Source organism: Gordonia sp. UBA7860 (assembly GCF_002500165.1).
GTDB classification, from domain to species: domain Bacteria; phylum Actinomycetota; class Actinomycetes; order Mycobacteriales; family Mycobacteriaceae; genus Gordonia; species Gordonia sputi.
Genome location: NZ_DLSO01000120.1, coordinates 1 through 45599 on the forward strand (window position 1 = coordinate 1; position 45599 = coordinate 45599).

17 protein-coding genes are annotated in these 45599 nt (G+C 65.9%); 6 read left to right on the forward strand and 11 right to left on the reverse strand.

Annotated features, from left to right (window positions below; genetic code table 11):
* The 3 genes from B3T59_RS14820 to B3T59_RS14830 form a co-directional block, all read left to right on the forward strand.
* The coding region (locus B3T59_RS14820; protein ID WP_287003997.1) for a non-ribosomal peptide synthase/polyketide synthase at nucleotides 1-29883 on the forward strand (29883 nt) is incomplete at its 5' end.
* A 276-nt stretch (nucleotides 29884-30159) separates the two neighbouring features.
* Nucleotides 30160-30417 (forward strand): MbtH family protein, encoded by a 258-nt coding sequence (locus B3T59_RS14825; RefSeq protein WP_064868209.1) that lies wholly within the window; start codon nucleotides 30160-30162, stop codon nucleotides 30415-30417.
* 242 nt (nucleotides 30418-30659) lie between these two features.
* The gene (locus tag B3T59_RS14830; protein ID WP_287004001.1) at nucleotides 30660-30965 is read left to right on the forward strand and encodes a hypothetical protein; all 306 of its coding nucleotides are present in this window, start codon (nucleotides 30660-30662) and stop codon (nucleotides 30963-30965) included.
* A gap of 99 nt (nucleotides 30966-31064) precedes the next feature.
* Here B3T59_RS14830 and B3T59_RS14835 read toward each other — a convergent pair whose 3' ends face one another.
* Both B3T59_RS14835 and B3T59_RS14840 read right to left on the reverse strand, forming a co-directional pair.
* On the reverse strand, nucleotides 31065-31451 hold the full coding sequence (locus B3T59_RS14835; protein WP_287004003.1) for a hypothetical protein: 387 nt from the start codon (nucleotides 31449-31451) through the stop codon (nucleotides 31065-31067).
* Nucleotides 31452-31836: 385 nt separating this feature from the next.
* Nucleotides 31837-32343: a DUF4878 domain-containing protein gene (locus tag B3T59_RS14840; protein WP_287004005.1), complete on the reverse strand. Its 507-nt coding sequence runs from the start codon at nucleotides 32341-32343 to the stop codon at nucleotides 31837-31839.
* A gap of 189 nt (nucleotides 32344-32532) precedes the next feature.
* On the opposite strand from B3T59_RS14840, the gene B3T59_RS14845 reads away from it, so the two are divergent.
* Nucleotides 32533-33636 (forward strand): LLM class flavin-dependent oxidoreductase, encoded by a 1104-nt coding sequence (locus B3T59_RS14845; RefSeq protein ID WP_064868201.1) that lies wholly within the window; start codon nucleotides 32533-32535, stop codon nucleotides 33634-33636.
* Nucleotides 33633-34298 carry an FMN reductase gene (locus B3T59_RS14850; RefSeq protein ID WP_287004007.1) on the forward strand — a complete coding sequence of 222 codons (666 nt, stop codon included), beginning with the start codon at nucleotides 33633-33635 and terminating at the stop codon, nucleotides 34296-34298. The genes B3T59_RS14845 and B3T59_RS14850 overlap by 4 nt, the downstream gene beginning before the upstream one ends.
* Before the next feature lie 44 nt (nucleotides 34299-34342).
* Here the strand turns inward: B3T59_RS14850 and B3T59_RS14855 are convergent, their stop codons facing one another.
* Both B3T59_RS14855 and B3T59_RS14860 read right to left on the reverse strand, forming a co-directional pair.
* Nucleotides 34343-35356 carry a pirin family protein gene (locus B3T59_RS14855; RefSeq protein WP_287004009.1) on the reverse strand — a complete coding sequence of 338 codons (1014 nt, stop codon included), beginning with the start codon at nucleotides 35354-35356 and terminating at the stop codon, nucleotides 34343-34345.
* Between the two features lie 135 nt (nucleotides 35357-35491).
* Nucleotides 35492-36238, reverse strand: coding sequence for an acetoacetate decarboxylase family protein (locus B3T59_RS14860; RefSeq protein ID WP_287004011.1), 747 nt, complete (start codon nucleotides 36236-36238; stop codon nucleotides 35492-35494).
* 413 nt (nucleotides 36239-36651) lie between these two features.
* Here B3T59_RS14860 and B3T59_RS14865 point away from each other — a divergent pair, with 413 nt between their 5' ends.
* Nucleotides 36652-36984, forward strand: a complete 333-nt coding sequence (locus tag B3T59_RS14865) for a LuxR C-terminal-related transcriptional regulator (RefSeq protein ID WP_051994091.1) — start codon at nucleotides 36652-36654, stop codon at nucleotides 36982-36984.
* Between the two features lie 4 nt (nucleotides 36985-36988).
* Here the strand turns inward: B3T59_RS14865 and B3T59_RS14870 are convergent, their stop codons facing one another.
* The 7 genes from B3T59_RS14870 to B3T59_RS14900 form a co-directional block, all read right to left on the reverse strand.
* Entirely contained in the window at nucleotides 36989-37981 is a 993-nt protein-coding gene (locus B3T59_RS14870) for an alpha/beta hydrolase (protein WP_005208417.1), read from the reverse strand.
* A 78-nt stretch (nucleotides 37982-38059) separates the two neighbouring features.
* Nucleotides 38060-38887: an anti-sigma factor gene (locus B3T59_RS14875; RefSeq protein ID WP_064868191.1), complete on the reverse strand. Its 828-nt coding sequence runs from the start codon at nucleotides 38885-38887 to the stop codon at nucleotides 38060-38062.
* Nucleotides 38880-39539 carry an ECF RNA polymerase sigma factor SigK gene (sigK, locus tag B3T59_RS14880; protein ID WP_197500840.1) on the reverse strand — a complete coding sequence of 220 codons (660 nt, stop codon included), beginning with the start codon at nucleotides 39537-39539 and terminating at the stop codon, nucleotides 38880-38882. Before sigK ends, B3T59_RS14875 begins: the two co-directional genes overlap by 8 nt.
* Nucleotides 39540-39586: 47 nt before the next feature.
* Complete coding sequence (locus B3T59_RS14885) at nucleotides 39587-40369, reverse strand: ABC transporter permease (RefSeq protein WP_005208414.1); 783 nt, start codon at nucleotides 40367-40369, stop codon at nucleotides 39587-39589.
* A complete protein-coding gene (locus B3T59_RS14890; protein ID WP_064868189.1) occupies nucleotides 40359-41462 on the reverse strand; it encodes an ABC transporter ATP-binding protein in 1104 nt (367 codons plus the stop codon). Before B3T59_RS14890 ends, B3T59_RS14885 begins: the two co-directional genes overlap by 11 nt.
* Nucleotides 41455-41700, reverse strand: a complete 246-nt coding sequence (locus B3T59_RS14895; RefSeq protein WP_005208412.1) for an MbtH family protein — start codon at nucleotides 41698-41700, stop codon at nucleotides 41455-41457. Before B3T59_RS14895 ends, B3T59_RS14890 begins: the two co-directional genes overlap by 8 nt.
* A 13-nt stretch (nucleotides 41701-41713) precedes the next feature.
* Nucleotides 41714-45599, reverse strand: a 3886-nt coding sequence (locus tag B3T59_RS14900) for a non-ribosomal peptide synthetase (protein WP_287004017.1), incomplete at its 5' end; no start/stop codon positions are given.

A 45599-nucleotide genomic window follows, 5' to 3' on the forward strand; every position in this document is an offset into this window, starting at 1 on the left:
TTCGATCTCGGCGGCAACTCGTTGTCGGCTACTCAGGTGGCCGCTCGCGTCGGTGAGGTGCTCGACGCCGACGTCCCCGTGCGCATGCTGTTCGACGCACCATCGGTTCGCGACCTGTCTGCACGGGTGACGGTAGCCACGGGCGCCGGTGCTCGGCTGGTTGCCACCGAGCGAGGTGAACGCCCGCCCCTGTCGTTCGCGCAGACGCGCATGTGGTTCATCAATCGCATAGACCCGACGTCGTCGGAGTACAACATTCCGATCGTGCTGCGCCTCACGGGTGATCTCGACGAAGACGCTCTGGTTCACGCGGTCCACGACGTGGTGACCCGCCACGAGGTTCTCCGCACTCGTTACCCATCGGTGGACGGTGACCCGTTCCAAGAGGTCCTCGACCCGGAGGCGGCACTGGCGCACCTCGATGTGGCCGTGGTGGAGGCGCCCGGCGGCGATGCGACACAGTCAGCCGATGGCGTGGTGCGCGAGGTCGAGGCACTCACGAGGCGGGGGTTCGACCTCGCTGTGGAGATCCCGGTGCGCGTGCGCCTTCTGCGCGTGCGCGATCGGGCAACCGGTGACCGGCAGTGGGTGCTCGTCGCGGTCATCCATCACGCGGCCGCCGACGGATTCTCGATGACACCACTGGTATCGGATCTCGCGCGCGCTTATGAAGAACGGCACGGATCGCCGGGACGGGCCCTCCCGACCCTCGCGCCGCTGGCGGTGCAGTACGCCGATTTCGCCCTGTGGCAGCGGGAGCGACTCGGCAATCGTGACGACGAGTCGTCGAGGCTGTCCACGCAGTTGGACTACTGGCGAGCGATCCTCGCCGACGTTCCTCCGGTCACGGCCATCGCTACCGACCGTCCGCGCGGGGCGATCGCGGACAAGCGCGGCGCGTCGGTCGAGTTCGAGATTCCCGCCGATCTGCGTGCGCGCCTGACCGAACTCGAGGCTCAAGCGGGCGTGACGACGTTCATGCTCCTACACGCCGCGCTGGCCATCCTCGTCGCCTCGTCGTCGGCTCCCGAGGATGCGGGACGCCACGACGTGGTCATCGGAGCACCGATCGCTGGTCGCGGGGTCGCGGTCCTCGACGACATGGTCGGTATGTTCGTCAACAGCGTCGTGCTGCGAACCGAGGTGATCTCGGGAGTGCGTGTCGCCGAGTTCCTCGCCGCGGTTCGCGCAGCGGATGTGGATGCCTTCTCGCACTCGGAGGTTCCGTTCGAGATTCTCGTCGACGAGATCGCGCCGGTTCGCACGCAGTCGTTCGATCCTCTCTTCCAGATCGCGCTCACCTATCAGAATTTCGCCGAACCGCATGAACTGACGCTGCCGGATGTGCGATTCGAGCGTATGGAACCGGCCACGACGGTCGCCAAGTCTGAACTGGACTTCTTCTTCTCCGGGTCCGACTCCACTGACGCACAAGCGTCGCTGAACGGCCAACTGACCTACGCCACAGCATTGTTCGACGAAGACACCGCTGTCGACCTCTGTCGCCGTTTCGTTTCGACCCTCGAGTCCCTGGTGGCTGCAGCGCACTCGACTGCCACGGTCGGTGACCTCATGGAACTGACCGGCGACTCGCTCTCACGAGTCCTCGATATCGAAGCCGGTCGGGTCCGCGAGACCGAGGACGCGACGTGGCCAGAACTCGTCGAGGACCGGTTTGCCGTGTCGGGTGATGATCTCGCGATCGTGACCCCGACGGCGGAGCTCACTTTCGATGAACTCGCCGGTCGCGCTCGCAGGCTCGCTCGAGCTCTGATCGAGGCCGGTGTCGGTCCATCGGTGACCGTCGGTGTCGGTATCGGACACGGCGTCGAGCAGCTTGTCGCGATCTATGCTGTCGCCCTGGCGGGCGGCGCGTACGTCCCGGTCGATCCGGTCCTGCCGGATGACAGATTGTCTGATCTCCTGCGCCAGGCGCACGCACACATCGTCGTGACGACCGAAGCGTCGGACGGCACTGCGTCAGCGTTGAATAGCACCGAGGCGTCGAATTCCGAAGACCGCGTGACGAATTCAACGCGTATTCGGTTCGGCCGCATCGACGGGGTCACCGACGTCATCTCGCTCGATCTGCTCGATCTCGATGCCTACGATGCCTCGCCGGTCACCGATGAGGAGCGCACCCGCCCACGTCATCCTGACGATCCCGCATACGTGCTCTTCACGTCGGGGTCGACCGGCGTGCCCAAGGGCGTCGTCGTCACCTTCGCCAACCTCGGCAACTACGCCCTGTGGTGGCAGTCGACGGCGCGCCTCACGACGCGCGACCGTCGACTCCGCCTTGCGCCCTACACATTTGACGGATCGCTCGACGACATCGTAGCCCCGATCGTGTCGGGGGCACCGATCGTCGTTGCCGATCAACCGCGTGCGGACGTCGCCCGGCTGGTACAGACGATCGACCGTTTCGGTGTCACCTCGCTGTTCGCGGTTCCTTCACTGCTGTCGGCGATGCTCGACATCGCCGATCACGGTCAGCTCGACTCACTGCGCGTCGTCGATTCGGGCGGTGAGGCGCTCACGCCGGAGCTGGCTCGACGATTGCTGTCGGTGCTGCCCGGCAGGCTGCTCAACTCGTACGGTCCGACGGAGACAACGGTCGGGGCTGCGCTCGCCGAGGTGACCACCGGCCTCCTCGACGGGACCGTCGGTGGCGCTGTGCCGATCGGTCGACCCGTGGACAACACGAGGGTCTATGTGCTCGGTGACCGGCTTCAGCGCGTGGCTGTCGGTGTTCCGGGCGAGTTGTACATCGCGGGCGCAGGTGTCGCTCGCGAGTACGTCGGGCAGCCGGGGCGTACCGCCGAGCGCTTCGTCGCATCGCCGTACGGCGACGGCGAGCGCATGTACCGGACGGGCGACATGGCGCGCTGGCGCAGCGACGGGTTGCTGGAGTATCTGGGGCGCACGGACTTCCAGGTGAAGCTACGCGGCCAGCGACTCGAACCCGGCGAGGTCGTCGCGGTGCTGGAGCAGGCTGACGGCGTAGCCGCAGCAGCGGTCATCGTGGTGACCGCACCCTCGGGCGCGGATCACCTTGCCGCTTACCTGGTGGCAGCTGGACACGCACTCGATGTGGAAGCGGTGGCCGACTTCGCTGCTCGACGTCTTCCCGAGTACATGCGGCCGACGGTGTGGACTGTCCTCGATCACGACCTACCACGCAACGCGGCGGGCAAGCTCGACCGAAAAGCGCTGCCTGCACCGGAATTCGGCAGCGACGAGTTCGTCGAGCCGGCGACCGAGACCGAACGACTGCTCGCCGAGGTGGTCTCACAGGTGCTCGACATCGACCGCGTCTCGGTATCGGACAGCTTCTTCGAACTCGGGGGGTCCTCGCTGACCGCCATGCGTGTCGTGGCGCTCGGCTCGGATGCGCTCGGTGTCCCGCTTCAGGTAGCCGATGTCTTCGCCGCGCCGACGATTCGTGAACTCGCCCGAGGCATCGACCGTTCCCGCCCGGAGCGGCTTTCGCTCGTCGCGGGCCCCCGCCCGACACGAATACCGCTGTCCTTCGCACAGCAGCGAATCTGGATCCTCAACCAGCTCGACCCCGGGTCTGGCGTCTACAACATCCCGAGCCTGCTTCACCTGACCGGCGCCGTCGACATCGACGCACTGCACGCGGCCTTCGTCGACGTGGTGGAACGTCACGAGGTGCTGCGCACGCTGTTCCCCGCGCTGGCAGGGTCGAACACTGTCGACTCCACGAACCCGTCACCGCTCACGTCGCAACGAATCGACCCGGCCGCGGTGCCCACGCAGCAGATCATTGAGGCAGGCTACGACGCCGTCGACTGGAAGAGGGTCGACAACGTCGCAGAACTGGAGGCCGCCGCGGTCGACGGGTTCGATGTCACCCGCGAACTACCGGTGCGGGTCCGGCTTCTCGCCGTCGGCGATGGTTGGCAGATGATGGTCGTCATCCACCACATCGCCGGCGACGGTGGCTCCATCGCTCCGCTCATGGCGGATCTGGCAGGCGCGTACGAAGCGCGAAAGAATGGGCGGGCGCCGCAGTTCGAGCCGTTACCGGTGCAGTACGCCGACTTCGCGCTCTGGCAGCGCGCAGCACTCGGCGACGCCGACAACGTCGAATCGGAACTCGCTGCACAGGAACGCTATTGGGTAACGGCTCTCGACGGTGTACCGGATGTTCTTCCCCTGCCGCTCGATCGGCGGCGACCTCGAGTGGCATCGTCGGCAGGCGACGTGGTCGATTTCACGATCCCGGCCGACCTCGTCGAGCGTGCACGGGACCTGGCCACGTCCCGCCAGTCCACACTCTTCATGGTGGCGCAGGCCGCGCTGGTCATCGTGCTCCGCAGGCTATCGGGCATCGACGACATCACCATCGGCGCACCGATTGCCGGTAGGACGCAGTCGGTGACCGAGCCGCTCGTGGGCATGTTCGTCAACACACTCGTGTTGCGAACCACGGTCGACCCCCAGTGGGATGTCGACGCTCTGCTAGGCGATATCCGTGCGACCGATGTCGCCGCCTTCGCGCATGCCGATATTCCGTTCGAGGAGATAGTCGATGCGGTGTCGCCGGTCCGGTCCGAGGCATTCGAACCATTGGCACAGGTCTATCTGACCGTCGAACCAGACGTCACGGGCGACGACGGATTCGATATCGCCGGGATGCACGTTCAACCGCAGCCGGCGCATACGCATTTCGCCAAGGTCGACCTGCTGTTCTCGCTCACCCCCGCCGGCGACGGTTCGATGTCGGGCCAGATCGTCTACGCCACCGATATTTTCGACGAGTCGACCGTTGCCGCGATTGCGGATCGGTATCTTCTGGCACTGGACTGGCTGACTCAGCGGCAGCAACGGCAGGTCTGTGAACTCGGTCTTCTGCTCACCGACGAGCAGCGAACGCTCGTCCCGGCGAGAACCCCGCGTGACGGTGCGACCGCTCCGCGGACGATCCGTCAGATTCTCCGCGCACGTGAGACGGAGCAGCATCAGGGTTCGGGTGGTGCGCTCGACGTGCCGGATGACCATCCAGCGCTGATCGCAGGCGACCGGGTCATCACCTATGCAGAGTTCGAATCGACGACGAATCGTATGGCGCGAGAACTGATCGCTGCCGGGGTTGGGCCGGATATGCCGGTCGCCGTGGTGATCTCGCGTTCTGCCGAGCTGCCGATCGCGGTGTGGTCGGTGGTCAAGGCGGGCGGGGCTTACCTCCCGGTCGACCCGCGCCATCCCGCCGAGCGCATCCGGTACATGCTGCGTGACTCCGGGGTGTCGGTCGCGGTCACCGTCTCCGCCGACCGCAGCGCGTGCGACGGCATCGACGGCATCGAGGTGATCGTGCTCGACGACCCCGCCACCGCGAAGCGACTGGCGCAACGGTCCGACGCCGTTGTCGATGACGATGAACTGCGCGCTCCTGTTCACCTGGATTCACTGGCCTACCTGATCTACACATCGGGTTCTACCGGTCTGCCGAAAGCTGTTGCGGTCACTCATCGCGGCCTGGCGGACATGGTGTCTGAGCAACGCAGGGTCTCGGGCGACCAGCCGGACATCCGGGTACTTCTGGTGGCGTCGCCGAGCTTTGACGTCTCGTTCTTCGAGTTGATCTGGGCGTATTCGGTGGGTGCGACGTCGGTCGTGTCCCCGGCTGACGTCTACGGTGGTGACGATCTCGCCGAGGTGATCCGCGAGGGTCGAGTGACCGACCTGATCATCACTCCGTCGGTGCTGGCCACCGTCGACCCCGAGGGGCTACCGGATGTTCGGCATCTGATCGTGGCCGGAGAGGCGTGTCCGCCGGAACTGGTATCGCGGTGGGGTTCTCGCGTCGAGATGCACAACCTGTACGGGCCGGCCGAGGTCACCGTCGTATCGACGATGAGCCGCCTGCTCCCGGCAGAGGTCGTGCCGATCGGGCGTCCGATCAGCGGTATATCCGTCGTGGTGCTCGACGATTACCTCAATCCGGTACCGGTCGGCGTCGCGGGTGAGTTGTATGTGATCGCCGACGGAGTCGCGCGCGGATATCTCAACAGGCCGGGATTGACCGCTGAGCGATTCGTCGCGAATCCCTACGGGGGCGCGGGTAGTCGGATGTACCGCACCGGCGACGTGGTGCGGTGGTTGTCGGGCGATGGATCGGCGGAGCCTCGACTCGAGTACGTGGGCCGGTCGGACTTCCAGGTGAAGATCAACGGCCAGCGAATCGAACTCGGCGAGATCGACGCGGCCCTGGCATCTCTGGACAGTGTCGAGACCGCCCACACGATCGGCGTCGAGGGGCCGGGCGGCGGCACGCGCCTGGTGAGCTATGTGGTAACCGCCGATCCGGGTTCTTTCGACAGTGCGCGCGCAATCGATGCTGTCGCGACGCAGTTGGCGGAGTTCATGGTGCCGTCGGCGGTGGTTGCGCTCGAGAGGCTGCCGCTCGCGCCAACCGGCAAACTCGATCGGGCCGCACTACCTCCGGCGGTGTTCGCCGATGACGGGGCGCACGAGGCGCCGCGGTCGGACACGGAGCGGTTGATCGGCGGGATGATGGCCGGCCTCCTCGGCCGCGACGAGGTCAGCGTGACCGAGTCCTTCTTCGCGCTCGGCGGCGACTCGATCATGTCGATTCAGTTGTCGTCCCTGCTCCGGTCGGCCGGATTCGACATCCGTCCGCGTGACATCTTCGAGCACAAGACCGTCAGGTCCATGGCGGCGCTTGTCGCTGCGCCCGAGCAGACCACGCTGCCCGAACTCGCCGGTGGCGGCCACGGCCGCGTGCCGTTGTTGCCGGCAGCACAGTGGATGTTCGAGAGGTCGGACACCCCTGCGGATTTCGCCGACTTCTCGCAGTCGTTGGTGCTCACTCTTCCCGCGGACTTCGACGATCCGTGCATCATCACCGCGGTCGACGCCGTGGTGCGAGCCCATCCGATGCTCGCCTCGACGTTGAGGATCGACGATTCAGGCGAACGTTATCTCCATGCCGCAGAATCGATCGACGTCGGTGCGGTGCTGACCAGTGCGACAGTGGACGCCGAGCCGGGTACGGATGAGTTCGCCTCCCGTGTGACCGAAGCCCACGCGAATGCTCTGCGTCTGCTCGATCCGACGGCGGGCACCATGCTGCGACTCGCCGCGATCCGCAGCGAGCGCACCGGTTCAGGGCGCCTCGTTCTCGCGATCCATCACCTCGCGGTGGACGCCGTCTCGTGGCAGACCATCGTTGCCGATCTCGTCGCCGCGGGACAGTCTTGCGCGTCCGGCGAACGTCCCTCGGTGACACCCGAGGCGACCTCCATGCGACGGTGGGCGGTCGGGGTGCACGAGTTGGCCCCCACACGCGAGGCGGAGGCTGCGCTGTGGGACCGCATGCTGCCGCAACAGCGGACGGAGCCGTTCGGTATCCGTGATCGGGTCCGCGACCGCGAGTACACCCTGCGTCATGCGATCACCCACATTGCGTCCGACCCCACCGAACGGCTTCTCACCACGGTTGCCACGGCTTTCGACGTCCGTGTCAACGATCTGCTGGTTGCCGCGCTCGCCGCTGCAACGTCGCGGTGGCACGGCGTCGGAGCCGACGGGGCGGTCCTGGAATCGTTCACCGCACTGCTCGAAGCTCATGGCCGCGAGGAGTCGGTGATCGGCGGAGCCGATCTGACGAGGACCGTGGGGTGGTTCACCACACTCGCGCCACTCACGTTCGCTCTCGGCGACTGCGCTGACGAGAAGTCGCTCATCGCTCTCGTCAAGCGGGTGAAGGAAGCGTCTCGTGCCCTGCCCGACAACGGATTCGGATTCGGGCTGCATCGATATCTGCTGCCGGGATCGCCGGTGCGTAACCGTGAGCTGCCAGACGTCACCGTGAACTTCCTCGGGAACACCGGTGGAAACGGGACGGGAGACCACGCCGAAGAGAACCTGATCGCGCTGGCACCCGCCCCCGAGCAGTATCGGCTCGATTCGACAGTCTCCGGCGGCATGGTGTCGGCGGGCGCGCTCGACGTGAATGTCGGAACCGTCACCGGACCGTCCGGACGAGAGTTCGAGGTGTCCTGGCGGTACCTGCCCACGGCGCTCGACGACACCGCGCTTGCCGAACTCGCATCGCATTTCGCAGACATCCTCGCCGAGATCGCCGATAGCGTCGACGCGCGTGGGGGACTGGTGGGGTACTCGCCCTCCGACATCCCCGCCACCGGGCTCGACCAGGAAGCGATCGACGGGCTCGACCGCCGTTACCCGGGCGCTGAGATCTGGCCGCTCGCCGTGCTCCAGAAGGGCCTGTACTTCCACTCGGAGATGGCGAAGTCGTCCTCGGAGTTCGTCGATCCCTATGTGGCGCAATCGGTGGTGTACCTGCGGGGTGACATCGATCTGTCGAGACTGCACCGGGCGGTCGACTCGGTGGTTCACCGACACCCGGCGCTGCGTGCCGGGTTTGTCCGCACCGACTCGGGGGCCGTCGTTTCTGTGATCCCTGCAGACGTCGAGGTTCCCTGGCGCACAATCGATCTCCGTGACCATGGGCTCGGCGACGCTGAGCAGCACGCAGAAGGGGTTGCACACCGGGACCGGATCGAACCGTTCGATCTCGGGTCGCCGCCGCTGATCCGGTTCGCAGTGGTGTTGATGCCCGACGGGCGCCATCGGCTGATCGTGACCAACCATCACATCATTCTCGACGGCTGGTCGTCGCCGATCGTGCTCGGCGACCTTCTCGCCGCCTATCACGTCGATGACGGGCAGCAGTCCGATGGCCGCGTCGGTGACGAGCACCGCGGGTTCCACGACTACCTCGGGTGGCTGTTCGCACAGGATCACGACAGGGCGCTGGCCGCATGGAAGTCGGCGATGTCTGTGTTGGAGGGGCCAACCGTTGTTGCGAGTGGCTCGACCGTCGAGGTCACGACGCAGATCTCGGTGACGGCGCGAACCGGTACGGCGCTGTGCACCCGACTGGCGGAGGTGGCCAGGGAGAACGAGATCACCCTGACCGAGGTGGTCGAGACGGTCTGGGCGTTGTTGTTGGCGCGGATGACCGGACAAGACGTCGTCTGTTTCGGTGAGACGGTCTCGGGGCGTCCGTCGACGCTCGACGGTGTCGAGTCGGCTGTCGGCTTGTTCATCAACACCATCCCGGTCGTCGCAAACGTCTCATCGGCAGGCACCTTTGCCGACGCGATGAATGCGGTTCACGAGATGAAGCTCTCGACGCTCGATCACCACCACGTCGATCTCGCCGAGATTGCCGCCATGAGCGGCCATGCGGCGCTGTTCGACACGCTGTTCGTCTTCGAGTCGTACCCGGTGGATCGAGAAGCCATCGCCCACGCCGGCGACCTCGGCGCACTCCGTGTCGATGACGTCGAGATGTCCGACGCCAGCCACTATCCGCTGACATGCAGCGTGTCGCCGGTCGCAGCGGCTGATGCGGGTGCCGGGCCCGATCTCGAGATCCGACTAGCGTATTCGCCCGATCACCTCGGACAGGCCCAGGTCGAGGCGTTGTCGCGCGCGTTCGTTCACGTTCTCGGGCAGGTGGCGCAACGGCCGTCGATGCCGGTCGCCGACATCGGAATGCTCACCGATTCGGAGAGCGATGAGGTCGTCGCCGCGTCGCGTGGACGTCGGGTTGACATCGGCTCGGAGACAATCGCAGATCTCTTTGCTCACGTCGTCGCGACCAAGGGATCTTCGCCCGCGGTGGTATCGGACGATCGGGTCATCGACTACACCGAACTCGGTGCACGAGCGGCATTGCTGGCACGTGGGCTGATCAGCGCAGGTTCCGGTCCCGACGACGTTGTCCTGGTCTACATGCCGCGTTCGGCGGCCACCGTTGTTGCATTCCACGGCATCGTCGCGGCAGGCGCCGTCTATCTTCCGGTCGATGTCGCGACCCCAGGGGATCGGCTCACCTACATTGCGCGAACCGCGTCGATACGGGCCGTTGTGATCGATTCGTCTGGTCCGCGGGTTCCTGCCGGGTGTATCGATGCCGACGTTCCGGTGCTCGAAGTTGACCTCACAGCGGAGGTCGCAGGTGGAGACGAGCCGTCGACTGCGCTGCCAGTGAATGCGGATCGCCATGCGGAGCTTCGGCCGGACAACGGGCTGTGCATGATCTTCACCTCCGGATCGACGGGCAGGCCGAAGGGGGCTGAGCTCTCTCACCGTTCTGTGCTCTCGCACCGTCGCTACGACGCGGAGGTGTGCGAGGTCGGCGATGGCGATGTGTTCCTGATGGCTGCCTCGCCTGCGTTCGACCTGTCGGTGCTCGAGCTCATCCGACCGCTGCCATCAGGAGCATCGCTGGTTATTGCGGGAGACGTTGCGCGCGATCCACTTCTGATGTCCTCGGCAATTCGCCGCCACGGTGTCACTGCAGCGATTCTGGTGCCCTCGGTTCTGGCCACGTTCCTCGACGTGGTGCCCGACGAGGAGATCCGCCAACTCAGCAGTCTGCGTTCGCTGGCGACCGGAGGCGAGGCGTTGCGTCCCGCGTTGCGCCAACGTACGCGAGAGCTACTCCCACATGTTGCGATCGGCAACATCTACGGTCCGGCTGAGGCGACCTTCTACGTGACTGCATTCGACGTCACCAGAACGTCGTCGACGCCGATCGGGCAACCGGTCTGGAACACCGACGCGTTCGTCCTGGACGACCGATTGAGGCCGGTTCCCACGGGTATGGCCGGAGAGCTGTATCTCGGCGGAATTCAGTTGGCGCGGGGATACACTCGTCGTCCCAGCCTCACCGCAGCCTCGTTCGTCGCGAGTCCGTTCGACGCGGGTGAACGTCTTTACCGCACGGGTGACATGGTCTGCCGCATGGCGGGAGGAGCGCTCCAGTATCTGGGACGCAAGGACTTCCAGGTCAAACTTCGCGGTCAGCGGATCGAACTGGGCGAGATCGAAGCGGTGCTGTCTGCGGCCCCCGGTGTGGGGGAGTGTGCGGTTGCGGTACGAAGCGGCGGGGGAGGCGATCGCCTCGTCGCCTACATCAGTCCGGCGTCTGACTCGGAGCTCGACCTCGATGAGGTGCGCGCACACGTCGCACACAAGCTCGTCAAGTACATGCAACCGACGGCGTGGGTGGTTCTCGACGAGTTGCCCACCACGATCACGGGAAAGATCGACCGGAAAGCGCTGCCCGAACCGACCATCGACGTCGACGAGTATGTCGCGCCGGTGACAGATGTCGAGTGTGTGCTCGCCGACGTCTTCGGAGACGTCCTCGGTGTCGAGAACGTCTCGGTGACCGGTGACTTCTTCGACCTGGGTGGAAACTCACTGTCGGCAACACGATTGGCGGCTCGGGCGTCCTCGGCACTCGGTGTCGACGTGTCGGTTCGGACCGTGTTCGAGGCTCCGACGATTCGCGAGTTGGTTGCACGCCTCGATACGGCGGGGCCATCGGCGTCGATTACCCCACTGCGCGTCATGCCGCGTCCCGAGCGGATTCCGCTGTCGAATGCGCAGCAACGGATCTGGTTCATCAACTCATTCGACGCAGCTGCTGCGGCGTACAACGTCCCGATGACTCTCCGGATCACCGGCGGTCTGGACGTGACGGCGTTGCGCCTGGCATTCGCTGACGTGGTGAATCGGCACGAGGTGCTCAGGACCACCTTCCCCGCGGTCGAGGGCGTGCCCTACCAGGACATCCACGAACTCACAGAGCAATGGCGCATCGACATCGCGGAGGTCGCCGATCGCGCAGCGCTTGATGCTGCGATCGCCGAGGGTTTCGACCTCGCCGCGCAACTCCCGATCCGCGTGCGGTTGCTACGTGAAGACGAGTCGACGCACCTGCTGGTTGTCGTGCTGCATCACATCGTCGCGGACGGTGAGTCGATGGGGCCGTTCCTGGGTGATCTGATCACCGCTTATGCCGCCAGAACGTCGGGTCGTGCGCCCGCATTCGGACCTGTGCCGGTGCAGTACGCGGATTTCGCGCTGTGGCAACGAGATGCACTCGGCGATGTCGACGACGCCACGTCGCCATTGGGTGCGCAGGTTCAGTACTGGCTCGACACCCTCGCCGATATTCCGGAGGTGACCACGCTCCCGGCCGATCGGCCGCGTCCACCGGTGGCCTCCCTGCACGGAGACACCACCGAGGTGCAGATATCCGCAGACCTCGCCGCCGCGCTGCGGCGAGTCGCGGCCGACCACAGTGCGACCACGTTCATGGTGTTGCATGCCGCACTGAGTGTGTTCGTCCGGCGACTGTCCGACGAGCGGGTCCAGGCCATCAGTACCCCGGTCGCCGGCCGCGGTGACGAGCAGATCGATCCACTCGTCGGAATGTTCGTCAATACGCTCGTGCTCAGGTCGGAGATCGAGGGGGACGACACGTTCCACGACGTTCTCGGCCGAGTACGGGACGCTGATATCGAGGCTTTCGCACATGCCGACGTGCCCTTCGAGTATCTGGTCGAACGCCTGAACCCGGTTCGCTCAGAGAGTTTCGCTCCGCTGAGTCAGATCATGCTCGCGGTACATCACCGCGACTCGACTCCGGTGGAGTTGCCGGGTCTCACCGTGGAGCCCCTGGCGGTTGACCGAACCGTTGCGCAGGTCGATCTCACTTTCGATCTCACGGTCACCGACGACCCCGACGCGGCGATCGGGGGGTGGCTCAACTACGCTACCGATCTCTTCGAACCGGCCACCGCTCGCAGCATGGTGCAGCGGTTCCTCGACGTGTTGCGCGCGGTCGTCGACGATCCGTCTGTTGCAGTTCTCGATATCGATCTTCGCTCCGACACAGAGCGTGCTGCGCAGCGCGCGCTCGAGACGGGTGATGTTGCGTCTATCGCGACCGCCACCCTGCCCGATGCGCTGGCCGAACACATGAGTGACGATGCGACCGCGCTGGTGACTGACGAGCGCGAAGTCGGCTATGCGGAGTTCTCCACTCGGGTCAACGATCTCGCTCGACGGCTCATCGATGCCGGTATTGGTCCGGAAGTGGCTGTCGCCGTGTGCATCCCGCGTTCGGTTGAGATGATGGTCGCCATCCACGCCGTGCTCGCAGCGGGTGGTCAGTATGTTCCCGTCGACGTGTCCACGCCCGCCGAGCGGGTGCTCTACATGTTCGAGACCGCACAGGTCGAGCTCGCACTGGTCGGTACGGACGTCCCGGACTCGGTCGGGTCGGCACCGGTGAGGTGTATGGCGGTCGACGCGACCACGCCGGTGCAGCCGACGCCTGCGGTCTCTGATGCCGACCGGCGCAGTCCGCTCCGGGCAGACCACCCGGCCTACACGTTCTTCACGTCGGGTTCGACGGGACGACCCAAGGGTGTGACGGTCACGCACGCAGCCGTGGTCAACCGCCTCTACTGGGGTCTGCATCAATTGCCCATCGACTCGCGCGACACGGTGGTCCAGAAGACGCCGTTCACCTTTGACTGCTCGGTGCCGGAGCTCTTCGCGCCCCTGATGGTCGGTGCGCGGATGGCACTGCCTCGTCCCGGTGGCCACGCAGATCCGCGCTATCTCGCGCAGTTCATCGAGACCACCGGTGCGACAATGGTCCACTTCGTGCCCTCGATGCTCGCGGTGTTCCTCGAGATCGTCGGTCGCTCTGGTACACAGCAACTCTCGACGGTGCGGCTGCTCTCTGCAACGGGCGAGGCACTGCCACCGGCAGTGGCAGGTGACGCGCTTCGCGTGTTCGGGGATGTCGAGTTCTACAACCTCTACGGTCCCACCGAGGCTGCCGTCGAGATCACCTATGCGCCGGTGCTCGCAGACGATCTCGATCGTTCGAGCGTGCCGATCGGTGTGCCGGTCTGGAACTCGAGCGCCCACGTCCTCGACGCCCGGTTACACAAGGTGCCGACGGGCGTTGCAGGCGAGTTGTACCTGGGTGGCGTGCAATTGGCACGCGGCTACGCCAACCGTCCCGATCTGACCGCGGAACGTTTCGTCGCAGATCCCTTCGGTGCACCGGGGGAGCGGCTGTACCGGACCGGTGACCTCGTGCGATGGAATGCCGACGGACAACTCGAATATCTGGGGCGGACCGACTTCCAGGTCAAACTCCGCGGCCAGCGAATCGAACTCGGTGAGATCGAGACCGTCCTGGCCGCTGCACCCGGAGTCGTGCACGCGGCGGCCACCGTCACTGTCGCAGGTGGGGGTGAGCATCTCGTGGGCTACCTCGCCGGCCCCGATATCGATCTCGACGAGGTGCGGCAGGCGATCTCCGACGAACTGCCGGAGTACATGTGCCCGACCGTCTGGGTGGTGCTCGACGACGCTCCGTTGAACAGCGCGGGAAAGCTCGACCGGCGCGCCCTACCAGAGCCGGTTGTGGAATCCGGCGCCTTCGTTGCGCCTGAATCGGATATCGAGGTCCGTATCGCGGCGGTGATGGCCGACGTGCTCGGGATGGACACCGCTTCGGCGACAGAGAGTTTCTTCGATCTCGGTGGTAACTCGTTGTCAGCTGCACGCCTCGCGGCGCGGCTTGGCATAGAGTTCGATACCGACGTCCCGGTCCGCGACGTCTTCGAGTCTCCGACGGTGCGCGAACTCGCCGCGATCGTCGAGCCGGGCACGGTCGACGCCGTCGGGTTGGCACCGATGCAGCGGCCTGGCAGGATTCCATTATCGCTTGCGCAACAACGCATCTGGTTCATCAATAGCTTCGACACCAGTGATCCGTCGTACAACATCCCTGTCGTCCTGGAGTTGTCCGGTGCACTCGACGTCGCAGCGCTGCGCGAGGCGCTCGTCGATGTGGTGATTCGCCACGAGAGCCTGCGCACCACATTCCCCGTCGCCGCGGGCGAGCCGTATCAGTTGATCCACTCCGCTGAGTCGAGCGATCGCGAACTCGATTGGGCAGTAGTGGATTCCGACGACGAGGCCATAGCGGCGACGAGTGCGGGCTTCGACCTCACGCATGAGATGCCGCTACGCGTGCGCCTGCATCGGAAGGGCCCAGACGACCACCTGCTCGTGGTGGTCCTGCATCACATCGCAGGTGACGGGGGTTCGGTCGGTCCGTTCGTTCGCGATGTGGTGGGTGCCTACCTGGCGCGCCGGGACGGTCGTGCCCCCGGTCTGATGCCGTTGCCCATCCAGCTGGCCGATTACGCGCTGTGGCAGCGTGCCCAGCTCGGCGCGGTCGACGACGAGAACTCATCACTCGGCCGCCAGTTGCGTTACTGGGGTGAGCATCTCGCGGGTCTTCCCGACCTGCTCGAGTTGCCGACCGATCGGCCGCGACCTGCGGTCCGGACGAGTGGCGGTGCGCGGGTCCCGTTCGTCATCGACCACACCATCGCCCGGCGTGTCGTCGCACTGGCGCAACAGCATTCAGCAACGCCGTTCATGGTGCTGCATGCTGCCCTGAGCGCAGTCCTCGGGCGTATGGCGGCCACCAACGACGTGGCGGTCGGCACCCCTGTCGCCGGACGCGGGCGGCCGGAGCTCGACGACCTCATCGGTATGTTCGTCAACACACTGGTCCTGCGCCTCGACGTCGACTCCAGCGTCGGATTCGATGCGCTGCTCGATCAGGCACGCGCCGTCGATCTCGACGCGTACGCCAACGCCGACGTCCCGTTCGAATACCTCGTCGACGAACTGGCGCCGGTGCGGTCGGAAGCGTTCGCGCCGTTGACCCAGGTGCTGCTGTCGGTCGAGCAGGAACAGCCGACACAGTTGTCGGTGGAGGGACTCACACTCACAGCGCTCGATGCGGGGGACACCTCTGCCAAGGTCGACCTCACCATCGGCGTCGACGTGTCCGGAGACGACTGGCTCGGGTCGGTGATCTACGCAACCGACCTCTACGACGAGCAGTCGGTGGCCACGTTGATGGAACGGTGCATACGCTTCCTCGACGCAGTGACGCGGTCGCCCTCGACGCCGCTGGGCGACGTCGAGGTTCTCGACCCATCCGAACGCGACGAGTTGACGCCGGTCGGGGGCCGCGAGCCGGCCGAACCGACGCTGCTCGCCGACCTCTTCGCTGCAGCAAGCGCCGCCCGACCCGACCACCTGGCGGTCATCGACGGTGACGGGGCCACACTGACCTACCGCGAACTCGACGAGCGATCCACCCAGCTCGCCCGCGTCCTCATCGATCGCGGCATCGGCGTCGAAGATCATGTGGCATTGGCGCTGGGGCGCTCGGTGGAATTGCTGACGGCGATCTCGGCGGTCGCGAAGACCGGAGCCGCCTACGTACCCATCGATCCCGACTATCCGCCGGAGCGCGTCGCGAACATGATCGCGGATTCCGGTGCACGCATCGGGCTCACCGTTGCCGCAACGGATATGGCTGCTTCCGCCGATGACGTGGACTGGATGGTGCTCGACGTCGAACCCGCCCGGTCGGATATCCGACGGCGCACGACCGCTCCGCTGGGGGCACGGGAGCGCCCGCGGACCGCGATCGACAACACCGCATACGTCATCTACACCTCGGGGTCGACGGGCCGCCCCAAGGGCGTCTCGGTCACGCATCGCGGACTGCACAACTTCGCCGTCGAGGAGATCGCGCGCCTCGGCGCAGACGCGGACTCGCGGGTGCTCGGGTTCGCCTCGCCGAGCTTCGACGCGTCCGTCCTCGAGTACTTGATGGCGATCGTCACCCGCTCGACCCTCGTCTATCGCCCGACCGATGCTGTCGGCGGTGCTGCGTTGCAACGCTTCATGCGCGACCAGCGGGTCACCCATACCTTCCTGACGCCGTCGGTCCTGGCCACACTCGACCCCGGGCAACTGCCCGATCTGCGCTCGCTGGCCGCGGGTGGCGAGGCCGTTCCCGGCGGTCTGGTCGAGGCATGGGCACCGCATGTGGAGATCCACAATCTCTACGGGCCCACCGAGACGACGATCGGTATCACCATCTCGACGCCGCTGCGGGCCGGAGAACCGGTTCTGCTCGGCGGCCCGCTCGACGGTGTCGGACTGCAGGTGCTCGACGCGCGGTTGCATCCGGTGCCTGTCGGGGTGGTCGGCGAACTGTACGTTTCCGGCGTCTGTCTCTCGCGCGGATATCTCGACCGCCCGGGCCTGACCGCCGATCGTTTCGTCGCGAATCCGTATGGCGAATCGGGCTCTCGGATGTATCGGACCGGCGACCTCGTGCGCTGGGTCATCGATTCCGATGGTGTTCTCTCCCTGTTGTATTCGGGTCGCACCGACGACCAGGTGAAGCTGCGCGGCCTGCGCGTCGAGCTCGGAGAGATCGAGACGACGCTCACGGCACACCCCGCTGTGGATGCCGCGGTGGTGCTCGGTGTGGGCGGATCGGTGGCGACCGCGTTGGCCGCCTACGTGGTTGCCGGTGTCCCGGTCGCTCCGGCCGACCTGCGCGCACATCTGGCCAAAACGTTGCCGCAGTACATGATTCCTTCGTCGATCACGTTGCTCGACGAGCTCCCGCTGACCCCGGTCGGAAAGCTCGACAAGGCGGCACTGCCAGAGCCGGACGCAGACGTCTTCGACGACGAGTACACGGCACCCGAGAACTCCATCGAGGAGACCGTCGCGGCGATCATGGCCGACGTCCTCGGCGTCGAACGGGTGTCGACGTCGTCGTCGTTCTTCGATCTCGGCGGCAACTCGCTCTCGGCGACGCGGTTGTGTGCACGGATCGGCGAAGCGCTCGACATCGACGTGCCGGTCCGAGTGGTTTTCCAGGGGCCGACACCACGCGAGATGAGCGCCCGGCTCGCCCTCGACGGAGGCCCGGGGCGTGAACCGCTGACAGCCGCAGCGCGTCCGGAGCGTATCCCGCTGTCCTTCGCCCAAACCCGCATGTGGTTCATCAACCAGTTCGACGTGACATCTGCCGCGTACAACGTGCCGGTGGCGCTTCGAATCAGGGGGCCGCTCGACCTCTCGGCTCTTCAGCTCGCGTTCGTCGACACCATCACCCGCCACGAGGTGTTGCGTACGGTGTTCCCCGCTGACGACAACGGCGTGCCTTATCAGCGCATCCTTTCTGCAGACGAGGTCGACGAGTGGCTCGACTGGTCGGTCGTGTCCGGGACCGGCGGTAGCGCCCTCGACGAAGCGATGCACTGTGCTGTCGAGGGATTCGACGTCGTACACGAGCCGCCGATCCGCTGTCGGGTGGCGACGGTGGGCGCCGACGAACACGTCGTGGTGTTGGTGACCCACCACATCGCCTCGGATGCGCAGTCGGCTCCAGTTCTGGCCAACGACCTGATCGCGGCCTACGGCGCGCGCTCACTGGGCCGGTCCCCGCGGTGGACGCCGTTGGCCGTGCAGTACGCCGACTTCGCCCTGTGGCAGCACAGAGTGCTCGGGTCGGTCGACGACATCGATTCGGTGTCGGCCCGTCAGCTCGCGTTCTGGCGCGCCCAACTGGCCGATCTTCCGGCAGTGTTGTCGCTGCCGACCGATCGTGCGCGCCCGCCCGTGTTCGACCCGACGGGCAACACCTTCGGCATGCGGATCGAGCACGAAGAATTGGCAGGCGTTCTCGACCTCGCTCGCGCACACGGTGCGACACCGTTCATGGTGGTACACGCCGCATTGGCCGTGACACTGCAGCGATTGACCGGCAGCACCGATATTGCGCTCGGCTCGGCCACCGCCGGCCGCGGTCAGGCGGCACTCGACGATCTCGTCGGCATGTTCGTCAACACGGTCGTTCTCCGCGCCCATGTCGATCCGGACGAGACCGTCGACAACCTCATCCTCCGGGTACGTGACACCGATCTCGAAGCGTTCGCTCACGCTGACATCCCGTTCGAGCAACTCGTCGACGCGCTGGCCCCGGATCGCTCGACAGCGTATGCCCCGCTATTCCAAGTGGGTTTCAACTACCTCGTGGAACCGGGCGCCGCGCACGACGACGCCCGGCTCGGGCAGTCGGGATTGCGCGTCGACTTCCTCGAGCCAGAAACGCCCGCAACGAAATTCGATCTCGCATTCGGGTTCGTCGAAGAACCCGGAAGCGACGGTACGCGCTCGCTTCGCGCCGAGATCACCTACGCGACTGCCCTGTTCGACGAGCAGACCATCGAACGATGTGGAGCGGTCTTCCGGCGCGTGCTCGCCGCAATGGTGTCCGAGAGCAGCCGAGCGGTCGGCGACATCGGGGTCCTCGACGAGGCCACGGCAGCCGATCTCGTGCCGATGCGCACGCCGCGTTACCCGGGCGTCGGCCCGGCGACACTCCGCGAGATCATTTCCGGACGCGAGGTGCCCTCGGAGAGAGCAGCCGTCATCGAAGGCGACGTGGCCCTGGACTATCGCGAGTTCGACGCCGCGACCAATCGCTTGGCGCACCGCCTCATCGCCCACGGCGTCGGCCCGGATGTTCCCGTCGCCATTGGGATTTCGCGTTCGATCGAGTCGGTGATCGCAGTGTGGGCGACCATCAAGGCCGGCGGAGCCCCGCTACCTGTCGACCCGCGGCACCCGGCGGACAGAATCGCCCACATGCTCATCGATTCGGGTGCCCGACTCGGACTCGGCGTCGACCGAGACCAGTCGGTCTTCGACGCAGCGCAGATGAACGCCCGTGCGATCGACTGGCTGCCTGTGGACGTCGAAGAGCTCGCTGACCGCGACTCCGACGACAGCGGGGAGGCGGCCTCGTTCCCGACTGCCGACGATCTCAACGCGCCCGTACATCTCGACTCGCTGGCCTACCTGATCTACACCTCTGGCTCGACCGGCACCCCCAAGGCGGTTGCAGTGTCGCACCGCGGCATCGCTGACCTGCTCGCAGAACAGGAGCACATCAGCGGACGCGGTGACGACACCAGAATCCTGCACGTCGCATCCCCGAGTTTCGACGCGGCGTTCTTCGAGATGTTCTGGGCGTACGGGCTCGGAGTGACGTTGGTGATCTCACCGTCGGATATCTACGGAGGTGACGATCTCGCCGCGGTTCTCACTCGCGGACAGGTCACCGACATGGTCATCACTCCGTCGGTCCTCTCCACACTCGATCCCGCACAGGTCACGTCACTCCGCCATCTCGCGACCGCCGGAGAGGCGTGCTCACCGGAGCTCGTCCAACGGTGGGCGCCAACGGTATCGGTGTTCAACCTGTACGGCCCCTCGGAGACCACGGTGTGGTCGACGGTGTGGGCGAACGGGCAGATACCCGGTGCGGATGCGCGAGGGTACGAGACCGTCGACGTGACCATCGGTCGTCCGATCCACGGCTTCTCTGCTGCCGTCCTCGACGCTCGACTGCACCCGGTTCCGGTTGGTGTCGTCGGCGAGTTGTATCTGTGTGCCGAGGGTCTCGCGCGCGGCTACCTCGCGCGTGCGGGACTGTCGGCAACGCGATTCGTCGCCGCGCCGTTCGGTGCGCCGGGCGAGCGCATGTATCGAACCGGTGACCTCGTCCGGTGGACTGCCGACCACGAACTCGAGTACATCGGGCGGTCGGACTTCCAGGTGAAGATCAACGGTCAGCGTGTCGAACTCGGGGAGATCGACGCGGCGCTGACCGCTGACGATGCCGTGCTGCAGGCGGTCACGCGCGGAGTGGCATCACCCACCGGTGCCACGAGATTGGTGTCCTACGTCGTCGGAACGCAGCCCGGCTCCATTGACGTTGCCGCACTGCGGAGTCGGATCGCGGCCCGCCTCGCCGAGTACATGGTTCCCGCCACGATTGTGGCGATCGACGAACTGCCGCTGACACCGACGGGCAAACTCGACCGAGCCGCGCTGCCCGATCCGGGCATCGAGGTCGAGGGGATTGTGTTCCCGGCCAATGGTGTCGAACGCACGATCGCAGACATCGTTGCGGCCGTGGTCGGCGAGCCCGAGATCTCGGTGACCCGCTCGTTCTTCGAGCTCGGCGGCGACAGCATCTCGTCGATTCAGTTGTCGTCTCTGCTGCGTGCCGCCGGGTACACGATCACCCCGCGCGACATCTTCGAGCACCGCACCGTGCGTGCCCTGGCGGCCGTCGCCACCTCCGAGATCGTCGACACCCTCGACGAACTGCCGGGAGGAGGGGCCGGCGAGGTAACGCTCACACCGATGGCGCGTTGGCTCATCGACCATGCCGACGATCCCGCCGATTTCGCCGACTTCTCCCAGTCGGTGGTGTTGGTACTACCGACGGAGGCGACCGACGACCACCTCGCCGACGTTCTCGGCGCGGTGGTGACACGTCATCCGCTTCTCGCATCGAGGTTCACCGCGATGGGGCCGGGCGGCTTCGACAGGGGCGACTTCCGTTGGGACGCAGGCCTCGAGTTCGATCCACGGGGAGCGATCATCACTCGCGAGGTGGCCGCGGAGCCGGGAACCGTCGAATTCGACGACGCCGTCACACGTGCGCACCGTGACGCGCTCGACGCACTCGATCCGGCTCGCGGAGCGATGCTGGCCGCGGTGGCGCTGCGCCCGCAGGCCACGGGGCGAGCACAGTCCGACGGGCGTCTCGTGCTCGCAATACATCACCTCGCGGTCGATGCGGTGTCGTGGCAACCGTTGATCAGTGATCTCTCCGCTGCGTGGGCGCGCGTCGCCGCGGGTGAACCCGCGTCGAACGACACTCTCGGCGAGGGCACCTCGTATCGACGTTGGGCACATGTGCTCGCCGATCTGCCGGTCACCGATCGAGCGCTGGAGTTCTGGGAGAGGCAACTCAGCGCGGACGGCCCCGCACTCGGTGCGCTGTTCGACCGTGACCGCGACAGGATGTCCACCGAGCGTGCCGTTCGCATCGACGTCGCGGCCGATACCACCGCGTCGCTGGTGGCTGATGTGGTCGCCGCATTCGGTTCGCGCGTGGACGATGTGCTGGTCGGTGCGCTCGCGGTCGCCATCGATTCGGTCCGTCGCTCCGAGGGCGATGCGTCATCGGACAACGGTGTGCCGATCATGCTGGAGAGCCATGGTCGTGAGGAGTCGGTGGCGCCGGGAGCAGACCTGACTCGCACGGTCGGCTGGTTCACCAGCCTCGCGCCGGTGCACGTTCCTGTCGACGGCGTGGATCGTGCGGCCGTCATACGAGCAATCAAGGCGGTCAAGGAATTCCGAGTCCAAGCCCCCGACGGTGGGCTGTCGTTCGGTGTGCTCGAGCAGTTCGCCCCGGTGACAGCGTCGAAGCTCACCCTGCCAGCGGTCAATTTCAACTACTTCGGCAGCGCCGCAGCAGACGGTTCCGAAGCAGGGGCGGCCCCGGCATTCGGCACTGCTCCCGAGACATACGAGCTGCCGCCGACCCTCACCGGCCGAATGGTCTCACCCGCCGAACTGTCGGTGAATGCCGCGGTCAATGTCGTAGACGGTGTCCGAAAACTGCAGGCGCGCTTCACTTTCCCTGAGGCAGTGCTCGACGAGACAACGGTCGACGACCTCGCACACCGCTGGATCGAGATACTCGACGACCTCGTCGACTTCGTGGCAGCCGGTGGCGATCCCGGTCGGAGCCCGTCGGACTTCCTCGCCTCAGACCTCACCCAGCGGGAAATCGACGAAATCATCGCCCGCTACGGCGAGTGCCAGATCTGGCCGTTGTCACCGCTTCAGCGCGGTTTGTACTTCCAAGCCGAGTTGATGGCTGAGGGTGATGGAGGTACGCCGGAATCGGCGGATGTGTACGTGACACAGGCCATGCTGAAACTCGACGGTCCGATCGACGTGGATCGACTGCACGCCGCGGCCGACCAACTGCTCGCGACGCATGCGATCCTGCGCAGCGCATATGTGCGGACCGCCGCGGGCTCGGTTGTCGCGGCGGTGCCGTCGGTGGTCCGTCCGGCGTGGACCGAGGTCCATCTCGACGGCCGAGTTGCCGGGAATGCCGACGACCGTGTGGAGGAGTTGGCGACACGAGAGCTCCGCGTTCCGTTCGACATGTCGACCCCTGGTCTGATGCGTTTCCTGCTCGTGCGCACCGATATTGACGAGCATGTTCTCATCATCACCAACCACCACATCCTGCTCGATGGGTGGTCGGGTCCGATCGTCGTCACCGATCTCCTGCACGCCTACCACACCGGACGCCCTGCGACCGACCCGGATGCTCCCGGATACGAGAAGTTCCTCGCATGGCTCAGGCGGAGCGACGACGCTGCGGCCCTCTCTGCCTGGCAACGTGTTCTCGCACCGATCGAGGGACCGACGTTGGTCGCGCCGAACCCATCGGCCGACAGCACCGAGCCGACCGATCACGTGGTCGAGGTCGACGCCGAACTCATGGCGGGGCTCACCGCTGTTGCCCGGGAACACGATGTCACGATGTCGGTGATCGTCCAGGTGGCCTGGTCGATTCTGCTGTCACGCATGGTGGATCAGCAGACCGTGGTGTTCGGTGAAACGGTGTCGGGTAGACCCGCCGAGGTCGATGGTGTCGAGCGGATGGTCGGTTTGTTCATCAACACCGTGCCCGTGGTGGTGACGGTGTCCGACGACAAGGCTCTCGCAGCACTCGCAGTCGAACTCCAGCACGCGAAAACGGCTGTCCTCGACCACCATCAGGTCGGCCTGGCCGACATCGCGGCATCGGTCGGAGAGTCGACGCTGTTCGACACACTGACCGTGTACGAGTCGTATCCGGTGGACACCTCGGCAGCCGCGCAGGCAGCGTCGACCGGCTTGGCGGTGACTGCGGCGAGTGGGCGGGACGCAACTCACTATCCGCTCAATCTCGCGGTGGCGCCGCATTCCGAGGGCATGCGCCTGACGTTGAAGTACTTGCCCTCGGCGTTCACCGACACCCAGGTCGACGCACTCGCGACGTCTGTGTTGCAGGTTCTGCGTCAGATCGCTGAGGCGCCGACGACCCCGGTGCGCGACGTGACACTCCTTGACCGGGCAGATACCGATCGCATGGCCCGGGCGTGGGGAGACCAGGGCCCGACGCCGCAGACGCTGCCCGAGATGTTCACCGCCACAGCAGCCCGGACGCCCGGTAGTGATGCGCTCACCTTCCGCGGCGCGGCCATGTCCTACGCCGAGCTCGACTCGGCGAGTTCTGCGTTGGCGCGCCAACTGATCGCCACAGGCGTCGGTCCGGAAACGGTTGTCCTGTGTGCATTCGACCGCTCCGCGGTGCTGCAGGTGGTGCTGTGGGCAGTGGCCAAGGCAGGCGCGGTGTTCTGCCCGATCGACCCGAAGTATCCCAGCGATCGCGTTCGCATGGTTGTCGAGGACAGCGGCGCCACCATCGGTCTGGCGCAACCGGATGTCGTCGATGACCTACCCGACGGCGAGAACTGGATCGTTCCGGAATGGATTGGTATCGACGACGAGTCGCTCGCGGCCACGCTCCGCGACCACTCATCGGCTCCGGTCACCGATGCCGACCGGCGGGCGAGGCTCGACGTCGACAACGGTGCGTACATGATCTTCACGTCCGGTTCGACCGGTCGTCCCAAGGGCGTGCTGGTCACCCACCGCGGCGTGGGTAACGTTGCGACCGCGCTGCGCGAGAAGTTCGGTGCCGACAACGCAACTCGCTGGCTCGGTGTGAGTTCACCAGCGTTCGACGCCGCGTTCATGGAAGTGCTCGCAACCTATCCGCACGGCGGGACCCTGGTGATCGCCCCGAGCGACGTCTACGGCGGCCCCGCGCTCGGCGATCTGATGCGTGGTGAGCAGGTCACCGGAGCGTTCATGGTCAACAGCGTTGCCGCGTCGGTACCGGTGACCGAGGGATTGGCGTTGCGAGACATCCTCGTCGGCGGCGAGGCATTGGCGCCGGGCGAGGTCGGACGCTGGACGGCCGCTGACTCCGCGCCCCGCTTCCACAACGTGTACGGGCCCACCGAGACCACCATCATCTGCACGGGCACCGGCCCGCTGACCGCCGGTGAGCCCATCACCATCGGTGGGCCACTCGACGGTGTTCACGCTCTGGTGCTCGACGATCACCTGCGGCCGGTCCCGATCGGTGTCGCGGGCGAGCTCTACATCGCGGGTAACGGTCTCGCGCGCGGATACGTCGAGCGGGCCGCGCAGACCTCCGAACGCTTCGTGCCCAATCCCTACGATGCTCCGGGGGCACGTATGTACCGCACCGGCGACCGGGTTCGCTGGGCCTCGTCGACCGCTCTGGAGTACTTGGGACGCACCGACTTCCAGGTCAAGATCCGAGGCCTGCGGATCGAACTGGGCGAGATCGAGGCGGCATTCAGCCGGATCGACGGTGTGACAGGTGCCTGTGTGATCGACGTCGCGCGCCCCGACGGCCCTCAGCTCGCCGGATACGTCACGGTCGACCCCGACATGTTCCAGCAGAGCACTGCCGACGGCAGCGATGACCGAGCCATCGCCACGCGGATTCGTACCGCACTGTCGGCGTTGCTGCCCGCCTACATGGTTCCGGCGTCGGTCACAGTGCTCGACTCCCTGCCGCGTACTCCGATCGGCAAGGTCGACCGGCGCGCACTCCCTGAACCCGACTTCGGACCCGATCGTGACGTCGTTGCGCCGCGCGACGAGAGGGAAGAAGCGATCGCAGCCGTATTCGCGGATGTGCTCGGCGTTGACGAGGTGTCGGTCACCGAGTCGTTCTTCGACATGGGCGGTAACTCACTCTCGGCGACGCGCGTGGCGGGCCGGTTGTCGGCACTGATGGGCGAACACGTCGGAGTGCGGGTGCTGTTCGAGAACCCCACTGTCGCCGGACTTGTCGCCGTGGCACCGACATCGTGGTCGGGGTCGACACCGGGTTCGGCGGAGGCATCGTCGCTCGTGCCGCAGGCGAGGGGCGAGACGATTCCGCTGTCGTTCGCCCAGCAGCGGATGTGGCTGGTGAACCAGATCGATCCGACCTCCGCCGGCTACAACATTCCGTTCGTGCTGGAGATGAAGGGACATCTCGATGTAGACGCACTGCGCGCCGCATTCGTCGACGTCCTCGCCCGGCATGCAACCCTTCGGACTGTCTATCCGCAGGTCGACGGAGTTGTGCAGCAACAGGTCATCGACCAGGAAGCCGCAGCGCAGCGCCTGGAGTTCGATGTCGTTGCAGCTTCACCCGATGAGTTGTCACGACGTAGTGCTGAGATCATCAGCGGCGGTTTCGATGTGACGACCGATCTACCGATCCGGGTAACCGTCCTGCAGGCCGCGCCCGGCGAGTGCACTCTCGTCGTCGTGCTGCACCACATTGCGGCGGATGGGTTCTCGCTTGGTCCGCTGCAACGAGACCTCGTCACGGCGTACGCCGCGCGGCGCAGCGGACAAGCAGAATCGATCCTCGAGGCGCTGCCCGTCGATTACGCCGATTTCGCGATCTGGCAACGCAATGTGCTCGGGGATCGCGACGACCAGGACTCGTTGCTCACCCGACAACTCGACTACTGGACGCGGGTACTCGCCGGCGCACCCGAGGTCACGCCCCTCGCGACGGACAGGCCCAGGCCGCCGATCGCGAGTAAGCGCGGCGACGCCGTTGCGGTCGAGGTCGACGAGGCGACGCGGGCGGCCGTGACGCGGTTCGCACGCCGCCATCGGATGACACCGTTCATGGTGTGGCACCTGAGCCTTGCGATCCTCGTCGCCCAGTCGAGCCCGAGAGATGACGACGGTGTGGACGTGGTGATCGGTAGCCCGGTAGCCGGACGTGGTGACCGGGCGCTCGACGACATGGTCGGTATGTTCGTCAACAACGTCGTATTGCGGACGCCCATCCGCAGCAGTGACGACGTCGCACACCTTGTCGAACAGGTCAGGAGCGTCGACGTCGAAGCGTTCGCGCACAGCGACGTTCCGTTCGAGGTATTGGTCGATGAGCTCGTCGCGACGCGCACACAGGCGTTCGAGTCCCTGTTCCAGGTCGGGTTCACCTACCAGAACTTCGACCCGGTCGGCGGGGCCCGAGTTCATGGCGGGCCGACGCGCGGCGCGGCGACGCAGGCCGCCGCCGGTGCCGATGCAGACCTCCAAATCGAGGCGGTGGCACCCGAAACGGAGTACACGCGCCACGACCTGGGCCTGACGCTGGCCGATGTTGTCGATGCGGATGGACGCACCGACGGCGCTGCCGCAGTGTTCCATTACGCGACCGATCTGTTCGACAGGCCGACCGTGGAGAGCATGGGCAGGCGATGGATGCGCATCGTCCGTGCGATCCTCAGCGCCGACAACGCCGACGCACTGAGCACGACATCGGTTGGCGCCGTGGCGGCGTTGTCGGGGGCAGACCTGTCGGCCGTGACCGCGGCCGAATCGGGAGAGGTTGTCGACACCGGGGTGTCGACCTGGGCGGAGCTCATCGACAGGCGTTGCGTTGCCTCTGCCGACGAGCCTGCGATCATCACGCCCGAACGCACGTGGACTTTTGCAGACCTCGCGGTTGACGCACGTAGGTTGGCTCGACGCCTCATCGGTCTGGGGGTCGGGCCGGATGAGGTCGTCTCGCTCGGAATCCGGCACAGCGTGCACCAGATGATCGCGGTGTATGCCATCGGACTGTCCGGCGGAGCCTACTCTCCGGCTGATCCACACCTCCCGGTCGAACGACTGACGACCATGCGTACCGTGACCGGCGCGAGCGCCCTGGTGACCTTGGCCGAGGACCGAGATGTGTTCGCGGCCGCGGGATTCGACAACATCATCGTGCTCGACGAACCGTCGCCCGACGCCACAGCCACTGATCTGGGGCCGATCATCGACGCCGACCGCGCGTCGACGCTGCGGCCCGACAATGCCGCATATGTCATGTTCACCTCGGGGTCCACCGGGACGCCGAAGGGAGTGGTGGTCACCCAGCGCAATCTCGTCAACTTTGCGCAATGGTGGCAATCACGCGTCGGGCATGACGCCACGCATCGTCGACTCCGGTTGTTGGACTTCGTCTTCGACGGGTCCCTCGACGACATCGTCGCGCCGATGGCCGGCGGGTGCGCGCTGGTAGTCGCCGACGAAGCACTCCGCGACGTCGGAGCGCTTGCCGAACAGATCGAGCGCTACCGGATCACGTCGGTGTCGGCTGTTCCCGCGTTGCTGTCGACGCTTTTCGAGATCGCCGCGCCCTCTCAGTTGTCGAGCCTGCGACTCGTGGACACCGGGGGCGAGGCGATTTCTCCCGATCTCGCTCGACGCATCATCGGTGGTGGGGCGAAGCTGGTCAACGGCTATGGCCCGGCCGAGACGACGGTGAACGCCACCGACGCGATCGTGACGGCAGATCGGCTCGAGGGCATGAGTGTTCCGATCGGTGAACCCGTGTGGAACTCGCGTCTGCTCGTACTCGGTGAACGTATGCAGCGGTGCCCGGTGGGTGTACCGGGTGAACTCTATGTCGCGGGCCGGCCGGTGACGCGGGGGTACGCAAGCCAACCGGCACTGACCTCAAGTCGCTATGTCGCAAGCCCGTTCGGCGGGGGTGAGCGGATGTACCGTACCGGCGACATCGTGCGCTGGCGACGCGACGGATCGCTGGAGTATCTGGGTCGCAACGATCATCAGATGAAGTTGCGTGGTCAACGCCTCGAACCGGGCGAGATAGAGGCCAGAATCGCTGCCGTCGACGGTATCACCCAGGTGATGGTGACCGTCGTCGACGACGAGCGCGGTAACGCACATCTGGTGGCCTATCTCGCCGGTAATGGAGACGCACAACCGGAAACGGCGTCGATCCGCTCTGAGGTCGAGCGAGAACTACCGAACTACATGGTCCCGACGACGTGGGTCGTCCTCGACGAGTGGCCGACGAACAACTCCGGGAAACTCGACCGGAGTCGGCTTCCGGTGCCCGATTTCGGCTCGAGCGCACAGGAATTCGTGAGCCCGGTCGGGATCGGCGAGGTCAACGTTGCCGAGGTGTTCGCCAGGATTCTGGGAGTCGACCGTGTAGGAGCGGATCAGAATTTCTTCGATCTCGGCGGGAACTCGCTGTCGGCGGCACGTCTGGTGGCAGCGCTTCGGGAACGGACTGCTCAGCGAGTCGAGTTGTCGTGGGTGTTCGCCGATCCCACCGTGCGGGGCATTGCCGCCAGGCTCGACGCCGAGCCCGGCGACGTGGGCATGCTCAGCGATGTGGTCATCGCATTGCGTTCACAGGGCGCGCGAGCCCCGCTGTTCTGTATCCACCCCGCAGGCGGACTTGCCTGGTTCTATGGCGGATTGGCTCCCTATCTCACCGATCGTCCGATCTACGGTGTTCAGGATCCGCACGTGGTCGCCGACGAACCGCTGGCACACTCCGTGACGTCGATGGCTCGCCGGTATGTTGCCGAGATTCGTCGAATCCAGCCGTCGGGCCCCTACCACCTGCTGGGCTGGTCTCTGGGCGGCGTCGTGGCGCACGAGATGGCCGTCCAGCTGGACGCAGCCGGGGAGCATGTCGGGGTCCTGGCTGTGATGGACGCCGCGGTCGGTTTGGCACGACCGGAAGCAAGCGTTGACGACGAGTCGTCCGCCGGCGGCAGCGGGTCCGCCGGCGAGGGATCGACGGCGACTCCCGATGTCGCAGAATTGCTGGGAGCATGGCGAGAACTCTTCGACCTGGAGCCCGCACAGGGCGCCGCAGCGCCAGAGGACGTCATCGCACTGATCAGGTCCCAGCTGTCGGCCACCGGGCTCTTCGACGATGCGCAGATCGATCGGGTGATGGAGAGTTTCGCGAGCGCCGAAGAAGTGTCGCCGCAGCACGACGCCGGGATATTCGACGGCCCGATGACGGTGTTCACCGCGTTGCAGGGCAAGTCGGATCCGGCATCGATCAGCCGAGCCTGGAGGCCATTCGCGACCGGCGGCATCGACAATCATGACGTCGACGTTCCTCACCTGGGGATGACCGACCGCCACGCACTGTCGTTGATCGGTCCCGTGTTGGAAGCCCGACTGCGTGATGAGGACGAGCGCAGTGCTCTGGGCCCGAGGCCCGACAGTGCTCTGGGTACACATGTGCCCGACGACACGACGCGAGAGAACGGAGAGTACCCGTGATCGGCCGGTAACTCAGGGTCGCCTAATATCGCGGGAGTGTGATGCCACCCGTTCTCAGGGCGACTGTCGCTTCACGCCATGGGTGTAAGGCGGGCAAGTGACAACCACAGCGAATGCGGCGCTGCCGGATTCGCTGCGACAAGACGGCAGTGCCGTCGTACGACGTAACCAACGAGCCAGACACCACCAACGAGCCAGACACCAACGAGCCAAGACACAGAACACGTTTTCAGACACAGAAGACGAGTTGGACAGAACACCGGGAGATGATGCGAGATGACCAATCCATTCGATGATGAGAACGGCCGTTTCTACGTACTGGTCAACGACGAGAATCAGCACTCGCTGTGGCCGACCTTCGCCGATGTGCCCGCCGGGTGGACAAAGGTGTTCGGCGAGGACAGCAGGGCTGCGTGCCTGGAGTACGTCGAGAAGAACTGGACCGACCTGCGTCCCAAGAGTCTGATCGAGGCGATGGAGGCCGACAAGGCCGCTGCCGATGGGTCGGGAGCAGATGCCGGAGATCAGCCCTGACCGTGGACTAGGTAACGTCCGAGCATCGCTTTCACTGCAGCATCAGCAACACTCAAGAATCCCATGCGTATCTCACGTTAAATTCGAGTGGACGATGGACAAACGTCCATGTGTGTTGTACGTCACAGTTGTGGCTCCCGGGTTTTCAACCCGTAACCAGCAGGGAATGCTTGATCACAGTCAGTCGATCGGTGAAGTGATGCCGTATGGTGCGACAACAGAGTTCCGTGGGGGAGCGGCAAATGGACCAATTGTTGAGTGATATTCAGACGAGGGCGCAGGTGACGCCCTGGCTACCGGCTGTACGAGTGGCGGGAGACGTCGTCACCTACGGTTCGCTCGGGGAGGCGATCACGGCGTACGCGGCTGTGGTGGACAAGCACGGAATGTCGCGTGACTCGGCGTTCTACGCGGCCATCATGCACACCTTGCCGTCGTTGTCGTCGGTGGGAAATCCTGATCGGCAAGGTGTGATCATCGATCAGATCGTCGGCTGGCTGAGTAGGCATCTACCGCCGTCGACGGGCGATCTCCGTGTCGCCATGTGACTGACGCCGCTTCGTCGGCCGGGGCCAGCCTCGCCGACGGTGTGCCCGACTGCCGAGCTCGGTGTGAGTATCGCGGTGCGAATCGCGCGGGCGTCGTGTTCAGACGCCGACAACCACCAGCACCAGCAGCAGAATCGGCACGCCGATCAATGCGGCGATCGTGCCGAGGACGATCCCGGTGATGGCACGTGCGCTGCCGTGGTAGCCGGGCTTCCGGTTGATCTGGCGAACGCCTGCGGCTCCGAGCGCGACCGACAAGACGCCTAGAACGCCGCCGATCCCGAGTATCGGGACGAGGGGCAGCGCGGCCAGTGCGGTCGCCAGCGACGCGGTCGACAGGGGTGCGGGTCGGGTCCGCTGCGGCAGTGGACGTACCGGCGCGAGGGGCACGGGAGTGAGTGCGACGCGGTCGGGGTGCGCGAGGTCCCAGTAGTCGCCCACCTCCGGAAGCGGCGAATCCCTGGTCGTGTCGCGTACTCGCGCCATGGGCACCGGAGAGCGGTGTGGGCGTCCGGGTGTGTGTCGCGAGGGCGTTGCCGTATGCGGAGGCGTCGTATCCCGTGGCCGTGTCGTATGCAGTGGCGTCGGATGACGGAGGTGGCGTCATCGACTCGAGATCATTCGACGACGGCCAGCGCTCGTAGCGCTGCGTGAGCGTCGGTTCAATCGGCGCGGTCTGGTGTTCGGTACGCATCGGCCCTCCTCGCGACGAGTGTACCGAGGTCCACACGGTGATCTCAGCTGCTCGAATCCGCTCGGCGGTGCCGGCCGGTGACTCTCACCGCCCCGCAGATGCCAACTGCGCCGCCCCGGTGGTACGTGGGACGGCGCAGTTTCATGCGTGTGGCCGGGCTTCGCCGGCGGTCGGGGATCAGCCCCCGTGCTGGCCCATCATCGAGCTGAGCTGGGTCACGGCATCGCCGGACAGTTTCCAGTCGCCGTCGACCTTCACGTACGAGAGCGTGATGTTGGCCGGGTTCGGGGAGTGCGGGCTCTTCACCTCGACGCTGGCGTCGGCCTTGTCGTCGCCGGTCTTCTTGACCTCTGTGACGGTGTAGACATCGGGTCCGTATCCCGCAGCCGACGCGCCCTTGGCGTACGCCTGGATTGCGGTCTTGGTGACCGGATTGGTGGTGTCCACGACCTTCTCGAGATCTTCCGAGGAGGTGTTCGAGTCGACTGCCTTACGCAGGATGTCCTGGGCGTCGGAGTTGGTCAGGCCTGCGATGGCCGCCGCTGCCTGGCTGGTCGCCTCGGTGACCTTGCTCGTGGCGCTGGCCACGGTGTCGCCGGCGCTGTCCGAATCCGAACAGCCCGCGACGGCGACGAGTGCAGTGCCCGCGATCATGGCTGCTGCGAGAGATTTCCGAAGCTTCATTGCTACTCCTGACGACGTGAATGGTTGACGACGTAGTTCGTGACGTAGTTGGTAAGGACACACTAACCCACGGTCTCCGGACTGCATCGGGAGGATTCGTGCGGTACCGTCGGCAAGGGAATTAAGCGGACCTTGGTCCGGTTATGGCCAGTGAAAGGTTTCGTATCCGTCATCCCAGGAGGCATGACAATGCAGTTCGGACTGTTTTCCGTCAGCGACATCACGGCCGACCCGACGACGGGAGTCGAGCCGAGCGAGCACGAGCGCATCAAGGCATCGGTGGCGATCGCCAAGAAGGCCGAGGACATCGGCCTCGACGTCTATGCCCTCGGTGAGCATCACAATCCGCCGTTCTTCTCGTCGTCGCCGACGACGACGCTGGCCTACATCGCAGCCCAGACCAGCACGTTGCAGCTGTCGACCGCGACGACCCTGATCACCACCAATGATCCGGTCAAGATCGCCGAGGACTTCGCGATGCTGCAGCACCTCGCCGACGGTCGCGTCGACCTGATGCTCGGTCGCGGCAACACCGGCCCGGTGTATCCGTGGTTCGGCAAGGACATCCGCCAGGGCATCCCGCTGGCGATCGAGAACTACCACCTCCTGCACCGCCTCTGGACCGAGGACGTCGTCGACTGGGAGGGCAAGTTCCGTACCCCGCTGCAGTCGTTCACCTCGACACCGCGTCCGCTCGACGACGTCGCGCCCTTCGTATGGCACGGGTCGATCCGCAGCCCGGAGATCGCCGAGCAGGCCGCGTACTACGGTGACGGCTTCTTTGCCAACCACATCTTCTGGCCCGCCGAGCACTCCAAGCGACTGATCGACATCTACCGGCAGCGCTATGAGCACTACGGTCACGGAAAGGCGAGCCAGGCGATCGTCGGACTCGGTGGTCAGTTCTTCATCCGGAAGAACTCGCAGGACGCCGTCAACGAGTTCCGCCCCTACTTCGACAACGCGCCCGTGTACGGACACGGCCCCTCCTTGGAGGACTTCACCCGCGAGACGCCGCTGACCGTTGGCAGCCCGCAGGAGTTCGTCGACCGCACGCTCTCGTTCCGGGAGACCTTCGGCGACTACCAGCGCCAGTTGTTCCTCGTCGACCACGCGGGTCTGCCGCTCAAGACGGTCCTCGAACAACTCGACGAGCTCGGAGCAGTACTTCCCGAACTCCGCAAGGGATTCGCGGAAGGCCGTCCAGCAGATGTTCCCGACGCCCCGACGCACCAGTCGCTCGTTGCGCGCAAGCTCGCCGACGCCGAGCAGGAAGCTCAGGTGAACGTATGACAGCGGTGAAGCTGGTCGCCGTCAACGCCGGGCTCAGTGAGCCGTCGTCGACGAGGATGCTCGTCGACCGGCTCGTCGACGACACCGCATCGACCGTGCGGGCGCATGGCCGTGATGTCGATGTCCTGGTCATCGATCTGCGCGATCTCGCTGTGGACATCGGTCGTTCGCTGGCAACGGGATTCGCGACGGGATCGGCGGCAGATGCCATCAGGTCGGTAGAGGACGCCGACGCGCTGATTGTCGGGACCCCGGTGTTCAACGCCTCGTACTCGGGTCTGTTCAAGTCGTTCTTCGATCTTGTCGATGTCGATGCGATGGAGGGCAAGCCGGTACTCATCGCAGCGACCGGCGGCAGCCCCCGGCACTCGATGGTCCTCGACCACGCGCTGCGCCCGCTGTTCGGCTACCTGCGCACCGTCGTGGTACCGACAGGCGTGTACGCGGCGTCGGAGGACTGGGCGTCGACCTCGGGCGACACGACGTCGCTCTCCGACCGAATCCGCCGCGCGGCGACACAATTGGCGGCCCTGCTGTCGAGTGGGTCGGGTCTGGCGGCGGTCACGTCGCAGGCGCCGGACTCCGATCATGGTGACCGGCGCGCCCATGCGGGCGAGGAGGCGGGGATCGCCAACTTCGCACGCCTGCTGGCCGGCAACTGACCGGTAGGTGCGTCGGACGTTGCGATATCCGACGCGACGAGTACCTATGCGCGCCCGGGAGTGTTCTCCCGGGCGCGCAGTCGTGTGCCGGGGAGGGTGGGGGCGGGCAGGTGCTGTACCTCGCCGGTATAGCCCTGCACCTGGCCGAAACGCTCGCTGTGCGCCATCCACTCCTCGCGCGCGGCGACGATCTCCTCGTGGCTACGGCCGACGAAGTTCCACCACATGATGATGTCGTCGTCGAACGGGGCGCCTCCGAGCACGATGACGCGGGCGTCGTCGTCTCCGCGGTTGGCCAGGGTGATCGAGTCGGTGCCGATCCCGACGTAGCCGAGTTCGGTTCGTTCGAGCGCGGCGGCCGTCGAATCGACGATCTCCACCCGCCCCGAGTCGACGAGGAATCCGTGTTCGAATCCGGGGTTGACGTCGAGGGTGCCGTCGGCTCCCGGCGGGATGCGCAGTTCAGCGCCCAGCAGCGGCGTGAACGTCTCGACCGGCGACGTGCTGCCGAGCAACGTTCCGAGAAAGACGAGTGCCGTCACGTCGCCGACGGTGATCGCCGGTGGTGCGTAATGGGCGAAGTCGCGCGCGGTGTTCGCCGCGTCTGCAGGGAGCGCGACCCACAGCTGCACGCCGTGTAGGACCGAGGTGTCGGGGGTGGAGACCTCGGTATGGGCGATGCCATGGCCCGAGGTCATCAGGTTCAGTTCGCCCGGACGCACCATCGCATGATTGCCCATCGTGTCCCGATGCTCGATCTCACCGGTGAAAAGCCAACTGACCGTTTGCAATCCGATGTGCGGATGCGGAGGCACATCCATGCCGCCGGTGGCCGAGACGCCGTCGGGTCCGTAATGGTCGGCGAAACACCACGCTCCGATCAGCGATCGCTCCCGCTGCGGCAGGGTGCGGTGCACGGTCATGGCACGCGGGCCGCCGAGCGGTACGTCGCGCGCGGTGAGCACCTCGACCCGCAGCGATCCGTTGTGATCGGGGTCGGCGTTCTCGACCTCGGTCTGACAGTCGATTTCGGCCGGATGTGCTTCGAGGTTGCTCATGGCGTCACGCCTTTCGGCTTCTGTGCTAATCGGCTCTTGTGCTATTCGGCTTCTGGGGCTGATGACGCCAGTCTAGGAACAGTCGGGTCGACGACGCGTGCGCGGTGCGATCGGCGAGCGGTCCGCGGCGCGATCTCAGAGATCGGTGGCGTCGTCGAACGTCATGGCCAGGTGTCCCACCGACATCGTCATGGCGGCGTGCCGGGCCAACTTCAGGCCGCGTAGTTCGTCCGCGATCGGGTGTCCGCCGAGCGTGAGGGTTGCGCCGCCGATCCGGGCCCGGACGCCGCTCAGCGATCCGAGTCGCCACGGTATCGAGCGCAGCTTTCCGTCGAGGCACGAGTAGGCGGTGAGTCCCGCATCTCCCGGAGCCGCGGGGACCGGCAGGCCCGGTGCGGTCTCGAGGGCAGCGATGAGCCGTCCGTCCTCCGACACACTGCCGCGCTTACGCGAGCCATCGTGGTCGACGTCGAAATCGGCGAGAAACTTGGGAAAGCCCCAAATCCCACGTCCAGCCTGTCGGGTGAACTCACCGTCGACGGGGAGTCGATGGATCAGCGCGTGCGCATCGCCGCGCACCACAGAGCCGAGCGCGCTGAGCGGCGACGCGGGCGCAGCCGGATTCTCGACGAGCAGGCATACCCCGAACTCGTTGTACGGGCCGAGATCTCCGTCGACGTAGTCGACGAACACCAGCATCACCATGCCGCGGCCCGGGCGTATCCGCAGCGGACGAAGCGGAGAGGCACCCGACGCCGCTATGGTTCTCGCCATCGCGTCGACGTCGGCGGTGAATCCCGCAGCGATGCACCGCGCATCTCTGACCTCGACGGGCATCGTGAGCGTGGTACCTGCGACGGTGTGGGTCGACGGGGAGGGCATGAGGCCCCTTTCTGACAGTGATGTATTCGGGCGGCGACGTATTCGGGCGGCGACACTCGGCGACGGCCTTCTGGTGACGTGGCCGCCCGAGCGTGCCGCGACGAACAAACAAGAACGTGTTCTAGTTTGGCATACCGTCTGCTCTCCCGGTCTGAATGTGTGTCTTATCGATAGATGTGGCTGCTGCAGCGCCCACATCTATCGATGGGACACACATTTAGCGTGCGGCTTTCGGCGCCGATTCTTGCGAATGCAACAAAGGCCCCATTTAGGGGACTACCGACATGTCAGACCTAATCCTTACTATTTGCTGAGTGTTGGGGATCGCTGTCGTAACGACATGATGTAAGGACGTAACGGTGACCGTAGTAACAGAGACCGGGGGTGCCCTCGGGGCGCCATCGCCCGTGCCTGTGTCCCCTGTTGTCGCAGATCGCGGCGCGGCGTCGAATTCATTCGGCTCCGCCCAGATCGCCCGGATGGACGACTACCGCCACGGCCATGACGCCGCCGTGGCACGTCGGCCGATGCTGTCGCGCCGCGAGGTCGAGGTGTTGTTGACCTGGCTGCGTGCGGAATCAAAAGAGGACGCCGCGGCGACGCTGTTCATTTCAGCCTCGACCGTGAGCACCCACCTCGCGCGCATTCGCACGAAGTACACGGCCGCGGGTCGCCCCGCCCCGACGAAGACGCACCTGCTGGCTCGCGCTCTGCAGGACGGCTACACCAGCCTCGACCGCTGGTGAGGTCTCACGCCCCGATGTCGCGGGCGAGAGACGGCCAGGTCTGGTGCAGGTCGTCCTGCCAGTAGCCCCATGAGTGGCTTCCGGCGGGACGCAGATTGACCTTGGCGGGAATGCCGAGCTGAGCGAGGCGCGTCGCCATCTGGCGTGTGCACTGATCGATGCCGAACTCGATCGCGCCGCCGAGCAGAGCCTGGTTCGCCAGTACCAGCCCGTCGCCGTCGATCGACGGATCGGACAGGCGTTCGTGCTTGCCGGGAAGCCCGGTGCCCGCGGTCATATAGACCCTGGTGCCGCGTAGCTTCGCCGCGTTGAGATAGGGATCGTTGGCCCGCCAGCCGGGTCCGTTCAGCGGTCCCCACATATTGACCATGTTGCCTCCGCCGCGGTTCTCGACGACGAAGCGGATGTATTGCTGCCCGACCGGGTCGCTGGTGCGCGCGCAGCCGCTGAACGCGGCAATCGAGCGGTACAGACCGGGGGCAGCGAGCGCGAGGTTGAACACCGTGGTCCCGGCCATCGAGATGCCCGCTGCAGCAACCTTTCCCGTGGTCGGGAAGCGCTTGCCGATCAGTGGTGGCAGCTCTTTGGTGAGGAACGTCTGCCACTTGTTGCGGCCGAGGACCGGGTCGTCGCGTTGCCAATCGGTGTAGTACGAGAACGCACCGCCGATCGGGGTCACGACATACACGTTCTTGTCGGCGAAGAACTTCTTGTAGTCGGTGCGGGCATCCCAGGTGGCCGAATCCTCGCCACCGCCTGCACCGTTGAGCAGGTACAGCGTCGGTGCCGCACGGGTGCGGTTCTTCGGGGTCAACACCGTGACCGGGACGATTCGATCCATCGACGCCGAGTGCACCATCAGCGTCACCTGCTGGGGTGAATCGTCGGTGGAACTGACGATGCTCGACGTCGGCGCCGCCTGTGCGGGTGCTGTCGCCCCGAGGAACGCGGCCAGCATGAGCCCAAGGGTCAGCCAGATCAGGTGTTGTCGACGCATTGTTCACTCCTGCGATCACTCGGGACTTCTCCGAGGCCGCCCTCTCGGCGATCTCCACCCCGTAGCCGTGCGTCGCGGCTACAGCGCGACCTGCGTCAGGATATCTGTCGTCGGTTGAGGCGATCCACCCTGTGGCTCGATGGTCACCGCGAGCACGGACGAGTCGTCGAGCGAATCGATCACGTGCGGGGCAGCGGAGCCGGTACCCGCGACGAGGCCCGCCGACACCGGCGTGGCTGCTTTGCCGATCAGCCACAACTGGAACGTCTGGTCCGCGGCGATGGGATTGCGCTGGTCACGCACCACGGCTACGGCGCGGTTCGCCGACTTCGAACTCACGACGGTGATGGTGCCCCGATTGTCGGCGAGCGACGAAACCGTCGACCGCGCGTCCGGTGCGGCGAGAATGTCGGACACCTGTTGGGCGGTGGTCGACGACGGTGTCTGCTCCGGCGCTGTGGTGCGCCCGATGAGTACACCCGCACCCAGTGCGACGGCCAGCGCGACCGCCGCGGCGCCGACCGCGAGCGCCACGCGCCCGCGCCTGCTGCGCGCACGGTCGATCGGGACGACGGTCGACGGCTCTGAGTCACTCTCGGAGGCGCGCTGTTGTTCGGTGTCGGAGACGCCCCGCTGATCTGTGTCGGAGACGCCTGTGGTTTCGGTGTCGGCGCTGAATGCGCGGTCGAGGACCGTCGCGCGCAGTTCGGCGGGCGCGGCGAGCGCGAATCCACTCGCGAGGTCGGTGATGGCCGACTGGATGTCGGTGATGCGTGCGAGGTAGATCCGGAGTTCGACGGCGCTGAGGTCGTCGAGTTCGCGGCGCACGCGTTCGGTCTCGGCGGGCGTCAGCGCGTCGATGGCGTACAGCTCGACGTGGTCGTCGAGCCAGTCGGTGTCAGCCATCGGCTTCTCCGTGCAGACATTTCTTGAGCCGTCGGAGGCCGTCGCGGATGCGGGATTTGATGGTCGGCAGCGGAGTGGACATGACCGCGGCGACCTCGGGGTAGGTCATGCCGTTGAAGTACGACATCTCGATGCTGGCGCGCTGAAGCTCTGTCAGCCGATCGAGGCACGTGTGCAGGGTGCGGGTCTCCTCGCGGTCGACGACCACCTCGAGCGGGATCGGGTGCGGGGTGCTCGCGTTGCCTGCGCCGTACTCGGCGGCTTTGCGCTGCTGGAGTTCTTCGGTGCGGACACGGTCGACGGCGCGCCGGTGCGCGATCGTCATCATCCACGTGATCACCGAGCCGCGCGACGGCTGATACTGGTCGGCCTTCTGCCAGTACTGCAGGTACGACTCCTGTACGATCTCCTCGGCGTAGTGCACGTCACGGATCACCCGCAGGGCGAGGCCGTAGATGCGCGCGCTGGTGAGGTCGTAGAGCTGAGAAAATGCAGCGCGGTCGCCGCCGGAAGAGGCGGTCAACAGATCACGAAGGGTGCTGGCTTCCGACGTCGAGCCTGCGGGGCGGTCGTCGTCTCCCGTCGCTGCGTGGCCCGATGTCACTCCACCACCGTAGCCACGCCCGAGCTCGGGTGTGGCGGTTCGGTCCATACGGCGTCGTGTCGGATCGACATCGGCGCGCCCATCGGGCCGATGACTCATCTGCTTGCCGCGCGCCGATAGAGCATCAGCGACAACGGCATGCACACCGCCAGGATCGCCACGCTCCAGCCGATCGAGTAGGCGAGCGCGTGGTCGGCGACCCACCCGGACGGTGGCACGAAGTTCGACGGCGCGCCGTTGCCGAGGTGATCGCGACTCGTGGTGGCGACGGCTGTCACCGGATTCCACTCGGCGATCGTCCGAAGCGGCCCCGGCAGGCTTGCCGCGGAGATGAAGGCCGACGACAGGAAGGTCACCGGAAACATCCACAAGAATCCGATGCTTTGCGCCACTTCGACATTGGGTGCGATCAGTCCGGTGACCGCACCGACCCATGCCATCGCGAGCGCGAACACGATGATCACCCCGAATGCGATTGCCGCGTCGGCGAGCGAGCCGTGGACCCGCCAGCCGATGACGAGGCCGCTGATTACCATGACCGTGAGTCCGACGAGGCCGAGCAGCATGTCGGAGCCCACTCGGCCTGCGATGACTGCCAGTCGTGACATGGGCAGCGAGCGCAGCCGGTCGATGATTCCGTCGGACATGTCGTTGGCGAGTCCAACCGTGGTGAACGCCGCGTTGAAAACAACAGTCTGCGTGAAGATCCCGGCCATCAGGTACTCGCGGTAGGAGTGTCCTCCGAAGGTCGCGCCGAAGACATAGGCGAAGAGGAACACGAACATCAGCGGCTGAATGGTCGCGCTGACGAGCAGGGTGGGGATACGTCGCACAGTGAGCAGATTGCGCTCGACGAGGACTGCGGTGTCAGTGAACATCGGCGGGCTCCCGTGTGTCGAGGCGCGTCGTCGTAGCGCTCGTGTCGTCGTCGACTGCGTGCTCGGTCAGCTGAAGGAACACGTCGTCGAGTGTCGGTCCGGCGACGGAGACGCTGCGTGCAGGTGTGCCTCCCGCGTCGAGCGCGCGGATGGCATCCGGGATGTCGGCGGCGCCGTCGGCGACCGGCACCGTCCATGTCCCTGTTTCCGACCGATGCGGGTTTCCGACGCCGATCGCCGCCAATGTTCGTGCGACGACAGCGGATTCGGAGACGGTGTGCTCACCTTCGAACTCGACACTGAGGATTTCCGGGGTGATCGAGTTCTTGAGCTCGTCTGCACTACCCTGCGCGCGGATTCGTCCGTGGTCGATGACGGTGATCTCGTCGGCAAGCGTGTCGGCTTCCTCGAGGTACTGGGTGGTCAGCAAGACGGTGGTTCCCGCATCCACCTGCGCGGCGATCAGGTCCCAGATCTGGCGTCGACCGCGTGGGTCGAGTCCGGTGGTCGGTTCGTCGAGGATGACGAGTCGCGGGTGGTTGATGAGTGCTCCCGCGAGGTCGAGTCGCCGCCGCATGCCGCCCGAGTAGGTGCGCATCGGTCGGTCGGCGGCATCGTCGAGTCCGAGTTCGGCGATCATGTCGCGCGCAAGGGCCGACGCGTCGCGTCGACGATGGCCGTAGAGCTGGGCCACCATGCGCAGGTTCTCGAAGCCGGTGAGCGTGCCGTCCACGGCGGCGTACTGCCCTGAGACACCGATGATTTCACGCGCCCGGTCGGGTTCGCGCAGCGCGTCGATCCCGGAGACGGTCACCGTGCCGGCATCGGGGCGCAGCAGGGTCGCCACCATGCGAACGGTGGTGGTCTTGCCCGCACCGTTGGGCCCGAGCAGCGCGTGCACGGTGCCTGCCGGGATGGTGAGGTCGAGATCCTCCACGGCGATCACGGCGCGCCCGCGGCGCAGCAGGCCGGAGGTGAATACCTTTCGTACACCGCGGATCTCGAGTGCGTTGCGTGTGGCCGTGTCTGGCGTATCCGCGTCGATGGGCCCAGTCATGTTGATGGGTTCAGCCATGTTGATGGGTTCAGTCATCCTGTGTCGTCCTGTGGTCGGCACGCGTACTCCCTTCCATTGCTTCGATGAGGCTCTTCGGCCGTAGGTCGGTCCAGTTCTCGTCGACGTAGCGCAGGCAGTCGTCGTGGTCGGACGGCCCGTGCACCCGACGCCAGCCTGCGGGGACAGGCGCGAACTGGGGCCACAGCGAGTGTTGGTTCTCGTGGTTGACCAGCACCAGGAAGACGCCATTGACGTCGTCGAACGGATTGGTCATGAGTGATTCCTCCTCAGTTGATGTCTTCGGTTGGCGTGACGCGACTGGTGTAGCGCCATCGATGGGACGTCGTTGCGGCGTCGTCTCTGCGATGCCGCGCTGATCGACGCGGTGGTGGCGAGAGGGCGTAAGCGAAATCGGCCACGTTGTCCGGCAGCAGCATTCGTGCGTGCGTGCAGTCGACGTCGATGTTGCGGATGTACCCGTCGACGTAGGGACGCCATCCGTCGACGGCTCGCGCTCCCGGCTGTGATGCCCTGGTGGCGGAGACGAAGGTGATGTCTCCGTGGAACACTCGCGGGCGCCACGGATTGGCGAGGGAGCCTGCCTGCTCGAAAACGCGGTGCACCGTGCCGAATTCGGCTCTCGACAGCCCCGCGAGCATCCCGCCCGCCGCCCGCACCGCGTGCCAGGCGTCGTCGACATCGGGCGATGCGGTGGGATCGGCGGTGACGGAATCGGTTGCGGTGATGCCGAATTCGATCATGAGCTCACCGATGGAGGGTTCGGTGACGAGGTCGGGGCGGTCGGAGAGGACGTACGAGTCGAGGATCGTCAGATCGCCGACCTCTTCTCCGCTTCCCTGGAGGATCACCGCGATCTCCTGGGCGATGATCCCGCCGAGTGACCAACCGAGCAGGTGGTACGGCCCGGTGGGCGCAACCGACTGGATCTGCTCCGCGTAGTAGGCGGCGAGCTCGCCAAGGGACGACGGGGCAGGTTGCCCGGACAGCGAGGGGTGTTGGAGTCCGTAGACGGGACGGTCGGGTTCCAGGTGGGGGAGAAGCGACGCGAATGCCCACGAGAGTCCGATCGCCGGATGTACGACGAACAGCGGCGCAGTCGCCGATGCGGACTCGCGCGGTGTCGACCGCAGCGGGATGAGTACCTCCCAGGCGGAGCGGGAGCCTTCGGTGCTGTCCAGCTCGTGTGACGCGGGGTCGATCTGGGCCGCGAGTTCTGCGACGGTGGGTGCCGCGAACACCTGATGTGCGCGGATTTCGACTCCGAGAGCGCTCGACAGACGATCGGTGAGAGTCGTTGCCTGTAGCGAGTTTCCGCCGAGGTCGAAGAAGCTTGCGTCTGCCGCGATCTCATCGTCCGGCAATCCGAGCACCTCGACGAAGATGGCCGCGATGGTCTTCTCGGTGCCGGGGAGCGGGGCGCGGCCGCGTCGTGTGATCTCCGGCGCAGGGAGTGCCGCGCGGTCGAGCTTGCCGACCGGGGTCAGCGGGATCTCGTCGAGGATCGTGACCGTCGCGGGCACCATGTGGCGCGGAAGACGTTGTCGCAGAAGACCCCGCAGGTCGTCGCCGAGAGCGCTTCGTTGCGAGTTGTCGACGAAGGCGGCTCGTTCGGTGAGCGTCACGTAGCTGTGCAGCGTGGAACCGCCCTGCGTCGACGTGGAGTCGCGCTGGTCGGGGCCAACGACCACGGTGACCGCGAAATCGACACGCGGGTCGGCGGTCAGGGCGTCGTCGATTTCGCCGAGTTCGACGCGGAAGCCCCGGATCTGTACCTGACCGTCGCTCCGTGCGACGTAGGACAGTCGCCCGTCGCGCGTCCACCGGACGAGGTCTCCCGTGCGGTACATGCGGTGACCCGCGAACTCGTCGCCTGCGACCATCGGGACCGGCAGGTACCGGGTGGCCGTGAGGGCGGGGCGACGGTGGTAGCCGCGAGTCACCTGCGATCCGATCAGATACAACTCGCCCACAACACCTGCGGGTACCGGATGCAGCCGCGCATCGAGGACGAGTGCGCTCACACCGTTGTTCGGTGTGCCCATGGTCAATTCGTCGTGTGCGCGCAGCGGGTCGCTGGAGGTGGTGATCACCGTGGTCTCGGTGGGGCCGTAGACATTCATGATCCGACGCCCCGCCGACCACCGTCGCGCGAGATCTGCTCCATAGGCCTCGCCGCCGATTGCCAGGCACTTCAGCGTCGGGGCGTCGGTCGGCGACATGCTCGCCACCGCGGCGGGCGTGATGAATGCGTGGGTGACCCCGGTTCGAGTGAGGAACTGCGCCAACGGTTTACCGCCGAAGACATCAGTGGGAGCAATGACCAGGCACGCCGATCCCGCTGCGGCGAGCAGGAATTCGAGCACCGAGGCGTCGAAGCTCGGTGACGCGAAATGCAGAACCCGTGAGCCTACGTGTGGTGTCATCCGCGCTTGCAACTCATCTCGCACCGCGCGCAACCCGGAGTGTGGTACCAGAACGCCTTTCGGGCGTCCGGTCGAGCCAGAGGTGTAGATGATGTAGGCCAACTGATCGATGCCTGCGGGGGTCGCCTCGGCATCGGTGAGCGGCGCTGCCGACGTCTGTGTGAGCCGGTCGAGTACGGGCTGCTCGTCGACGACGATCACCGGTGTGGTCGACGACGGGATGCGCTCACGGGTTGCCGAGTCGGTCACCACGAGCTGCGCACCACTGTCGGTGAGCATGTGCGCGATCCGCTCGGGCGGATACGTCGGATCGACGGGAACGTAGGCGGCGCCGGTTCGCACGATCGCCCAGATGGCGACCAGCGCTTCGATCGACCGCGGAATGGCCATGGCCACGACAGGTTCTGCCACGGAATCAGAGTCCCTGACGCCGCTCGCCAGAAGCAGTCGTGCGAGTCGGTGCGCTCGTGCGTCGAGCTCGCGGTAGGTGATGTAGGTGTCGCCGTCGGTGGCGGCGATGCCGTCGGGGTTGCGTGACACGGCGTCATCGAGAATCTCGCCGAACGTCATCGGTTCGCCGCTGCGCGGTCCGCGCGCGGGGGCGACGTCGGCCACCTCGAGGGGATCGGTGATGCGGATATCGCCGACAGCCCGCTTGGTGTCGGTGGTGATCGCACGAACCACCCGCAGGAATCTGACAGCGAGATCGTGGGCGTCGCGGTCGTCGTACCGGTCGGCGGCGAATGTCACCTCGAGGGTGGCGTCGGGGGAGTGCAGGTGCGCCACCGTGAACTGGAGACCGAATTTTGCCTGTGCGGAGCCGATCTCGTCGATCTCCCCATGTAATCCCGGCGCCAGCTCGACCTGGCTGTGCGCGACGTCTGCCCCGTAGTCGTGGACAGAGAGTGCGACCTCGAAGAGTGGATGCCCGCCGACCGACCGGTCGGGGTTGACCGCGGCAACGACGTCGTCGAAGGGCACGTCGCGATGGTCGAGCGCATCGAGATCGTCGTCTCGTACCCGCGCGAGAAGATCGCGAACGGGCTCGGTGCCGTCGAGCCGTGTGCGCAGAGCGAGGGTGTTGACGAACATTCCGACGACGCGGGTGAGGTCGGTGTCGGAGGTATCGGCGAGTTCGGGGACGTCCCGATTCGCCACTGGCGTGCCGATCACCACGTCGTCGCCCACTCCGAGTCGGTGCAGGAGGGTGGCGAGCCCGGCGTGGAGCAGGGTGAACGGGGTGGTCGAATAGGTTCGTGCGCAGTCGATCACAGCGTTGCGCAGCGCGTCGTCGAGTGGGATCGATACCGAACCGGCCAGTGACGGTGAACCCTCGGGTGCGTCGGCCCGAGTTGGTGCGGTTCGGGTCGGCTTGGGTGCGCAGTCGGCGGGTGCGCCGGCGAGCAGGTTTGTCCAGTAGGCGAGATTGTCCTCCGCGTCAGTTCGACGGTCGGCCCCGGTGACGATCGCCGCATAGTCGCGATAGTCGAAAGCCGAAGCCTCCCAGATGGTGTCACGGCCGCCCAGCCTCTCGGAGTAGGCCGTGGCGAGGTCGTCGATCAGAATCGGCAGCGACGCCCCGTCGGCCGCGGCATGGTGGATGAGGAGGACGAGGATGTGCTCACCCGTGGTGCCCTGCGAGATCCGCGTCAGGAGGTGTGCGCGTATCCCCGGCTGCGCCGAGATGTCGATCGGGGTGGTGCACAGGTGCTCGATCAACGCCGACGCG

What these genes read in the sequence shown, in the direction of transcription:
- B3T59_RS14825 (WP_064868209.1), top strand. Translation starts at nt 30,160, where the DNA reads ATGACCAATCCATTCGATGATGAGAACGGCCGTTTCTACGTACTGGTC.
- B3T59_RS14830 (WP_287004001.1), top strand. Translation starts at nt 30,660, where the DNA reads ATGGACCAATTGTTGAGTGATATTCAGACGAGGGCGCAGGTGACGCCC.
- B3T59_RS14835 (WP_287004003.1), bottom strand. Translation starts at nt 31,451, where the DNA reads ATGGCGCGAGTACGCGACACGACCAGGGATTCGCCGCTTCCGGAGGTG.
- B3T59_RS14840 (WP_287004005.1), bottom strand. Translation starts at nt 32,343, where the DNA reads ATGAAGCTTCGGAAATCTCTCGCAGCAGCCATGATCGCGGGCACTGCA.
- B3T59_RS14845 (WP_064868201.1), top strand. Translation starts at nt 32,533, where the DNA reads ATGCAGTTCGGACTGTTTTCCGTCAGCGACATCACGGCCGACCCGACG.
- B3T59_RS14850 (WP_287004007.1), top strand. Translation starts at nt 33,633, where the DNA reads ATGACAGCGGTGAAGCTGGTCGCCGTCAACGCCGGGCTCAGTGAGCCG.
- B3T59_RS14855 (WP_287004009.1), bottom strand. Translation starts at nt 35,356, where the DNA reads ATGAGCAACCTCGAAGCACATCCGGCCGAAATCGACTGTCAGACCGAG.
- B3T59_RS14860 (WP_287004011.1), bottom strand. Translation starts at nt 36,238, where the DNA reads ATGCCCTCCCCGTCGACCCACACCGTCGCAGGTACCACGCTCACGATG.
- B3T59_RS14870 (WP_005208417.1), bottom strand. Translation starts at nt 37,981, where the DNA reads ATGCGTCGACAACACCTGATCTGGCTGACCCTTGGGCTCATGCTGGCC.
- B3T59_RS14875 (WP_064868191.1), bottom strand. Translation starts at nt 38,887, where the DNA reads ATGGCTGACACCGACTGGCTCGACGACCACGTCGAGCTGTACGCCATC.
- sigK (WP_197500840.1), bottom strand. Translation starts at nt 39,539, where the DNA reads ATGGACCGAACCGCCACACCCGAGCTCGGGCGTGGCTACGGTGGTGGA.
- B3T59_RS14885 (WP_005208414.1), bottom strand. Translation starts at nt 40,369, where the DNA reads ATGTTCACTGACACCGCAGTCCTCGTCGAGCGCAATCTGCTCACTGTG.
- B3T59_RS14890 (WP_064868189.1), bottom strand. Translation starts at nt 41,462, where the DNA reads ATGACTGAACCCATCAACATGGCTGAACCCATCAACATGACTGGGCCC.
- B3T59_RS14895 (WP_005208412.1), bottom strand. Translation starts at nt 41,700, where the DNA reads ATGACCAATCCGTTCGACGACGTCAATGGCGTCTTCCTGGTGCTGGTC.